Source organism: Kitasatospora sp. NPDC023120, assembly GCF_055560835.1.
In genome coordinates this window covers 55267-112304 of sequence record NZ_JBVHHY010000019.1, presented here as the reverse complement: position 1 = coordinate 112304, position 57038 = coordinate 55267, and the positions used below count along the sequence as shown (strand labels likewise).

General features: G+C 73.7%; 48 protein-coding genes and 2 pseudogenes (2 of these 50 only partly in view). 9 read left to right on the top strand and 41 right to left on the bottom strand.

Annotation, left to right across the window (positions count from 1 at the left end):
• The 18 genes from ACZ3TI_RS26760 to ACZ3TI_RS26675 form a co-directional block, all read right to left on the bottom strand.
• A protein-coding gene (locus ACZ3TI_RS26760; RefSeq protein WP_465730400.1) for a GPW/gp25 family protein crosses the window boundary here: on the bottom strand, positions 1-336 show its 5' portion. 60 nt of this gene lie to the left of the window's left edge; the window shows 336 of its 396 coding nt (coding positions 1-336); its start codon is at positions 334-336; the stop codon falls past the left edge of the window.
• An 11-nt stretch (positions 337-347) separates the two neighbouring features.
• A complete protein-coding gene (locus ACZ3TI_RS26755) occupies positions 348-680 on the bottom strand; it encodes a hypothetical protein (RefSeq protein ID WP_465730398.1) in 333 nt (110 codons plus the stop codon).
• 14 nt (positions 681-694) lie between these two features.
• Positions 695-1204 carry a phage baseplate assembly protein V gene (locus ACZ3TI_RS26750; protein WP_465719494.1) on the bottom strand — a complete coding sequence of 170 codons (510 nt, stop codon included), beginning with the start codon at positions 1202-1204 and terminating at the stop codon, positions 695-697.
• Positions 1205-1226: 22 nt separating this feature from the next.
• Positions 1227-2384, bottom strand: coding sequence for a hypothetical protein (locus ACZ3TI_RS26745; protein ID WP_465730396.1), 1158 nt, complete (start codon positions 2382-2384; stop codon positions 1227-1229).
• Positions 2377-2742: a LysM peptidoglycan-binding domain-containing protein gene (locus ACZ3TI_RS26740; RefSeq protein ID WP_465730394.1), complete on the bottom strand. Its 366-nt coding sequence runs from the start codon at positions 2740-2742 to the stop codon at positions 2377-2379. Before ACZ3TI_RS26740 ends, ACZ3TI_RS26745 begins: the two co-directional genes overlap by 8 nt.
• Positions 2739-3386 (bottom strand): CIS tube protein, encoded by a 648-nt coding sequence (locus ACZ3TI_RS26735; protein WP_465730392.1) that lies wholly within the window; start codon positions 3384-3386, stop codon positions 2739-2741. The genes ACZ3TI_RS26740 and ACZ3TI_RS26735 overlap by 4 nt, the downstream gene beginning before the upstream one ends.
• A complete protein-coding gene (locus ACZ3TI_RS26730; RefSeq protein WP_465730390.1) occupies positions 3383-3985 on the bottom strand; it encodes a hypothetical protein in 603 nt (200 codons plus the stop codon). Before ACZ3TI_RS26730 ends, ACZ3TI_RS26735 begins: the two co-directional genes overlap by 4 nt.
• Positions 3986-3988: 3 nt before the next feature.
• Positions 3989-10147 carry an eCIS core domain-containing protein gene (locus ACZ3TI_RS26725; protein WP_465730389.1) on the bottom strand — a complete coding sequence of 2053 codons (6159 nt, stop codon included), beginning with the start codon at positions 10145-10147 and terminating at the stop codon, positions 3989-3991.
• A complete protein-coding gene (locus ACZ3TI_RS26720; RefSeq protein ID WP_465730387.1) occupies positions 10144-10569 on the bottom strand; it encodes a hypothetical protein in 426 nt (141 codons plus the stop codon). The genes ACZ3TI_RS26725 and ACZ3TI_RS26720 overlap by 4 nt, the downstream gene beginning before the upstream one ends.
• Complete coding sequence (locus tag ACZ3TI_RS26715) at positions 10560-12590, bottom strand: ATP-binding protein (protein WP_465730385.1); 2031 nt, start codon at positions 12588-12590, stop codon at positions 10560-10562. The genes ACZ3TI_RS26720 and ACZ3TI_RS26715 overlap by 10 nt, the downstream gene beginning before the upstream one ends.
• A 22-nt stretch (positions 12591-12612) precedes the next feature.
• Complete coding sequence (locus tag ACZ3TI_RS26710; RefSeq protein WP_465730383.1) at positions 12613-13881, bottom strand: Pvc16 family protein; 1269 nt, start codon at positions 13879-13881, stop codon at positions 12613-12615.
• Entirely contained in the window at positions 13874-14575 is a 702-nt protein-coding gene (locus tag ACZ3TI_RS26705) for a hypothetical protein (protein ID WP_465730381.1), read from the bottom strand. The genes ACZ3TI_RS26710 and ACZ3TI_RS26705 overlap by 8 nt, the downstream gene beginning before the upstream one ends.
• Complete coding sequence (locus ACZ3TI_RS26700; RefSeq protein WP_465730379.1) at positions 14568-15299, bottom strand: T4 family baseplate hub assembly chaperone; 732 nt, start codon at positions 15297-15299, stop codon at positions 14568-14570. The genes ACZ3TI_RS26705 and ACZ3TI_RS26700 overlap by 8 nt, the downstream gene beginning before the upstream one ends.
• Before the next feature lie 11 nt (positions 15300-15310).
• A complete protein-coding gene (locus tag ACZ3TI_RS26695; protein WP_049649365.1) occupies positions 15311-15835 on the bottom strand; it encodes a phage tail protein in 525 nt (174 codons plus the stop codon).
• Positions 15836-15842: 7 nt separating this feature from the next.
• Positions 15843-17690 carry a phage tail sheath C-terminal domain-containing protein gene (locus ACZ3TI_RS26690; RefSeq protein ID WP_465730376.1) on the bottom strand — a complete coding sequence of 616 codons (1848 nt, stop codon included), beginning with the start codon at positions 17688-17690 and terminating at the stop codon, positions 15843-15845.
• A gap of 187 nt (positions 17691-17877) precedes the next feature.
• The gene (locus ACZ3TI_RS26685; protein WP_465730374.1) at positions 17878-18345 is read right to left on the bottom strand and encodes a hypothetical protein; all 468 of its coding nucleotides are present in this window, start codon (positions 18343-18345) and stop codon (positions 17878-17880) included.
• 19 nt (positions 18346-18364) lie between these two features.
• Positions 18365-20110 (bottom strand): peptidoglycan-binding protein, encoded by a 1746-nt coding sequence (locus tag ACZ3TI_RS26680; RefSeq protein ID WP_465730372.1) that lies wholly within the window; start codon positions 20108-20110, stop codon positions 18365-18367.
• A gap of 263 nt (positions 20111-20373) precedes the next feature.
• Positions 20374-21567, bottom strand: coding sequence for a CapA family protein (locus ACZ3TI_RS26675; RefSeq protein WP_465730370.1), 1194 nt, complete (start codon positions 21565-21567; stop codon positions 20374-20376).
• 230 nt (positions 21568-21797) lie between these two features.
• On the opposite strand from ACZ3TI_RS26675, the gene ACZ3TI_RS26670 reads away from it, so the two are divergent.
• Complete coding sequence (locus ACZ3TI_RS26670) at positions 21798-22061, top strand: DUF6191 domain-containing protein (RefSeq protein ID WP_465730368.1); 264 nt, start codon at positions 21798-21800, stop codon at positions 22059-22061.
• 105 nt (positions 22062-22166) lie between these two features.
• On the opposite strand, the gene ACZ3TI_RS26665 is transcribed toward ACZ3TI_RS26670, so the two are convergent.
• Positions 22167-23294: an NADH:flavin oxidoreductase gene (locus ACZ3TI_RS26665; RefSeq protein ID WP_465730366.1), complete on the bottom strand. Its 1128-nt coding sequence runs from the start codon at positions 23292-23294 to the stop codon at positions 22167-22169.
• 304 nt (positions 23295-23598) lie between these two features.
• Between ACZ3TI_RS26665 and ACZ3TI_RS26660 the strand changes: the two genes are divergently transcribed.
• On the top strand, positions 23599-25398 hold the full coding sequence (locus ACZ3TI_RS26660; protein WP_465730364.1) for an acyl-CoA dehydrogenase: 1800 nt from the start codon (positions 23599-23601) through the stop codon (positions 25396-25398).
• 14 nt (positions 25399-25412) lie between these two features.
• Here the strand turns inward: ACZ3TI_RS26660 and ACZ3TI_RS26655 are convergent, their stop codons facing one another.
• The 4 genes and pseudogenes from ACZ3TI_RS26655 to ACZ3TI_RS26640 all read right to left on the bottom strand — a co-directional run.
• On the bottom strand, positions 25413-26405 hold the full coding sequence (locus ACZ3TI_RS26655) for an alpha/beta hydrolase (RefSeq protein WP_465730362.1): 993 nt from the start codon (positions 26403-26405) through the stop codon (positions 25413-25415).
• A 141-nt stretch (positions 26406-26546) separates the two neighbouring features.
• A complete protein-coding gene (locus ACZ3TI_RS26650) occupies positions 26547-27155 on the bottom strand; it encodes a TetR/AcrR family transcriptional regulator (RefSeq protein ID WP_465730360.1) in 609 nt (202 codons plus the stop codon).
• A 101-nt stretch (positions 27156-27256) separates the two neighbouring features.
• On the bottom strand, positions 27257-28042 hold the full coding sequence (locus ACZ3TI_RS26645) for a DeoR/GlpR family DNA-binding transcription regulator (protein ID WP_465730358.1): 786 nt from the start codon (positions 28040-28042) through the stop codon (positions 27257-27259).
• A 91-nt stretch (positions 28043-28133) separates the two neighbouring features.
• Positions 28134-28265, bottom strand: a pseudogene (locus ACZ3TI_RS26640) (carbohydrate ABC transporter permease); the annotation flags it as partial.
• A gap of 253 nt (positions 28266-28518) precedes the next feature.
• Between ACZ3TI_RS26640 and ACZ3TI_RS26635 the strand changes: the two are divergent.
• The 7 genes and pseudogenes from ACZ3TI_RS26635 to ACZ3TI_RS26605 all read left to right on the top strand — a co-directional run bounded on the left by ACZ3TI_RS26635 (position 28519) and on the right by ACZ3TI_RS26605 (position 33915).
• A complete protein-coding gene (locus ACZ3TI_RS26635) occupies positions 28519-29433 on the top strand; it encodes an SIS domain-containing protein (RefSeq protein WP_465730356.1) in 915 nt (304 codons plus the stop codon).
• Positions 29430-30440 (top strand): ROK family protein, encoded by a 1011-nt coding sequence (locus ACZ3TI_RS26630; RefSeq protein WP_465730354.1) that lies wholly within the window; start codon positions 29430-29432, stop codon positions 30438-30440. Before ACZ3TI_RS26635 ends, ACZ3TI_RS26630 begins: the two co-directional genes overlap by 4 nt.
• On the top strand, positions 30437-31459 hold the full coding sequence (locus ACZ3TI_RS26625; RefSeq protein WP_465730352.1) for a 1-phosphofructokinase family hexose kinase: 1023 nt from the start codon (positions 30437-30439) through the stop codon (positions 31457-31459). The genes ACZ3TI_RS26630 and ACZ3TI_RS26625 overlap by 4 nt, the downstream gene beginning before the upstream one ends.
• On the top strand, positions 31450-32313 hold the full coding sequence (locus ACZ3TI_RS26620; protein ID WP_465730350.1) for a class II fructose-bisphosphate aldolase: 864 nt from the start codon (positions 31450-31452) through the stop codon (positions 32311-32313). Before ACZ3TI_RS26625 ends, ACZ3TI_RS26620 begins: the two co-directional genes overlap by 10 nt.
• A 29-nt stretch (positions 32314-32342) precedes the next feature.
• Positions 32343-32789 (top strand): annotated as a pseudogene (locus tag ACZ3TI_RS26615) (family 1 glycosylhydrolase); the annotation flags it as partial.
• 91 nt (positions 32790-32880) lie between these two features.
• On the top strand, positions 32881-33057 hold the full coding sequence (locus tag ACZ3TI_RS26610; RefSeq protein WP_465730348.1) for a hypothetical protein: 177 nt from the start codon (positions 32881-32883) through the stop codon (positions 33055-33057).
• 189 nt (positions 33058-33246) lie between these two features.
• Positions 33247-33915, top strand: coding sequence for a phosphatase PAP2 family protein (locus ACZ3TI_RS26605; RefSeq protein ID WP_465730518.1), 669 nt, complete (start codon positions 33247-33249; stop codon positions 33913-33915).
• Positions 33916-33922: 7 nt separating this feature from the next.
• Here the strand turns inward: ACZ3TI_RS26605 and ACZ3TI_RS26600 are convergent, their stop codons facing one another.
• The 18 genes in view from ACZ3TI_RS26600 to ACZ3TI_RS26515 are tightly spaced (at most 51 nt apart) and all read right to left on the bottom strand, a layout consistent with a single transcriptional unit that may run on beyond the window.
• Complete coding sequence (locus ACZ3TI_RS26600; RefSeq protein WP_465730346.1) at positions 33923-35248, bottom strand: glutamate-1-semialdehyde 2,1-aminomutase; 1326 nt, start codon at positions 35246-35248, stop codon at positions 33923-33925.
• A gap of 7 nt (positions 35249-35255) precedes the next feature.
• The gene (locus tag ACZ3TI_RS26595) at positions 35256-35804 is read right to left on the bottom strand and encodes a dTDP-4-dehydrorhamnose 3,5-epimerase family protein (RefSeq protein ID WP_465730344.1); all 549 of its coding nucleotides are present in this window, start codon (positions 35802-35804) and stop codon (positions 35256-35258) included.
• A complete protein-coding gene (locus ACZ3TI_RS26590) occupies positions 35801-37027 on the bottom strand; it encodes a polysaccharide pyruvyl transferase family protein (RefSeq protein WP_465730342.1) in 1227 nt (408 codons plus the stop codon). Before ACZ3TI_RS26590 ends, ACZ3TI_RS26595 begins: the two co-directional genes overlap by 4 nt.
• The gene (locus ACZ3TI_RS26585; RefSeq protein ID WP_465730340.1) at positions 37024-37971 is read right to left on the bottom strand and encodes a glycosyltransferase family 2 protein; all 948 of its coding nucleotides are present in this window, start codon (positions 37969-37971) and stop codon (positions 37024-37026) included. Before ACZ3TI_RS26585 ends, ACZ3TI_RS26590 begins: the two co-directional genes overlap by 4 nt.
• Entirely contained in the window at positions 37968-39257 is a 1290-nt protein-coding gene (locus ACZ3TI_RS26580; protein WP_465730338.1) for a hypothetical protein, read from the bottom strand. Before ACZ3TI_RS26580 ends, ACZ3TI_RS26585 begins: the two co-directional genes overlap by 4 nt.
• 5 nt (positions 39258-39262) lie before the next feature.
• Entirely contained in the window at positions 39263-40555 is a 1293-nt protein-coding gene (locus ACZ3TI_RS26575) for a DUF4910 domain-containing protein (protein ID WP_465730336.1), read from the bottom strand.
• Positions 40552-41577 (bottom strand): NAD-dependent epimerase/dehydratase family protein, encoded by a 1026-nt coding sequence (locus tag ACZ3TI_RS26570; RefSeq protein WP_465730334.1) that lies wholly within the window; start codon positions 41575-41577, stop codon positions 40552-40554. The genes ACZ3TI_RS26575 and ACZ3TI_RS26570 overlap by 4 nt, the downstream gene beginning before the upstream one ends.
• A 3-nt stretch (positions 41578-41580) precedes the next feature.
• The gene (locus ACZ3TI_RS26565) at positions 41581-42228 is read right to left on the bottom strand and encodes a PIG-L deacetylase family protein (RefSeq protein WP_465730332.1); all 648 of its coding nucleotides are present in this window, start codon (positions 42226-42228) and stop codon (positions 41581-41583) included.
• Positions 42225-43019 (bottom strand): glycosyltransferase family protein, encoded by a 795-nt coding sequence (locus ACZ3TI_RS26560; RefSeq protein WP_465730330.1) that lies wholly within the window; start codon positions 43017-43019, stop codon positions 42225-42227. The genes ACZ3TI_RS26565 and ACZ3TI_RS26560 overlap by 4 nt, the downstream gene beginning before the upstream one ends.
• Complete coding sequence (locus tag ACZ3TI_RS26555) at positions 43016-44251, bottom strand: class I SAM-dependent methyltransferase (protein WP_465730328.1); 1236 nt, start codon at positions 44249-44251, stop codon at positions 43016-43018. The genes ACZ3TI_RS26560 and ACZ3TI_RS26555 overlap by 4 nt, the downstream gene beginning before the upstream one ends.
• Positions 44252-45526, bottom strand: coding sequence for a glycosyltransferase (locus ACZ3TI_RS26550; RefSeq protein ID WP_465730326.1), 1275 nt, complete (start codon positions 45524-45526; stop codon positions 44252-44254).
• Positions 45527-45528: 2 nt separating this feature from the next.
• The gene (locus tag ACZ3TI_RS26545) at positions 45529-46833 is read right to left on the bottom strand and encodes an O-antigen ligase domain-containing protein (RefSeq protein WP_465730324.1); all 1305 of its coding nucleotides are present in this window, start codon (positions 46831-46833) and stop codon (positions 45529-45531) included.
• A 1-nt stretch (position 46834) separates the two neighbouring features.
• Positions 46835-48349: a right-handed parallel beta-helix repeat-containing protein gene (locus ACZ3TI_RS26540; protein ID WP_465730516.1), complete on the bottom strand. Its 1515-nt coding sequence runs from the start codon at positions 48347-48349 to the stop codon at positions 46835-46837.
• A gap of 8 nt (positions 48350-48357) precedes the next feature.
• A complete protein-coding gene (locus ACZ3TI_RS26535; protein ID WP_465730322.1) occupies positions 48358-50325 on the bottom strand; it encodes a heparinase II/III family protein in 1968 nt (655 codons plus the stop codon).
• Positions 50322-52520, bottom strand: a complete 2199-nt coding sequence (locus tag ACZ3TI_RS26530; RefSeq protein WP_465730320.1) for a bi-domain-containing oxidoreductase — start codon at positions 52518-52520, stop codon at positions 50322-50324. The genes ACZ3TI_RS26535 and ACZ3TI_RS26530 overlap by 4 nt, the downstream gene beginning before the upstream one ends.
• Before the next feature lie 51 nt (positions 52521-52571).
• Entirely contained in the window at positions 52572-54479 is a 1908-nt protein-coding gene (gene asnB, locus ACZ3TI_RS26525) for an asparagine synthase (glutamine-hydrolyzing) (RefSeq protein ID WP_465730318.1), read from the bottom strand.
• 3 nt (positions 54480-54482) lie between these two features.
• A complete protein-coding gene (locus ACZ3TI_RS26520) occupies positions 54483-56015 on the bottom strand; it encodes a Wzz/FepE/Etk N-terminal domain-containing protein (protein WP_465730316.1) in 1533 nt (510 codons plus the stop codon).
• Positions 56012-57038: the 3' portion of a Wzz/FepE/Etk N-terminal domain-containing protein gene (locus ACZ3TI_RS26515; protein ID WP_465730314.1), read on the bottom strand. The gene runs 338 nt beyond the window's last position; the window shows 1027 of its 1365 coding nt (coding positions 339-1365); its start codon lies beyond the right edge, outside the window; its stop codon occupies positions 56012-56014. The genes ACZ3TI_RS26520 and ACZ3TI_RS26515 overlap by 4 nt, the downstream gene beginning before the upstream one ends.

The following is a 57038-nucleotide window of genomic DNA, read 5'->3' as shown; positions in this document are numbered from 1 at the left end:
GTACGCCAGCTCGACCCGCACCACGTTGTCCTCGCTCTCCACGTCGAGCGAGGCGACCTCGATCACGTCGCCCAGCCACCGCTGCAGCGCCGCCTGGACGGACAGCTGCAGGGTGGCCGCCAGCTCCGGGCTGTTCGGCGCGAAGACCAGGTCGAGCAGCCCGCAGCCGAAGTCCGGGTGCATGACCCGCTCGCCGGGGCTGGTGAACAGCAACTGCTCGATCAGGTCGCGCACATGGTCGTCGTACGCCGACTCGGCGGTGCGCCCGCGGCTGTCGATCCGGAGCGGGAACGCGAGGTCCGTCCGGGCCGGACCGGGCAGCTGTGAGGTGTTCATGGCCCCGGTGTTCACACCCCCACCGCCCGCTGCTGGACGACGGTCACGATCGGCGGCCCCTGCGGGACCTGCTCGGCGCTCTGGCACAGCCCGACGGCGGACTGCGGCAGCGCGGGGGAGCCGTTCACCCGGATCCGGGCGGACGGCAGCACCCAGCGGACCGTCACGCAGGGCTGCGGCTTGCCGGCCACGTTGAACGGGCAGCCGGTCACGGTGTACTGGTCGGCCGTGCTGGTGACGGCCTGGCCGGCGACCAGCGCCCGCGCCTGGGCGGGCCGGGCCGTCACCTGGCCGCCGTGCGGGCAGGTCACCGTCGCATTGACGTGCAGCAGATTTCCGGGCATGACGTTCTCCCCCGTCAGGTCACGCTCAGCGCGTCCTGGTTGATGGAAACGGTGGCGCCGACGAGCGAGATCGAGGCGCCCTGGCCGTTGCTGATCTGGATGCCCGAGTCGTTGATCACGATCGACGCCCCGCTCGGGGTGCGGAGCGTGATCCCCGTGGTCGGGTCGTCGGAGAGCACGATCACCCGCCGCCCGGTGGTCTCCAGCACCGCGTTCGGCGCGCCCGGCGGGCCGGTCGTCGCCTCCACCGGGACCTCCGAGGCGGAGCCGTACCAGCAGCCCGTCCAGATCGGGTAGCTCTGGTCGCCCTGCTCGAACTCCACCCACACGCCCGCCCCGGCCGGCGGGACGGCGTAGTGCCCCATGCCGGGGCCGGCTACCGGGAAGCACGGCATCGCCCAGGTCGACACGGCCTCGCCCAGCACGTCGGGCACCTGGGCCTGGATGCGGCCGATCCCGAGCGGGTCGGCGTTGTTCACCACCGTCCCCCGGAACTTGCCGAGGTAGCGGGTCGGTTCGGCCATGCGGGCAACTCCTGCTGCAGCGTTAGGGAATGACGGTCGGCTGGAGGGCGATCAGGCCCTCGCGGGTCAGCGTGAAGTTCTGGGTGTACGAGCCGCGCTTGAGGTTGTGGGTGACGCTCTTGACGAAGTACAGGCCGTCGTAGGTGAGTCCGGCGCCGCGGACGCCGACCAGCTCGCGCGGCCGCAGCACGTGCCCGTACCGGACGACGTCGAGCTGTCCGGAGCCGGAGACGGCGTCCGCCGACTGCATCGCCTTGGCGATGGTCTCGGCCACGGCCTGGGTGGTGTCCTTCTTGGCGGTGTCGGCGATGACCTTCTTCTTCAGTGCCGGCGCGGGCCTGAGCGCCAGCGGCGGGCGCAGGATGCTGACCTCCGGCACCGGCAGGACGGAGGACACCTTGGTCGCCGGGAGCTGGATGCGGGCCTCCGGCTCCTCGCGGGCCGTGCCGTCGAAGGCGAAGGTCAGCTGGTCGACGTTGGACAGCGCGTCCATGTTGACGTTCAGCGCGTGCTGCGGGACGCCGAGCCGGTTCTCCGGCCCCCAGTAGGCGCGGCTCATGCCGGGCGCCGGGCCCGGGTCGAGGTAGAACACGTAACCGTTGGCCTTCGCCAGCTCGTTGACGTACCCGAGGTCGGTGCCCTTCTGGAAGTCGATCCGCCGGGTCGGCATCGGCGTCTGCGGCACCAGCTCGGGGACGACCAGCGGCAGGATGCCGTACTGCCCGTACTTGCCGATGATCGCGGCGACCCGGGCCGCCGGGGACATCGCGGGGAACGGCACACCGGCCTGCTCCTCCAGGTCCATCAGCACCGTCAGGTCCTCGCCGGTGACGGTCAGCGTGGACTGGCCGGGCTGGTTGCTGATGCCCACCTCCTGGCGGATGATCACGCCGTCCATCAGCACGGTCGGGGTGCCCGTGACGGTCACCATCAGCACGACCCTGATCTTCGGGTCGAAGAAGCCGCCCGGCAGCAGCGCGGTGTTGATCAGCCCCTGCTTCGACAGGTCGAAGGCCAGCTGGAACCCGCTGCGCTGCCCGGACGCCACCGTCACCTGCGCCGACAGCAGGGCGTCCGTCACCGGCTGCGGCACCGGCACCGGGATCTGCGGACCCATCAGCAGGCTGAGGTGGATCGACCCGACCGGCCCGCCCCCCGTGACGGCCGAGAGGTCAGCCATTACCCACCCCACTGCCCGCCCCCGGCACCGCGCCGGGCAGCGCGACGGTGATCCGCCGCCCCGGCGTCGCGGTCAACTCCCGCGGATCGACCACCGGGTTGGCGTCGGCGATCCGCCACCACTGATCGGCGCTGCCTAGGTAGCGCTGGGCGAGCAGGTCGAGGCGGTCGCCCGCGCTCACGGTGTGCTCGGCGAGCGGGGTCAGGCCGTCCGCGCTCGGCAGCAACCTCCGCTGCAGGTACGGCACTTGCCGCCCGTCCGGCATCGTGTGCAGGACCACCGGGACGCCGTGGTACCGGCTGGTCAGCGGGTACGGCGAGGGCGCGGGCAGCGCGCCGGGCGTGTGGTCGACGGTCATCGGAGTCCCCCTCCCAGTCCGAGCGCACTCAGCCGGCCGTCGGCCGTGGCGCCCACCAGCCGCTCCTTCTGCGCCAGGTGCGCCAGGTACAGCTCGGCCCCGCGGTGACCGGTCGGCAGATCGGTGACGGTCAGCACGCGCAGGCCGATCGCGACGGCGGCCCTGATCGGATTCAGCTCGATGTCGAACGCCTCTTCGGTGATGGTGAGTTCGGTCAGCCGCACCGGCAGGATCCGCTTGCTGCCCCAGGTGAACAGCGTCAGCGGCGCCTCGACCGGCGTGATCTCCAGGGTCCCCGCCGCGGCGAGCGCCTGATTGGCCCTCAGCTGCGCACTGGCCGGCTGCACCAGCAACTCCAGCGTCGCCAGCTGCGGATGGATCCCGTTCGGCGACGGCACGTCCAGCTGGTCCGTCGCGTCCAGCTCCGCGGTGAACTTCCACGTCTCCACGGCCGGCCCCTTCAGCCGCAAGGCCTCCGTCCGGTCCCCGCTCCCGTCCGCCCCCGCCACCTGCGGCGCCAGCGACCGCTCCAGGCTGTCCGGATTGAACTGCAGCACGATGACCCGCTGCGGCGTCCCCCGCTGCGGATCCACGATGACCAGCCCGGACCTTATGGGCCTGGGGGCGTCGGTGAAACCGGTCACGGCCTACCACCGACCCCTTGGGCTCGATACGCCTCGATGACGAGCCCCGCCCGCTCGCGAATCTCGGCGACGGGATCCTGCGCAGCCAAGGCCTGTAGCAGCGGGAGGTACTCGGGCCACGGCGAATACGTACTCGCCCAGAGCGACATGTCCCGTACCCGGGAGTCCGGGTGGGTCAACCCGCTCTTGATCCGCCGGAATGTCTCGTCGTGGAAACCGTGCGGTGAACCGACCGCGAGCCGCATGATGGACAGACCGAGCTCGATGGGATCCGGTGCGTTGTCGACGCACCAGAGCAACTCGGCGAGGTCCCACGGGAAAAGCTCCTCGGCAATCATGTCCCCGACCGTTTCCACGCTCTCGCGGGTCGGACCGTGCGCAACGAGATAGCAATTCTTCGACATGTCGTCCTCGGCATACTGGAGGACGCCTCCGCCGCCCAGGTCCCAGGTGGCGGTGTACGGGCTTCCGCCTGTGCGGCGGGTCTCCGCTTCAGCCCTCCTCGGCCAGTGATGGAGATCGGCGAATTCGGCCACCTCGTCCTCCGCCGGGCACGAGCGCAAAACGATCCTGTTCGTCTTGAATTTCGAGCTCTTCATCGCTCAGTCCATCCCGTTCCGAAGTGCGGTATAGCGCGGGTCGATATTGTACATCCGATGAATTCGCTCTCGGATCTGCCGCATGAGCTGCTTCCGCTTCTCCTGCCCGGTGGCCTGGGAATCCACAACGATTTCCTTGCCCAGGCTCCGGATCCATGCTTCGACGACATCGACTTCCAGAGTGCGCAGTTGTTCCGCGCCGGACGTCCTGGTCGTTTTCCGGAGGATGGAGGCGTGCAGTTCCCTGGCTCGCGCCTGCGACCCCTGGGGTGCCATCGGATGGAGTCGCGCCGCCTCTGCCAAGGTGATGTGGCCGCGTGCTGCCATGTCCAGAAGCATGCCGCCGGTTGCCATGGTTCCGACGTTCCGCAGGCCCTCCTGCTGGATCATCAGCGAAGTCAACTCTGCGGTGAAGCGCCGGTTCGGCCCGTCCGGCATTCTTCCACCGAGCATTCCGAGTGCTTGTTGTGCGATCGTCTGCTGCTTCAGGGCGCCGCGTCGTCCCCGCCACGAATCGAAAAGTCTTGAAATCTCCGGATAGGACAGGCCGACACTTTCCTTGCGTGATGGTGCTCGTTTGCGCGGATCGCGCCACGGCTGTTCCGCACTGTAAGGAATGCCGAAAAGGACCCCTCGGTTCTTCACGGTCCGTCCCCACCATTGCTGCCATTCGACGTCGAGGGCGGTTCCGGACTGATCCCGGTAGCGCTGGACGTCCCGCTGCCACAAATTCGTGCCAGGGCGCCCGCGGAGGTACTCCTGTATCTCGGCGCCGGAGCGGTCACCGAGCTCATGGACTTCATAGGATTTACCGGCGGCCGACGGGACGGAGGTGGGGCCCGCCATCGGACCCTGGCCCGCTCCGGTGGCACGCGCCCACTGCGGCGCTCGCACGACCTCCGCACCGACCTTGCGGACGAATGCCAGCAGATCATCAATGGGGAATGCCACGCCGTGCAGGAAGACGATGTCCGGGTTGAGCCAGGCGCGGAATCGGATACTCCGCTCCCCGAGCCACTCCAGCCCGGACAGTCGGTACCAGAGCCGCATCGCCGCGAGTGCGGCGCGAACGGTGAAATCGGAGGATCCGCGCCGGAGCAGTCCCTGCAGTCTCGGAGTGATCCTCGCGACGATCAGCTCCAGGCGCTGCTTCTTCGCGTCCGGCGAGTTCTCGTGGGCGCGGCGCTCCGCGCGCTGCTGTTGACGCTTCTGGTGCCAGGCGCGCAGGCGGTCGCGCTGCTTGCGGTAGGCGTCGCGGAGCTTGTGGGCGCCGTTGGTGAGGGCGCGGCCGAGCTTGCTGTCGAGGAGCTTGCGGCCGAGGGTGCGGGCGGCGACCCGGACGCGGTTGAGGGCGGCCTTGACGGTCTGGCGGGAGGCGTTGAGGGCGCGCCCGACCGGCGAGGTGGGGCGGCGGGGTGCGGAGGACTTCGGGCGGGTGACCTCGCGGCGCGGGCGTCCGGGGGTGGGCGAGGGGTGGCGCCCCGCCTGCCGGACGGTGTGCCGGGCGGGGCCGGTTCGGGCCGGGCGGGCGGGGTGGGCGCGGCCGGGGGAGGGCGGTTTGCGCAGGGACCGGGTGGCCCGGCGCAGGCCCGCGCGGGCCTTGTTGACGGCGTTCCCGGCCGCCTTGCGGGCGCCCTTGCCGGCCCTGGCCAGCCCCTTGAGGATCTTCTGGGCGATCCCCTTGAGCTTGGTGCCGACCGCCTTCCCGGCGCCCTTGAGCTTGCTGAGCAGGAAGTTGGAGATGAAGTCGAGCAGCGCGACCACGCCCGAGGCGACCGCGTCGGCGAACAGGCAGGCGGCCGATCCGGACTTCACCGCCTTGAGGAAGGTGACGAACTTCCCGATCATCGCGACGATCTTGCTGATGGTGTTCCACGCCGCCACCAGGCCCTGGATGATCGCCATGATCGCGCCCGCCGCCGGCACGATCAGCGACACCAGCTTCTCGACGACGATCGAGACGATCATCCCGGGCAGCGAGGCGACGATCGCCTGCCAGGCCATCCGGCCGATCTGGGCCATCGAGATGCAGCCCTTGACCAGGACGTTGACGATGGTGGAGGTCAGGCCCACCACCGACTCGACCTTCTCGTTGAACCACTGCTTGACCGCGCTCTTGATCGCACCCCACAGGTAGTGCTGGATGCCGTCGATCGCGGCGCTGCCGAGCTTCTTCAGCCACCCGCCCGGGTCGGAGGCGATGTCGCCGATCAGGACCGCGAACTCGCCGAAGACCGCGATCGCCTTCTGCACGAAGTCGATCGCGTCCATGACGGCCTTGCGGACCGCCTCGACCGCGGCCTTGAGCCCGGCCTCCAGCGCGTTCAGCAGCGCGTTCAGCCCGGCCGCCAGCAGGTCGAGCAGCTTGTTGACGGCGTTCTTGAGCTTGTCCGCCCACTCGTTGACCTTGGCGACGGCCTTGTCGCGCCACTCCTCGATCTTCCTGCGGAACTTGTCGCGCAGTTCGGGGAAGGCCGCCAGCAGGACGTCGCAGATCTTGATCAGTGCGTCCGCGAGTTTGTCGATCAGCTCGACGGCGAACTTCCGCGCCTGGTCGATCGCCCAGTTCGCGAACTTGCGGAAGCCGTCGATGATGTCGTTGACCAGGCCGCGGAAGTAGTCGAAGACCTTGGTGACCGCCTCGACCAGCGCGTCGAAGGCGGCCTTGACCTTGGACTTGACCCAGCCCCACCAGCCCTCGGACTCCTCCTTCTTGCGGTCCTTCTCCTTCTGCGCCTTCTCCTCGGCCTCCTTCCGCTTGTCCTGGATCTTCTGGTTGTCCTGCTGCTGACGGTCCCGGACGTCCCTGTCGGCCTCGGCGCGCTTCCTGCCGATCTGCCCGGTCTTGTCCTCGTGCTCGGCGCCGGCGTCCTGGTCCGCCGCCGAGACCTTCTGGTCCTGCTCGGCGCGCCACTGCTCGCGCTCGGCCTTGACCTGCTCGGCGGCCTCGCCCCGCTCACCGGCCTGGGCCTGGGCGTTGTCGGCCACCGCCTGGTCGACCTCGGCCTGGTTCTGCCGGCGCGCCTCGGCCTCGCCCTGCTTCTGCTGCGCCTGTTCGGAGCCCATCCGGCTCTGCCCCTGGCCGACCGCGGCCTGGATCTGCGGGCCGCGCTCCTGCTGGGTGACGATGCCGATGCCCGGCTTGGTGTCGACCGCGCCACCCGCCCCGGCCGCGCCGGTCCTGCCGCCGCCACCCGGCACGGAGGCGGTGAGGGTCTCCTTCGGCACGTCCGGGTAGATCCGGTCCTCGCCCATCGGCTTGGCGGCGTCCTCCCGGCCGACGCCGAGGATCCGGCTCGAACTGTCCTTGAGCTTCGCCGCCTGCCGGTCGGTGCGCGCCGGGTCGCTCTCCCCGGTCAGTTCGACCTCGGGTGCCCGACCGACCGTGGTGTTCAACGCCGGATCGGTCGTGGGGACGCCGTCGACCGCGCCCTGGACCCGCTGCACCTCCTGCGGCGACACCTGGGTGCCCGCGTCGTCGGCGACGTGCGGCGCGGCGACCCGGTCGCCCGGGTTGCCGCCCTCGACCTTCTTCTGCTCGGCCTTCTGCTGCTCGCTCCCCGCGTCCTGCGGACCGACCCGCTCCAGCCGCTCCGTCACCGCCTCGGCCGGCGGCGCGGCTTCGGGCGTGCCGGACTGGGTCTGCGGGGCGCCGGACGGGCGCTGGACGGCCGGCGGGGCGGCCTGCAACCGGGCGTGCTGCTCGCCGACCGTACGGTTCACCGAGCCGTCCACGCCGTCCAGGGTGGCGGCCATTCGGTCGGGCGGCAGGCTCGCGGCGGTGGCGAGGGCGCTCTGCGGGTCCTGGGCGGAGACGTCGGGCGGGGGCGGCTGCTCCTGCTGCTTGGGCGGGGCACCCCCGGCTGCGCCGCCGGCCGCGCAGGCGCCACCGCCGCCGGCACCGCCTCCGCCGTCCGGCTCCGCCTCGGTGGTGGGCTGCTGCGGGCCCGCGCAGGCACCGCCGCCGGACTCCAGTGAGGCGTCCGGGGCGGGCTGGGTGGCGAGTGCGGCGGGCGCGTCGGCCTGCTCGGCCGCCGGTCCGGCGGCGGCCTCGGTGTCGGGGCCGGTGTCGGTCTCGGGCGTGGCGCCGGGCCCGCCCGGGCCGTCCCCGCCGACCGGACCTGCCGCGGCGGGCGCGGCAGCGCTGCGCTCCGGGCCCGGTCCCTGAGGCTCGGGTGCGGCCGCGGGCTCGGCCTCGCGCGCCTCCTCGGCGGGGGCTTCCGGCTGCTGCGGCTCCGCGGGGGCGGGCTCGGCGGCAGCCGGTGCCGGTGCCGGGGGAGCGGTCGGGTTCGTGGTCGGGTCGGGGCCGATCTCCTGCTCGACCGGCTGCTCCGGCTGGAGGTCGCGGGCGCTCCGGTCCTCGGCCTCGGCGGGGCTCGGCTCGGGGGCAGCCGCGGGCTGTGCCGGATCGGGCTGTGCCTGGTCGGGTCGGGCCTGCTCGGGAGCCGTCGGTTCCGCCTCGTCCTCCGGCCGGCTCTCCCGCTCGGCCTGCACCTGGTCCGCCTTGGTCGCGGGCGGCTCGGGGAACTCCGGCGCCTCGGCGTTCGCGGGGGGCGCGCCGTCCGCCGACAGCGGGATCTGATCGGTGGTCGGCACACCGGACACGTCGAGGTCGGTCGAGGGCAGGAAGTCCCCGGGATTGAGCTCCGGCCCGGGTACGGCCGACTGCGACGGCCGCTCCCGGTCCGCGCCGGGCCCGTCGTGGACCTCCGCGTCTGCGCCGGGCTCCAGGCCCAACGGCCGTTCCTGGTCCGGGGTTTCGCGCTGCTGGTGGTCGCCGTCCAGCATCCCGTGCCGGGCGAGCGGGCTGTCCTCGGCCCGCGCGATCGCCTCCAGGCGCTCGGGCTTGACGGGTGTGGGCTGCGGCAGCGGCGCGGCGGCGGGCTCCTGCGGCTTCGTGCCAGCCGAGGGCTGGGCGGCGGCGTCCGCCGGCCCGGCTCCGGGCGAGCCGGGTACGGAGACGGTTGCCGGCTGGGCGCCCTCCTCCGTCGTGGCGGCCTGCTCCGGCCCCGCGTCGGCAATCGCCGCGGGTGCCTCCTCGACGGCCGGAGGCTGTGCTTCGGCGAAGGGCTGGGCCTGACCGGCCTCCGGCTGCGGAGCGGGCTGCGCATCCGGCGGAGTTTGGGTGGCCTTGCTCTCCGCAGCCGGGGACTGCTGATCGTCCTGCTGCTCGGGGCGGTCCTGGTCGCCCTTGCCTTCCGTGCCTTCCTCGGAGCCGTGCCCCTTGCGACGCTTGCGCCGCACCTTCGGGCCGTCCGACTGCCGTGCCTCCTCCTCGCGTTGACGCTGCCGGTCCTGCTCAGCGCGGTCCTGTTCGTCCGTCTGCCCGCGCTCGTCGGTGGCCCGGTCGGCGGCCGCGGTCACCGGATCGGTGACCGGCTCGGGCGTCTGCGCACCGTCCACGTCGGCCGGGCGGTGCTCGGCGGCCTCGACCAGCTCCAGCACCCGGGTGTAGTCCGAGGAGGGCAGCCGGTCCGCCAGCCGGGCGAGCACCGAGACCTGCAACTCGGGTGCGAAGCGGGCGAGTTGCAGGCGGACCCGGCCGGAGGAGTCGGTCGGGTCGCCGCGCAGCGAGCGCAGGATGCCGGCTGCCAGCCGGTCGACCAGGGTGGCCGGGTCGAGCCGCTCGGTGCGGAACCGGTCGGCGTCGACGGTCGCGTAGCGGAGCCAGCCCGGTGTGGCACCCGGCGTCGCCGCAGCCGGCCGGTCGTCGCGCGCGCCGTGCTCCGCCTCCCGTTCGATCGCGTCCTGCGGCAGGCTGACCGCGCCCAGGTCGCGGCCGGCCCGCAGCGCGCCGAGCGCGTTCGGGGCCTGGACGGTGTGCAGCAGCTCGTGGGTGAGCAGCCGCCGGCCGTCCTCGCCGGCCGGGCGGTACTTGCCCTCGCCGAAGAAGAGGTCCGGACCGACGGCGACGGCGTCCGCGCCGATCAGCTCGGTCAGCGCGGCGGAGTCCCGGTCGGTGTGCACCCGGACCCGGCTGAGGTCGTGCCCGAGCCGCGCCTCCAACTCCCGGCGCACGCCCGGGTCGAGCGGCTGGCCCGCGCCGGAGACGATCTCTTTCGGCTCGGGCGTACGGGCCTTCGGCGCCCGCGTCTTGCGCCGGGCCGCGCCCTGCTTGGCCTCCTGCCCGGAGTCCCGGGCAGGAGCGTTGAGTCGACTCATGTCCGCCCCCGTTCCGGCGCCCGGCCACCGCCGGACAGCCCGGTGTGTACGGCGCGGGCGAGCGCCTCGCCGAGCCGCTGCGCCGAGGCGCCCGCGGGCAGCGGCGGCAGCCCGGAGAGCAGGTCCAGCGCGCGGTCGCCGCCGACCGCGAGCGGCACGCCGCGCGTCTCGACCAGGCGGGTCAGCTCGCTCCGGAACGCCGCCGTCAGCCGCTCGTGGTCGATCCGCGCGAAGCCGTCGAGGACCAGCTCGCCGATCTCCACCTCGATCCGCCCGGCACTGCCACGCTCGACCGCGTGCTGCTCGGCGCTCCCGCCCTCGACCGGGTGCTGCCCGGTGCTGCCCGGCCCGGTGCTGCTCGCCCCGGTGCTGCTCGGCCCGATGCTGTCCGGCCCGATCCCGGGCCCCTCGGTCAGATCCATCCGGAGACCTCCGAGGGCGTCAGCGAGCGCTCCAGCTTGAGGTACTCGGTGCGCGCGGCGGCCAGCAGGTGCCGCATCTGCATCGGGCAGTCCTCGTCGGCGGCCAGGAAGGCGGCGGAGAGCGCGATGTTGCGGATGGAGCCGCCGGCCACGGTGAGCTGGGCGAGCCGCTCCGGATCGACGCCCTGGCTGGGGGTCCGCGCGGGGATGACCCGCCGCCAGATCTCGGCGCGCTCCGGCACTCCGGGGAACGGGAAGTCGGCCACGAACCTGATCCGCCGCATGAACGCCGGGTCCAGTGCCTTCTTCATGTTGGTGGTGAGCACGGCCAGGCCCCGGTAGGCCTCCATCCGCATCAGCAGGTAGCTGACCTCCAGATTGGCGTAGCGGTCGTGGCTGTCCTTGATCTCGCTGCGCTTGCCGAACAGCGCGTCGGCCTCGTCGAACAGCAGCAGCGCGCCGCCGCGCTCGGCCGCGTCGAAGACCCGCCGGAGGTTCTTCTCGGTCTCGCCGATGTACTTGCTGACGACCTGGGAGAGGTCGATGACGAACAGGTCCACGCCGAGCTGCCCGGCGACGACCTCGGCCGCCAGCGTCTTCCCGGTGCCCGAGCCGCCGGCGAACAGCGCGGTCACGCCGAGGCCGCGGCGCAGCACCGACTCGAAGCCCCACTCCTGGTAGACCGTGCCGCGCCGGCGGACGTGGGCGACGATCTCACGCAGCGTCGCGAGCTGGCGCTCCTCCAGCACCAGGTCGTCCCAGCCCGCGCGCGGCTCGACCCGCCGGCCCAGCTCGTCCAGGGACATCCGGGCTTCCGCCAGCCCGGCGTGCCAGGCCAGTCGGCTGACGTCCGCGCCCTCGCCGGCCTCCCCGCCGTCCCCGGCCTCCCCGCCGTCCCCGCCGTCCCGGCTGGACTCGGCCGCCCGCCGGGCCGTCGCCGCAGCGGCGCGGATCACATGGCCGGGCAGCGAGAACTGCGCGGCCAGCGCGCGGAGTCCGTCCTCGGTGACCCCCGGCGCGCCGTCCAGCGCCTCGGTCCAGATCCCCAGCTGCTCCTCGGGGCCGAGCGGGGGCACGGTCAGCCGGGCGCGGTCCGAGGCCCCGGCGGGCGGGGGCTCGTCGCCGGACACGACCAATGGCACCGCGAGGCCGGCGAGGAAGGCCTCGGCGCCGTTCGGGGCCTGCGGGCGCTCCCGGCCCGGCTCCCCGCCCTCCACCAGCAGCGCCGCCGGGATCAGGATCGCCTCCCGCTGCCACAGCCGGGCGAGTTGCTCGCGTTCGGCGGGCTCGGTGGGCAGGTCCTCGCGGTGCGCGGCGTAGAGGCCGAGTCCGGCGCGGCGGGCCGCCTCCGCCGCGATCTCCCAGCGGGTGCGGCGGTCGGCACCGGTCAGTTCGGTGTGCGGCGGGCCGGCCAGCCCGGCCGAGGTCCAGCCCCGTGCCAGCTCGGCGGCGCACCGCTCGTGCGGCCCGGGCAGCTCGTCGGGCGGCCCGACGCGGGTGAGCAGGCCGTGCAGCCGCACGTCCAGGTACGGCACGCCGACCAGGAAGTGCAGCACCCGCTCGTCGATCCGCAGCCGGGAGGCGGTGAGCGCCGTCTCGTCGTCCAGTTCGACCAGCCGGAAGCGGCGCAGCGGGGCCACCGGGGTGAGCGCGCTCCAGTGCGGCTGGTCCAGGGCGGCGAGGGCGAGGGAGAAGGTCGGGTACGCGCGCCCGGGGTCGCCGCCCGCCGCCGCGCACCGGGCGGCGGCGGTGGGGTCGATCGAGGGGGCGGCGGTCAGCACGAGCACGTCGCGCTCGAACGGGGTGAGCCCGAAGGAGGCGGTGAGCGCGTCCAGGGCGGTGGCGGGCTGCCGGCGCCCGCCCCGACGGGTGCCGGAGGCAGCGGGCGCGTCCGGCTCGGCGGTCCGGCCCGCCGCGTGCGCGTCGACCCGTTCGAGCACGGCGGCGACCGCGGCGGACAGCGACTGCCGGTGCGCGTCGTCCGCCGAGCCGTCGCGGCCCTGCCTCCGGCGCGTGCTCATCTCCGAACCCCCCGTCCTGCGGTCAGTGCGTCAGGTCCACGACCGGACCGGTGAAGGCCCCGTCGCCGGACACCGTCAACTCGCTCGGCACGCCGTCCACCTGGACCCGGGCCAGGTACGCCGTCGGGCGGACGCCGACGACCGGCACCCGGACCTCGAACGGGTCGGTGCGCGGCATGGGCGGCGCGGGTGCGCGGAACTGGTGGCTCGCCCCGGGCCGCCCGGCGGGCGGGTTCAACTCGTCCAACAGCAGCAGGACTTGCTGGTCGTCCCGGAGCGGCAGGTCCAGCCGGACGTCCAGCCGGGCCGAGACCCCGGCCGGTCCGTCGCTGCGGTCCGCCGTGCCGATCGGCGCGACGATCCGCGGCTGCCGGGCGAAGGTCTGCGCGTTGGACTCCACGGCGAGGTGCTCGGCGGCCGGTCGGCCGTCCAGCTCCAGTCCGTGCAGCACCTGCACCTGGTACACCCCGGGCGGCAGGTCCTCCGGTACGGCGACCACCAGGCGGTCGTCCCGGACGCCGCCAGGGTCGACCGTCACCCGGCGCTCGCCCAGCCGGGCCACCACCAGGTCCGCGCGCAGGCCGGAGCCGTCCACCACCAGCTCCCGGTCCTTGGTCACCGGCCCTTCCGCGGGGGCGCCCCGGGACCCGGCGGGCCGGGAGAGCACCCGCTCGACGACCGGTCCGCGGGACGGCACGGCCCGTACGGTACGGCGCAGCACCGGCTTGCCGGCCACCGGATCGGCCCTGCCCTCCACGAGGACGGCGGTGGCCTGGTAGGCCACTGACAGCGCGTACGGCGTCTGGAAGAGCGTCATCCACAGCTTGGACATCTCGTCCACGTCCATCGGGGTGGGCGTGAAGCGGACCCGCTGCGGCGAGGCGGCCAGGTCCGTCCCCAGCAGGTACGGCTGGGTGGCCGCCTCCTCGATCAACTGCCGGGACAGCAGCGGCTGTTCGGTCAGAGCCCGGACCACGCAGCCGAGCAGCCGCTGGCCGACCAGCTGGGTCTCCTCGCCGTAGCAGCTGATCAGGTAGTGCAGGTCCAGGGCGGCGGCCGGGCGGGTCAGCACGGTGCCGTCGGTCGCGCGGGTCGGCGCGTCGCGGTTGCGCAGCGAGGGGTTGGGCGCGACCTGATAGAGGAAGACGGTGATGGTCGGGTCGGTGGGCGGCTCGGTCGGCGGCTTGCGGGTGCCGACCTCGACCGCGAACGGGATGTCGGGCGAGAGCGCTCGGCTGATGAGCAGCCGCAGCGCCTCGCTCACGGTGGCGATCGCGAGGTGGTTACTCACGCGAGGTCTCCCGGTTGAGGTACGTGCCGAGGTCGAGGGCCGGGGCCGGTCGGGCGGCCGCCGGCTTGCGCGGCGCGGCCGGGGTGCGCTCGGCGGCCTTGACCTCGACCCGCCCGATCTGGACCCGCACCACCTGCTCGACCGGCCGCTGCCGGCGTCGGGCGCCGGTCCCGTGCGCGTGGCCCGGGGCAGCCGCCACGACGGGCCGCCGCCCGGACGCCGGTGCGGCGACGGCGGGCCGGACCGGTGCGGGCGCGGCCGGCAGCTCGCGGGCGGCCGTCCGGTGCGCCGCGGTGACGGGCGGCGGTACGGCTACCGGGCGGGCGGGCGCCCCCCGCACCACCGTCTCGACGGCCGGAGCGGCGGCGGGGGTGACCGGCGGGGCGACCAGCAGGGGCGTGCGCGGCAGTGCGGGGACGGGCGCGGCAGCCGGCCGCTCCTCGCCGGCCGAAACCGGCCGCAGCGCCCCCTCGCCCGGCGCCGTGGGTGCCGCCGCCGGCCGGGGGAGCGGTACGGGAACGGGCTGCCCGCCCGACCGGCCCGGTCCGAACGACTCCTCGTCCACGACCGGCAGTGCCGGAGCGAGCGCGTCGAGCCGTTCGAACGGCCCCGGCAGACGCGGGCGCACCCGCACCCCGGCCCGGTCCCCGCCCGGGTCGCCCTTCGCCACCAGGCGGTCGAAGTGGTCAGGCATCTGTACACAGCTCCAGGTAGTAGCGGCGCCGCAGCGGGCTGAGCGCCAGGATCTCCGCCTCGCTCCAGCCGTAGGCGGTGGCCAGGAGGTGGACGTCGAGCAGGGTTGCCCGGGCCCAGTCGTCCAGCTCCTCCCAGAGGTAGGAGGCGATGTCCAGCTCGGCGAGGGCCTGCTCGCCGCACTCGGGGCAGCCGAGGTTCAGCCGGACGTCCGCGCAGGGGTCGGCAGCGGCGGCGGCCTCGGCCACGCGCCGCTGGACCGGTTCGGGGAGCTGCCGGGCGGCGACCGGCTCCCCGCCGTGCTCGGCGGTCAGCACGCACCGCTCCAGCAGGACGGTCCTGGCCTGGCCCGCGGGGGCCTGTTCGGCGGCGCCCAGGTCGCCGGGGGTGGGCAGCCGGAAGCCGACCTGCCAGCCGTCCAGCTCCACCCACAGCGGACCGTCCGCCGGCCGCGCGGCACCGACCACCTGCCCGGCGTCGAAGGCGAACTCCATCTCCTCCGCGCAACTCGGGCAGCCGACCCGCACGTCGAGCCGCTCACCGAACAACTCGGCGCGCAGTCCGAACAGTTCGGCGTCCCGCCGGCCGATCGGTACGGCCAGCAGCTCCTCCGTCCCGGCGCCCGGACGGGCGACGGTGTGCAGCAGTAGCGCCCGCCCGGTGTGGCCGGCCGCCAGCCCGGCCTCCCAGACGGCCAACAGGGCCGCCGCCCCCGCGAGTTCCATCGGCCGGCCGCTCAGGCCGGCTGCTGGAACGAGGGCTCTTCCGGCTCGGGCGTCTCCTCGTCCCGCTCCCAGCCCTCCACCTCCAGCTTGAGGCTCTGGATCGCCACCGCGTTGGCGTTGGCGTCCAGTTCGCCGAGCACCTGGTACTCGCTCGGCCAGGCGCGGTACAGCTTGTGGGCGACCGCCACCTGACCGGCCTCGTTGAGCACCTGGATCACCAGGTCCTTGCGGAAGTCCCGCAGCGAGACCTCCGCCCCGCGGCCCGCGCCGACCATCCAGACCTTGTTGGCCCAGCGGTCGAACTCCGGGTCGTGGGTGACCCCGCGCTCCAGGGTGACCGCCTCGAAGTCGGTGCGGCCCGGCGACTTGCGCGGCGCACTCGGATCGCCCCCGCTGCGGTGCTTCACCACCTCGGTGGTGCGCTTGAGCGGGCTGATCTTGCTGATTCCGGCGACGACCCGACCGTCCCAGACGACCAGGAACTTGAAATTCTTGTACGGATCGAACCGGTGCGGATTGACGGTGAACTCGACCATGGAGATCCTAAACCTCGAACTGTCCGGCGAGCTGCTCGATCTTGACGATCACGAATTCCGCGGGCTTGAGGGGCGCGAATCCGACCACGACGTTCACCACCCCGCGATTGATGTCGTCCTGCGTGGTGGTGTCCTTGTCGCACTTGACGAAATAGGCCGAGCGCGCGGACGTGCCCTGGAACGCGCCCTGCTGGAACAGCGAGTGCAGGAACGCACCCACGTTCAGCCGGATCTGCGCCCACAGCCGCTCGTCGTTGGGCTCGAACACGACCCACTTGGTGCCGCGGTAGAGGCTCTCCTCCAGCATCAGCGCGAGGCGCCGCACCGGGACGTACTTCCACTGCGAGCTGAGCGCGTCGGCGCCCGCCATGGTCCGCGCGCCCCACGCCACCGGGCCCACCACCGGGAACGTCCGCAGGCAGTTCACCGCGAGCGGGTTCAGCAGGCCGTTCTCCCGGTCCGTCAGCGGGACGGTCAGCGCGCGCACCCCGGGCAGCCCGGCCTCGGTGCCCGCCGGAGCCTTCCACACGCCCCGCTGGCCGTCGGTGCGCGCCATCACGCCGGCGATGGTGCCCGACGGCGGGAAGCTGCGCAGCCGGCCGGTGAGCTGGTCGACCAGCTCCAGGTGCGGGAAGTACAGCGCCGCGTGGTCGCTGCGCACCGAGTCGAAGGCGGACAGGCCCGCCCGGGCGGCGTCCAGCGTCGTCCACGCCTGCGGCGCGTCCACGATCAGGAACATCCGCTGCTCCACGCAGAGCGCCTGGGCCGCCGAGACGACCGTGACGGCGTCGTCCACGCTGGCGTAGCCGGCCAGTTCCGGCAGCACCAGCAGGTTGACGTCCGGCACGTCGCGCAGGGCCTGGATGCCGGTCTTGCCGGCCTCGCTGCCGATCAGGTCGGTCATGCCGGGGGCACCGCCGTCCTGGCCGCCGGCGAGGGCGAGGACCGGTGGGTTGACCGAGCCCTCAAGTCCGAGGTTGTTGGCGGCCTCGCCGAGGAAGCGCACCACGTCGGCCGGGTCGGTGGAGCCGGCGACGACCTGGAGCTGCCGCCCGAACACGCTCACCCGGGTGCCCGCGAAGGCCCGCTTGCCCGGGGCGTCGGGCAGGGCGCGCAGCTTGCGCTCCAGCAGCAGGGCGAGTTCGGGGACGGTGGTCGGCGCGGTGCCGTCCGCGGCGGGGTCGTAGATCTTGACGGTCCGCGAGACGTCGGCGATCTTCACCTGGATCTCGTGGGTGAGATCCGGCAGCGTGGCCGCGAAGGGCTTGGAGACGGTGCCCACCGGGTCCGGTCGGCTCTCCGCCAGGACCCTCACCCGGACGACGCCCGAGCCGCTGTTCACTACCGTCTCGGCGAACCGGGGGCTGGCGGCCCGCACCGACAGGTCCGCGAAGGACTCCCGGACGGCGCCGGAGGTGTCGAAGACCTGGAGGTTGAAGGTCTCGGCCGGGGTCGGCGTCCGGTAGTCCACGGCGACCCGCAGCCCCCCGCCCCAGAGCCCCGGCTCGACGGCCGTGACCTCCAGGGCCGGGGTGGCGGTGGAGGTCTGCGTCGAGTTGAGCGTGACGCCCGCCGCGGCACCGGTGCCGGCCGCCGCGACCCGGACCACGACCCCGACCGAGCCCCCGTTGAGGAAGAACTGCTGGACGGCGTAGCTGACCGGACTCTGGCTCGCGAGCCCGCCGAAACGGCGTTCGAAGTCCGCGAAACTGGTGATCGTGACCGGCTGGTCGAGCGGACCGCGCCGGGTGGCCCCGACGAAGGCGGTCACCGAGGTGCTCACTGCGGTGATGGTACGGACGCCGCTGGGAAGCTCTTCGATGTAGACGCCCGGGTAGGTCGGTGTCGTCGGCAATTCCCCCTCCGTTCACTTCGTGCATCAAGCGATCGCCAAAAGGGATCCGGATGCATCGGTGGCAGGCTCAGTTTCGGATTCAGGTGACAATTCGTCAAGACCTGAACGTGAAAGGCTAATTGTATTACTGGTCCTATTTCCAGGGGTTGCGGAATATGGTATTCCGCAACCCCCGGGTCGGTGCCCGTCAGCCGCCTTCGGGCAGGTTCCGGTAGTCGGGTCGGGCCGGCGTGGGGTCTGCGGGTGCGGGCTCAGGCTCGGGCGCCGGAGCGGGAATGGGTGTCGGTGCCGGCGCGGGCGTGGGTGCGGGCGCAGGCGCGGCCTGCGTGGGAGTGGGCGTCGGTGCAGGTGCGGCCGGTGCGGGCGCGGGCTCGGCCGTCGGCGCGGTCGGCGCCGTCGGAGCGACCGGCGCGGGCGTGGCCGGCGGCTCGTAGGACGGCGGCCGGGCGGCCCCCAGGAACCAGCCCCAGCTCGCGCCGAACCGGTGCTCCAGGAACCGGAACGCGGCGTAGTAGACCGTGCCGAAGCCGGTGACCAGGGCGGAGGTGACGGAGGCGTTGTCCAGGTGGATGCCGAGCCGCGCGGCCTGCACCACGAGGAACGCGACGATGTAGGGCACGCACGTGCGCCACAGGGACAGGGCGAGTTGGTACATCTGTCCTCCTCGACCGACGTCAGCCGACGACGGTGAAGCCGTGCGCCTGGCCGAGCCGGGTCAGCGAGTTGATGCCGGGTATGCCGTCCGCCTGCTGCCCGCTGTACCCGTACCTGCGCTGCAGCGCGGAGTAGGCGTCGATGGTCTGGGTGCCGAAGGAGCCGTCGGCCCACTGCCGGTCGAGCAGCCCCTCGGCGACGAGGGCCCGCTCCACCGTGTACACGTCGTCGGCGTGCGTGGTGGCACCCTGGGGCGAGCCCGGGTCCTGGCGGGCCGCCGCGACCACACGCGACTTCGACACCTCGGCCAGCGGGATCGGCCCGCCGAGCAGCCGGCGCAGCGAGGACTCGCCGGGCACGCCGTCCGCGTCCCCGCCGGAGTAGCCCAGGCTGCGCTGGTAGTCGGCGTAGTTGAGGGTGTCGGCGTCGGTCCAGTCCGGTCCCGGGCCCTGGCTGTAGTGCGCGCCGAAGCCCGCCGCCACCAGCGCCTCGCCGACGGTGGTGACCTGCGGACCGTGCGCGCCGTAGCCGTACGACAGCCCGCCGATGTCCTTCCGGTACCGGGCCGGGGTCGGGTCCGGGGTCGGGTCCGGCTGCGGAGCGGGCTGTTGGGGCGGGGTGACCACCGTCCCGGACGGGCGCGGTGCACCCGACGTCACCCAGGCGTACAGCGCCGGGCCGGGGCAGTCGGTCGAGTAGCCGTCCTGGTGCCCCTTGATCTCCGGGCCCGCCGGGCCCTGCTGCTCGCAGTACTCGATCGCGTCCCGCAGCCCGTTGAGCTGTTCCGGGGTCGGCACGGTCGAGCCGGAGGAGCCGACCAGCCCGCACACCGCGTAGTGCGCCTCGTTGAGCGGGACGTCGCCGTTGGCGCTGTTGCGCCGGTTCAGCCCGCGCCCCTCGAACACGTAACCGTGCTCGCAGACCACGAAGCTGTAGCCGATGTCCGACCAGCCGTCGTCGTCCATGTGCGAGGCCTGGAGGCGCCGGACGTAGGCCGGGCAGGTGTCGTGGGCGTCGAAGGTGTACGCCGTGCCGAGGTAGTGCACCTTCACTCCGGCGCGCGGGCCGGCGTACGGGATCGAACCGTTGGGTTCGCGCCAGGGGCGCGCGCCCCACTGGTCCCGGTTCACCAGCTGCAGCCCCGGCCAGCCGGGCGGCTGCGGCCCGGGGTCCGGGGTCGGCGTGGGCGGCTCGGGGGCCGGGGCCTGGGCGGCGCCGGCCCACGCCCGCAACTCGTCCAGTGAACCGTTGAACACGTCCGCGTCGAGCGGGTCGTCGCTGTACTGGTGGAAGTGCCAGGACGCCTGGATGCGGGGCGAACCCGCGGACACGTAGTCCGCTATCCACAGGAAGTCACCCGCGTTGTCGTCGGTCCGGAACCAGTAGTCCCGGTTGGTGTAGAGCCCGACCAGGCGGTCCGGGTAGCGCTGCTTCACCGCCGCCAGCCAGCGGTTCTTCGCCTCGGTCGCGTCGCCGTCGCCGACCGACTGCCCGTACGGCTCGAAGTCCAGCACCAGCAGCTCGCCCGGGGGCACCTGCCCCACGACCCGGCAGAAGTGCTCGACCTCGCCCTCGACCGGGTTCTCCGCGTGCAGGAAGTGGTAGTGCCCGACCACCAGCCCGCGCCCCCGGGCGTCCGCGAGCTTGGCGGTGTACCCCGACTGGCCGGTGTGGCCGCCTTCGGTGGCCTTGATGAAGACGAACTCCGCGTCCCCCGGAATTCCCGACTGGAAGTCGGAGACGTCATAACCCTTCGCGTATGCCATCAGGATGCTCCCCCTTTGCGCCGATGGCAGCCACGGCCGACCGGCCCCACCCCCGGGGCCCACGACGCCGGCCAGGGCGTCATGCTCACTCCACAGTACAACTGACTGGACGTCAACTCCCGTGATTTGAAGGTGTTCTGTGGGTTCTGCGAGCCTCCTGCGGCAGCCCGTGCCACAGGCCCATGCCCCTGGCACATCCACCGGATGACACGCCGCGGCGAGGGGCGTCCGGGGTCCGGGGTCCGGGGTCCGGGGTCCGGTGGCTAGGGGGCCATGGTCAGCCCCGCCGAGGCGGCGCCCCGGCTGAGCACCGTCGAGCGGATGTGCTCCAGCGCCCGGGCGTAGTCGGCCCGGCCGGGGGTGCGGCGGGCGGCGTCCCGCAGGTCGAGGACGCGGTAGGGCGGGCCGAGGTCCGTCACCTGCGGGATGAACTCGGCCTTGGCGACAGTCCACCGCTGCCCCGGCGCGCCCGGCGGGGCGAAGGTGAACCGGGCGATCGAGCTCCAGTTGCCGCGCGGATCCTCGGCGCCGTCGTAGGTGAACATGTGTCCGGCGAGCTGGTCGCCGAGCCCGTACACCGTCCAGGTGTCGTTGATCCGCTCGTACGCCTGCGGGATGTGGGCATGGGTGCCGAGGATCAGGTCGACGTCGGGCCGGCCCTCGCCCTGCCCGGCGGCCAGGTCGCGGGCCAGGGTGAGCTGCTGTTCGTTCGGCGCGTCCTGCCACTCGGTGCCCCAGTGGACGCTCACCACCACGAGGTCCGCACCCTCCGCCCGGGCGGCGCGCGCGTCGGCGAGGATCCGGTCCCGGTCGATCAGGTTCACCGCCCAGGGCCGGCCCGCCGGCAGCGGGATCCCGTTGGTGCCGTAGGTGTAGGCGAGGTGCGCCACGGTCGCACCACCCGCCCGGAGCAGCGCGGGCCTCCCGGCCTCGGACTCGTCGCGGGCGGAGCCGGTGTGCGCCAGCCCCACCGCGTCCATGGCGTCGAGGGTGCGCCGGATGCCGTCCGGACCGTCGTCGAGGGTGTGGTTGGAGGCGGTGTCGCAGGCGGTGTAGCCCGCGTCCTTGAGGGCGGCGGCGACCTGCGGCGGCGACTTGAACGCCGGGTAGCCGGTGAACGGCCCGCCGTCCTTGCCGTAGACGGTCTCCATGTGGCAGATGGCGAGGTCCGCGCCGCTGATCAGCGGTTTGACGCCGGCAAACATCCTGCGGAAGTCGTAGCCGTCCCCGCCGGCGTCCTCGTTGGCCTGCCGGATGATCTCGGTGTGCGGCAGCACGTCGCCGGTGGCGACCAGGGTGAACGCGCGCGGCCCGGTCGGCGAGGCGGTGGCGGTGGCAGCCGTGTCGGTCGGCTTCCGGTCGTCCGGGGGCGGCGGCGCGGTCGGCGAGCCGCAGCCCGCGGGGGCGAGGAGCAGAGTGACGGCCAGCGTGATGACCGGTCGGCGGGGCAGCCGCATCGTCGTCTCGTCTCGTGATCGGGAGGTGTCATCGGCCCTCCGACTATGCGACGCCCCCGCCGCTCCCCCTCGACCCCACGCCGACGGATCCCCGGCACGGCGGCTGCCGCCCCGACCGGGACGGTGACCCGGAACGCCGACCGGCCGCGGACCGTTGGAGGATGGTCGTCGTCGGGGTCCCGTCTGCCCTCCGCTCACCCATGCCGAAGTGGTGCACTCACATGGAATTAATGGTCATCTTCCTGATCCTCATCATGGTGGTCGAACGCCTGTGGCGCTGGGCGAGCAAGGTCAAGCGAAAGGGGACGTCGATCTCCCAAGCGGGGCTGGACGAGTTCCAGTCGGCCTTCCAGAGCATGAAGCGCGTTCAGGTGGAGCAGCAGCAGACCGAGCTGATGCTCCGCGATGAGGAGGGTGACTCCGCACCCCCGAGGAACCGGATCGACCTCACCAGCGGGAAGGTGATCATCAACCCGGCGGACAGGAAGAGCTAGGCCTGGCCTGCCCCGCCCCATGCCCCGGGCGCCGCGTGACCACCGAAGACGGTGATCACGCGGCGCCGTGGTCAGTACCCCCCCGGCGTTGAGGTGTGGCCCGGGTCAGCTGAGCGTCTTCACCGCCGCCGCGTCGTACGGGCGCAGCTCGCCGAGGCGGTCGCCCAGGACCTTCGCCGCCCACTCAGGGTCCTGGAGCAGGGCGCGGCCGATCGCGACCAGGTCGAACTCGTCCCGCTCCATGCGGTCGAGCAGGTTGTCGAGGCCCTGGACGGGGGCGCCCTCGCCGGCGAAGGCGCGGATGAAGTCGCCGTCGAGGCCGACCGAGCCGACGGTGATCGTGGGCAGGCCGGTGAGCTTCTTGCTCCAGCCCGCCAGGTTGAGGTCCGAGCCGTCGAACTCGGGCACCCAGTAGCGGCGGGTCGAGGCGTGGAAGGCGTCGACGCCGGCCGCGGCGAGCGGGGCGAGGATCGCCTCCAGCTCCTGCGGGGTCTCGGCGAGCCTCGCGTCGTACGCCTCCTGCTTCCACTGCGAGTAGCGGAAGATCACCGGGAAGTCGGCGGAGACCTTCGCGCGGACGGCGGCGACGATCTCCGCGGCGAACTTCGTCCGGGCCACGGGGTCGCCGCCGTAGGCGTCAGTACGACGGTTCGTCCCCGCCCACAGGAACTGGTCGACGAGGTAGCCGTGGGCGCCGTGCAGCTCGACGCCGTCGAAGCCGATGCGCTCGGCGGCCTCGGCGGCCACGGCGAAGGCGCCGATGACGTCGTCCAGGTCGCTCCGGGTCATTGCCTTGCCCGTGCCCTCGGTGCCGTCGACGCGGATGCCGGAGGGACCGACGGCGGGGGCGTCGGCGTAGGGCGGCTCGCCCTGCTTGCGCACCATGCCGATGTGCCACAGCTGCGGCACGATCGTGCCGCCCGCCGCGTGCACGGACGCGGCGACCTTCGCCCACCCCGCCAGTTGCTCCTCGCCGTGGAACCGGGGCACGCGGTCGCTCTGCCCGGCCGACTCGTGGCCGACGTAGGTCCCCTCGGTGACGATCAGGCCGACGCCCGCGGCCGCGCGGCGGGCGTAGTACGACTCCACGTCCTCGCCGGGGACGCCGCCCGGGGAGAACATGCGCGTCATCGGCGCCATCACGATGCGGTTGGGGACGGTCAGGCCGTTCAGCGTGACCGGCCGGGAGAGGATCTCGGCCGCGCGGGAGGCGGAGGACGCACTGCTGGTCATGGATGTTCCTCGCAGGTGGCGAATGTCGTGTGCACGTGCATTGACTACGGCCTTCCAACCGCCGCCGCGACCACGGCATTTCGCCCCTCGGGCGCCGGAGTGTGTGATCCCCGCCACGTCCGGCGGCTCCGGCGGGGGCCGACGGGGCCGGCAGGGGTTCCGGTGGGGTTTCGGCGAACCGGAACGGGTGTGCGCCCATTGACGTGCCGGGCCCGGTGCACCACGCTGCTGGGAGCAGCGCGTACTAAGCAAGCGCTTGGTCACTCGATCGGCTCTCCGAAGTCCCCTGAAAGGCAGGACCCGCATGGCGTCGTCCCTTCTGCTCTCCCGTCGCGACCTCGACTTCCTGCTGTACGAGTGGCTGGACGTCCGTTCGCTGACCGGGCGGCCGCGGTACGCCGACCATTCGCGCGAGACCTTCGACGCCGCCCTGGACCTGAGCGAACAGGTCGCCACCCGGCACTTCGCGCCGCACAACAGGAAGAACGACGCCGAGGAGCCGCGCTTCGACGGCGAGCGGGTCCACATGATCGCGGAGGTCAAGGAGGCGCTGACCGTCTTCGCCGGCACCGGCCTGCTGGGCGGCACCATGGACTACGAGGTCGGCGGCGCCCAGCTGCCCGCCGTCGTGGCCAGTGCCTGCTTCGCCTGGTTCCAGGCCGCCAACCCGGGTACGGCGGCCTACCCGTTCCTCACCGTGGGCAACGCCAACCTGCTGCTGGCGCACGGCAGCCGCGAGCAGATCGACACCTACGTACGGCCGATGGTGGAGGGGCGGTTCTTCGGCACCATGTGCCTGTCGGAGCCGCAGGCCGGGTCCTCGCTGGCCGACATCCGGACCCGGGCCGAGCCGCGCGCCGACGGCAGCTACCGGCTGTTCGGCAACAAGATGTGGATCTCCGGCGGCGAGCACGAGCTGTCCGAGAACATCGTCCACCTGGTGCTGGCCCGGATTCCCGGCGGACCGCCCGGGGTGAAGGGCCTCTCGCTGTTCATCGTGCCCAAGGTGCTGGTCCGTGCCGACGGCTCGCTCGGCGAGCGCAACGACGTCGTGCTGGCCGGGCTCAACCACAAGATGGGTTACCGCGGGACCACCAACACCCTGCTCAACTTCGGTGAGGGCGGGCACCGGCCTGGCGGCGAGCCCGGCGCCGTCGGGCACCTCGTCGGACAGCCGCACCACGGACTGGCGTACATGTTCCACATGATGAACGAGGCCCGGATCGGCGTCGGGCTCGGCGCCACCGCCCTGGGCTACACCGGCTACCTGCACGCCCTGGACTACGCCCGCACCCGCCCGCAGGGCCGCCCGCTCGGCGCCAAGGACCCGGAGTCCCCGCAGGTGCCGATCATCCGCCACGCCGACGTCCGTCGCCTGCTGCTGGCCCAGAAGGCTTACGCGGAAGGGGCGTTGGCACTGGTTCTGTACTGCGGCCGGCTCCTGGACGAGGAGCGCACCGGAGCATCGCCCGAGGACCGGGCCCGCGCCAAGCTGCTGCTGGATGTCCTCACGCCCATCGCCAAGAGCTGGCCCTCGCAGTGGTGCCTGGCCGCCAACGACCTGGCCATCCAGGTGCACGGCGGCTACGGCTACACCCGCGAGTACAACGTCGAGCAGTTCTACCGGGACAACCGGCTGAACCCCATCCACGAGGGCACCCACGGCATCCACGCCCTGGACCTGCTCGGCCGCAAGGTCGTCATGGACGGCGGTGCGGGGCTGCGACTGCTCGCCGAGACCGTCTCGGCGACCACCGCCCGCGCCGAGGCCCTCGGCGGTGACGCCGCCGAGTACGCGGCGCAGCTCGACCAGGGCGTCCGGCGCATCGTCTCCGTCACCCGGCGGCTGTGGGCGACCGGCGACCCGGAGACGGCGCTGGCCAACGCCGGCAGCTACCTCGAGGCGGTGGGCCACACGGTCGTCGGCTGGCTGTGGCTGGAGCAGTTCCTCGCCGCCGCAGGCGGCAGCGGGCCGTTCCACGAGGGCAAGCGACGCGCCTGCCGGTTCTTCTTCCGCCACGAACTGCCCAGGACCGAGGCGCAGTTCCGGCTCCTGGAGAGCCTGGACCGCACCGCGGTCGAGATGCCGGAGGACGCCTTCTGATCCCTGCGGCGCTGTCAGCGCCGCAGGACGCGGCGTAGCCAACGGGTGCGGGCGGCGTGCGCGTCCCGGCTGAGGGCCGCGTCCGGGGCGAGGGTGTCGAAGCCGTGGCAGGCGCCGGGCCACACGTGCAGTTCCGCGTCGCCGCCGGCCTGCCAGATCGCGTCGGCGTAGGCGACGGCCTCGTCGCGGAAGGTCTCCGCCGAGCCGACCTCGACGTAGGCCGCGGGCAGCCGGGCGAGGTCGGTGGCGCGGGCCGGGGCGGCGTAGGGCGAGAGGTCGGCGGCGCCGTACCGGTCACCGAGCAGGGCCTGCCAGGCGGTGGCGTTGGACGTGCGGTCCCAGGTGTCGTGGCCGGCCATCTGGCGGCTGGAGAAGGTGCCGCCGCGGTCGTCCAGCATCGGGCTCAGCAGCAGCTGGCCGACCGGCGCCGGCCCGCCGCGGTCGCGGGTCAGCAGGGCCAGGGCCGCGGCGAGCCCGCCCCCGGCGCTCTTGCCGCCGAGGATCACCTGCCGCGGGTCCACGCCCAGCGCGTCCGCGTTCCCGACCACCCGGTCGAGCGCGGCGTAGCAGTCCTCCAGCGGCCCCGGGAAGCGGGTGCGCGGCGCCAGCCGGTATTCGACGGACACGACCGCCAACCCCAGCGGCAGCGCCCACCCGCGCAGCAGCCGCGGCAGGACGGACCACGCGTTGCCCGTCACCATGCCGCCGCCGTGCAGGTAGTACAGCAGCGGCAGCGCCCCGCGCACCCCGGCGGGCCGCGCGCTGACCACCGTGACGTCCCCCTCGCCGTCGGCCCGGGGAACGGGCAGCTCCTCCACCTCGAACTGCCCGCCGTCGCGGAGCTGTTCGAGCGTCGGGCGGGGCCGGCGCGCGGCGTCCCGCTCCTGCCACGCCGTCAGGCCCTCCGGAGTGAGTGCCTCCCGTGCCCCCGTACCGGCCGCCGCCACCGCCGCCCCCACCTGCGGGTCCAGCGGAGGCACCCGCCACGCCGCCGATCCACCCACCATTCGCAACCCCCTCCACCCGATGCGCACCCCGCCGGCCCCCGGCCGGCACGGCCTGCCAGTCTCGCCGACTCCCGCCCGCAAGGCGAGCCCGATCGCCGCAGGGCCGCCTGGACGGCCGTCGGGGGGATCCACGTCGGCGGCTCACCCTCCCCGCACACCTGCTCGGACGTCTGGGCACTCTGCCTGAACCTCGACCGGAGGACCGGGAAGTGACGACCACGGCGCCCCGCTGAACCGCGGGACCGACCGGAGGCGTTCGGGATGGGTGGGGCCGCAGCGGCTCCACCCTCTGCCCTCGGCCGCGGGCGGGCACGGCGTGCGGAGATCACCCGAAAGAGGCTCCGGTGTGACAGCGGGGCCCGGCCCGGAGCGTGACGGTTCGGTGGTCCGGATCGGGGGTGACGGGTGGCGCGGTTCGGCGCCGGCTGCGGCGAGGTCGACGAAGAGCTTGACCAGGCCGGGTGTGGCGGCGTTCTCCATCAGCATGTCCGGGCCCCAGAAGGCGCTCGTCTCGCCGTGGGTCTCGGTGGCGACGGTGTCCCGGGCTTCGAGTACGGCGGTCAGGAGCGCCTCGCGGCTGCCGAAGTGGTGCAGGACTCCGGCGTCGGTCATCCCGACGCGTTCGGCGATGTCGCGGACGGACACGGCTCTGCTGCCGGCTTCGGCGTAGGCCGCGAGTGCGGCGTCGATGATCATTTTCCGCTTGGCGGTGGTCTTCGCGTAGGGGCCACGGGGGCTGCGGGCGCTCACCCGGAGAACTGTAACGAAACCTCGGCGCCCAAGGTTTTCACCTTCGCGGTGGCCGGCCCGGGCGGTTCCCGGCCGGCGCCCGCACGCGCCCTGGCGGTGCGTCAGACGCGGAGCACCTCGACGCCCTGGGCGGCGATCTGCTCGACCACCTCGTCGGGCGCGCCGGTGTCGGTGACCAGGACGGAGATGTCGCCGATCCCGCACACCCGGGCGAAGGCGCGGCGGCCGAGCTTGGTGGAGTCGGCGACGACGATCACCTTGGCAGCGCGTTCCGTCATGGCGCGGTTGGTGCTGGCCTCGCCCTCGTCGTGGGTGGCCGCGCCGAACCGGGCATCGATCGCGTCAACCCCGAGGATCATGCAGTCCAGGGAGAGGCCCTGAAGCACCAGGGTGGCCAGGGGGCCGGTCGCCTCGTAGGAGTTGGTCCGGATCACCCCGCCGGTGACCACCGTCTTCACGTACGGCCGCACCGCCAGCTCGTTGGCGATGTTGATCGCATTGGTGACGACGGTCAGCGCCGCCCCGTCGGAGTGCCCGGCGAGGTCGGTCCGGACGGCCAGCTCGCGGGCGACCTCCGAGGTCGTCGTCCCCCCGTTGAGGCCGACCACCGCCTCGGACGGCACCAGGGCGGCGGCCGCGCGGGCGATGCGGTGCTTCTCGTCGGCCTGTCGCGCGGTCTTGTAGCGGATCGGGAGGTCGTAGGCGACACCGCTGAGCACCGCTCCGCCGCGGGTGCGGGTCAGCAGCTGCTGCCGGGCCAGCTCCTCCATGTCGCGGCGCACCGTGGCCGCGGAGACCCCAAGGAGCTCGGCAGCCTCGGCGACGTCGACCCGGCCCTTGTCGCCCAGGATCTCGAGCAGCCGCGTCCACCGCTCGTGCATACCCACTCCTCTTTCACTGGTTGCGCCGCCGCCCAGGGTATCGCGCACCGATCTTGCGGTACCGGCTCGGGAGTCCCGCCCCCGGTGCCGCGGGACGCTACTTCACGGAGCCCGCGGTGAGGCCGGAGACGACGTGGCGTTCGATGACGGCGAACAGGATGACGACGGGGACGATCGCGACGAGGGAGGCGGCGAAGACCTGGTTCCACTGGACGCTGTAGGCGCCGATCATCCAGACCAGGGCCGCCCCGTTCGGTGCCCCGCCCGGCGTCTGAGGCCTGGCGCCTGGCGCCCGACGTCGGGCGGAGCGGCCCGCGGGCAGGAGGCGACCCCTCCGCCCGCGGGCCGCTCCCGGCGGCAATCCGCTGCTCGGCTTACTGCTCGCTCTTGTGCAATTCTGCTCAATCTTACTATCTTCAGAGCATCATCGCGCAGGCGTTGCCGCTCCGTCGCGCGTCTCCCACGTCTTCAGGAGGGCCTCCATGACCCACGTCGCCGACGAGACAGCCAGCCAGCCGACCACCTGGCGCCGCGCCATGGAACTCACCCCGCACGGACTGCCCGAGCCGGGCGAGCGGGTCGCCGTCCTCGGCTGCGGCACCTCGCTCTACATCGCGCAGGCCTACGCCGCCCTGCGCGAGTCCGCCGGGCTGGGGGAGAGCGACGCCTTCGCCGCCTCCGAGTTCCCGGCGAGCCGCCGCTACGACCGGGTGCTGGCCCTCAGCCGCTCCGGCACCACGACCGAGGTCCTCACCGCCCTCGGTCGGGCCGCCCGCAGCGGCACGCCCACCGTCGCGATCACCGGCGACCCGGCGACCGCGATCGGCCCGGCCGCCGACACCGTGATCGACCTGGGCTTCGCGGACGAGAAGTCCGTGGTGCAGACCCGGTTCGCCACCACGGCCCTGGTGCTGCTGCGCGCACACCTCGGGCTCGTCCCCGCGGACCTGCCCGAGCAGGCCGAACGCGCGCTCCTCGCTCCACTGCCCCAAGGAGCCGTCGAGGCCCAGCAGTTGACCTTCCTCGGCACCGGCTGGACGGTCGGACTGGCCAACGAGGCCGCGCTCAAGCTGCGCGAGGCCTCCGGGTCGTGGACCGAGTCCTACCCCGGGATGGAGTACCGGCACGGCCCGATCAGCGTCACCGGCCCCGGCAGCGTGGTGTGGTTCTTCGGCGAGCCGCCGACCGGCCTGCCGGCGCAGGTCGCCGCGACCGGAGCCGTCACCTCGGTGTCCGACCTCGACCCGCTCGCCGACCTGATCCGCGCCCAGCGCCTCGCGGTCGAGCGGGCCCACGCCCGCGGCCTCGACCCCGACCACCCGCGCAACCTCACCCGCTCCGTCGTCCTGACCGCCCCGGCCGGGCCGGGGGCGAGCGGACCGGAGCGAAGGGCATGACGGTCATCGCGCTCGACGTCGGCGGCACCCGGATCAAGGCCGGCGTGATGGCCGACGACGGCTCCCTCCTCCACACCGAGCGCCACGCCACCCGCGCCGACCGCGGGCCCGACGCCGTCATCGACACCGTCCTCGCCTGCGCCGCCGACCTCTCCCGCAGGTACGCGCCGTCCGCGGCCGGGATCGCGGTGCCGGGCATCGTCGACGAGCACACCGGCACCGCCGTGTTCGCCGGCAACCTCGGCTGGCGCGACGTCCCGGTCCGGGACTGGCTCACGGAGGAACTCGGTCTCCCGGTGGCTTTCGGACACGACGTCCGCGCGGGCGGGCTCGCCGAAGCCAGGCTCGGCGCCGGCCGGGGCTGCCGCTCCTTCCTGTTCGTCCCCGTCGGCACCGGCATCGCCGCCGCCGTCATGCTCGACGGCAAGGCACTGCTCGGACGGCACAGCGGCGCCGGAGAACTCGGCCACGTGGTGGTACGGCCGGGCGGGGAGCCGTGCCCCTGCGGTGGGCGCGGCTGCCTGGAGACGCTGGCATCCGCCTCCGCCATCGCCCGCCGCTACGGCCGGGCCACCGGGGAGACCGGCATCAGCGCCAAGGACGTCGGGCACCGGGCCGCCGCCGGGGACACCCGGGCGGCCGAGGTCTGGCAGGAGGCCGTCGACGCACTCGCCGACGGCCTGGCCACCGCCGTCACGCTGCTCGACCCCGAGCTGATCGTGATCGGCGGCGGCCTGGCCAGGGCCGGGGACCCGTACTTCGGCCCGCTGCGCACCGCGCTCGCCGACCGGCTCACCTTCCAGCGGATGCCCCGGGTCGTCCCCGCCGAGCTCGGCCCCCAGGCCGGCTGCCTCGGAGCCGCACTGCTCGCCCGGGATCTCCCGCACGCCCGGGACCTCCCGCACGCCCGGCCCGCCACGGGGTCGCACCGCCCGGGCCCGGCCGTGCCGCACCTCCCGGGCCCGGCCGGCCCGGCGCCCGCGTCCCGCCGAGGAGCCGACCGGTGATCCTGACCGTCACGCTCAACGCCGCCCTCGACATCACCCACCGGCTCGACCGGCTGTGGCCGCGGGCGAGCAACCGGGTGCGGGAAACGGCCACCCGGGCCGGCGGCAAGGGCGTCAACGTCTCCCGGGTGCTGCACGCCCTCGGCCACGGGACGATCGTCACCGGACTGGCCGGGGGAGCGAACGGCGAGGCCGTGCGCGCCGACCTCGCCGCCGCCGGACTGGCCGACGAACTGCTCCCGATCGCGGGAGAGACCCGCCGCACCGTCGCCATCGTCGAGGAACACCTCGGCGACACCACGATCCTGCTGGAACCCGGCCCCGTCGTCTCCGCCGCCGAGTGGACCGCCTTCCTCGACCACTACGAGCGGCTGCTTCCCCGCGCCCGCGCGGTCGTCCTCTCGGGCAGCCTGCCGGGCGGCCTGCCCGTCGACGCCTACGCCGTCCTGATCCACCTCGCCCACGCCCGCGGCATCCCCGCCGTCCTCGACGCCGACGGCGACGCACTGCGCGCAGGCCTCGCCGCGGCACCCGCGATCGTCAAACCGAACGCCGCCGAACTCGCCGCCGCGAGCGGCACCACCGACCCGCGCGCCGGTGCCGAAGCCCTCCGGGCCGGCGGAGCCCAGGCGGTCGTGGCCTCACTCGGACCGGACGGCCTGATCGCCGCCACACCGCAGGGGAACTGGCGCGCCCGACCGCCGGGCCCGCTGACCGGCAACCCCACCGGCGCGGGCGACGCGGCCGTGGCCGCGCTCGCCCTCGGGCTGGTCGCGCACACGCCGTGGCCGCTCCGGCTCCCCGAGGCGGTCGCGCTGTCCGCGGCCGCCGTCGCCGCTCCGCTGGCGGGCGACTTCGACCCGGAGGTGCACCGCCGCCTGCTGCGGCAGGTGGTCGTCGAACCGCTCCCGGACCGACCGCTCGCCGGGCGGCTCCTTCCGGACCTTCCGGACCTTCCGGAACGGCCGCCCGCCGTCCCGCCGCCCGCCGTACGAGAAGGAGGATCCCCATGCCGCTGACCAGCACCGGCGAGATCGTCACCGCCGCCGCCACCACCGGTCGCGGCGCCGGAGCGTTCAACGTCATCCAGCTCGAGCACGCCCAGGCCATCGTCGCCGGTGCCGAGGCCGCCGGATCCCCGGTGGTCCTGCAGATCAGCGAGAACGCGGTCCGCTACCACGGCGGGCTGGTCCCGGTCGGCCGGGCCGTGCTGGCCGTCGCCGCGGCCGCCGAGGTGCCGGTGGCGGTCCACCTCGACCACGCCACCTCCGCCGAACTCGTCCGGCAGGCAACCGGGTTGGGCTTCTCCTCGGTCATGTTCGACGCCTCCGTGCTGGACTACGCGCAAAACGTACGGGCCACCGCCGAGGTGGTCGCGCACTGCCACGCGGCGGGCGTCTGGGTGGAGGCGGAGCTCGGCGAGGTCGGCGGCAAGGACGGCGTGCACGCGCCGGGCGCCCGTACCGATCCGGCCGAGGCGGCCGCGTTCGTCGCAGCGACCGGTGTGGACGCGCTCGCCGTTGCGGTCGGCACCTCGCACGCCATGCTGACCCGCGACGCCGCGCTCGACTTCGCGCTGATCACCGCGCTGCGCGGGGCGGTACCCGTGCCGCTGGTCCTGCACGGCTCCTCCGGCGTCGCCGACGAGCACCTCACCGCCGCCGTGCGGCACGGCATGACCAAGGTCAACATCGCCACCCACCTCAACCACGTGTTCACCGCCGCCGTCCGCGAGGTCCTCGCCGGTGACGAACGGCTGGTCGACACCCGCCGCTACCTCGGCGCGGGGCGCAGCGCGATGGCCGCCGAGGTCACCCGGCTGCTCGCGGTCCTGAACGCGGCGCCCCGAGGGCTGTCCGTGAGCTCGCTCTGAGCTTGCTCTGAGTCCGCTCCGAGTCCGCTCTGAGCCCGCGGGCCGGGTGGGCGCACCTTCCGAGCAAAAACTTTGCACGGATCGAACCCGCCCCCGGCCGCTTCTCCCGCGCGGCCGTCGCCCACTACCGGCGCATCGTCGACGGAGCACTCGACCGCGGCCTGCGCCCCATGATCACGCTGCACCACTTCACCCTGCCGCGCTGGTTCGCCGAACGCGGCGGCTGGCGTGCCCCGGACGCCGTCGACCGCTTCGCCCGGTACGTCGCGGCCACCGCGCCGATCATCGGCGACGGCGTGCGGCACGTCTGCACCGTGAACGAGCCGAACCTCGCCGTCGCGCTCCCCGCCCCCGCCGCCGCCTCCCCCGGCGGGCTGCAGCTGCCCGACCCGGCGCTGACCGAGGTGCTCATCCGGGCCCGCACGGCCGCGACCGCCGCCGTGAAGGAGGTCTCCGCCGCCGTCCGCACTGGCTGGTCCGTCGCCAACCAGGGTGCGGCCCAGTGTGCCGCACCGACGGGCGGGCCCGACCCGCCGCAATCACACACCGGCTCGTTAGGGTTCGAACATGAATCGCACGCCCGTGCATCCGCCCATGACGCTGCCCGTCCTGGAGACCGCCCGCGTCCGCCTGCGGGACCGCCGCGCCGACGACCTCGACGCCATGCGCCTGGTCTGGGGCGACGCCGCGGGGATGCGCCACCTCTCGACCGGCGAGGCGATCGGCTGCGAGCCGATCCTCTGACCGCTTCCGTCGAGCGGCCGGACCGCACCGCAGAATCGGACCCGCCTCCGCCGGTACCATTGACGGTTGTTGACTGTGCATCAGTTATCCGGCCCCGGCGACTGCTGGTCGGACTGACAAGTAGTGGCCGGGGGCGGGCCGGACACGAGGGGGCTCGCGTTGGATCGTCCGGCTGGAGCTGACGTGGGGATGATCCCGCGGGCGGGGGCTCCGGGGTTGCGGGGGTGGTTGGGGCTGGTCGCGGGGCTGGCCGGGCTGGTGGCGGTCGGGCTCGGGGGGTGGTACGCCGGGGCGGGCGGGCCCGGGGCGGTGGACGTGCGGGTCGCGGCGGCGGTGGAGGGGGTGGGGCCGCCGTGGCGGTACGTCGCCCGGGCCCTGGACTTCCTGGGGGAGCCCGTGGGGGCGGCGCTGCTGGTCGGGGCCGCGGTGGCGGGCTGCCTGCTGCTCCGGCGTCCTCGTGCGGCGGTGTTCACCGTGGTCGGCGTCGGCGCGGCGGTGGGGGTGGTGACGCTGCTCAAGCACCTGGTGGGACGCACCATCCACGGCGACAACCTGTCCTACCCGAGCGGGCACACGGCCTTCTTCACCGCGCTCGCCCTGGTGTCGGCGATGCTTGCGACCGGCCGCCGGGGCCGAGACGGGCTCGGCCCCGGCGGGACGGCCGGTGCGTCACTCGTGCTCGCCCCGGCCCTGGTTGCCGGCGCCGCCATGGGCTGGGCGCAGGTGGCTCTGGGCGCGCACTACCCGACCGACGTCCTCGGTGGCTGGTGCACCGCGCTGGCGGTGGTACCGGTCACCGCCCGGCTGGTCGACCGGCTGGTCGACGGGGTGGCGGACCGGAGAGCGGAACGTCGCTGACGCCACGTCACGCCAGGCGGCGGAAGACGGGCTTCACCGGGCGCCCGGCCAGCCATGGGGTGGGGTCACCGGCGTCCAGCGCCTTCCGGTACACCGCACAGGCCTCGGCCACCACATCGACGGTGTGGTCGATGTCGGCATCCTCGAGCGCGCTGCTCACCACGAACGACGGGGCGAGCACTCCGCCCGCGAGGAGCCGGCGCAGGAACAGGGTGCGGTACGGCTGCGAGGGCTGCCGGTCCTCGTCGAGGGTGGCGAACACCAGGTTGCTGGCCCGGCCCCGGACGAGGACGTGGTCGCCGACGCCCGCGTCCACCGCGGCCGCGCGGACACCGGCGGCCAACCGTTCGCCGAGGGCGTGCAGCCGCGCGGTGATGCCCTCCTCGGCGTAGGTGGTCTGCACGGCCATCGCGGCGGCCAGCGCGTGGGTCTCCGCGCCGTGCGTGGTGGACAGCAGGAACACCCGGTCCCCGGAGTGGCGCAGCCCGCCCCGCTCCATCAGGTCGCGGCGCCCGGCCAGCGCGGCGACGGCGAACCCGTTGCCCAGTGCCTTGCCGAAGGTGGAGAGGTCGGGGACGACGCCGTACAGGCCCTGGGCGCCCGCCGCGGACCAGCGGAAGCCGGTGATCATCTCGTCGAAGACCAGGACGCAGCCGTGCCGGTCGGCCAGCTCGCGCAGGCCGGCGAGGTACCCGGGCGGCGGCTCGGTGTGCCCGGCGGGTTCGAGGATCAGGCAGGCGACCTCGTCCCGGTGGCTGGTGAGCAGCTTCTCGGTGGCCGCCAGGTCCCCGTAGGGGAACGCCACGGTGAGCTCGGTGGTCGCCGCCGGGATGCCGGCGGACATCGGCGTGGTGCCGATGAACCAGTCGTCGACGGAGAAGAACGGATGGTCGCCGCAGATGGCCACCCGCGGGCGCCCGGTGACGGCGCGGGCGAGTCGCACCGCGGCGGTGGTGACGTCGGAGCCGTTCTTCGCGAACTTCACCATCTCGGCGGTCGGCACCGTGGCCAGGAAGCGTTCCGCTGCCTCGACCTCCAGGACGGACGGCCGGACGAAGTTGCTGCCGCGGTCGAGTTCCCGCCGCACCGCCTCCACCACGCGCGGGTGGGCGTGGCCGAGGCTGACCGACCGCAGGCCGGAGCCGTACTCGACGTAGCGGTTGCCGTCGACGTCCCACACGTGGGCACCGCGGCCGTGGCTGATGACCGGGGCGAGGTGCTCGGGGTACTGGTCGTCGCCCTTCGCGTAGGTGTGCGCGCCTCCGGGGATCAGGGCGTGCAGGCGCTCGTTCGCCGCCCGCGACCTGGGCAGGCTGAACTCCTCCGTGGCCATGGCGACTTCACTTCCCCTCGGGTCGCAGGATTTCGGCGAGGTTCGGCGCCTCGCGGTCCCGCTCGGACACCGACACGGCCGGCAGCGGCCAGGGGATGGCGAGTTCGGGGTCGTCGTAGGCGATCGTCACGTCCTCGGCGGGGTCGTGCGGGCGGTCGATCCGGTACGAGACGTCCGCGTCGGTCAGCGCCTGGAAGCCGTGCGCGCACCCCGCCGGGACGTACACGCTCACCTGCGTCTCGCCTGAGAGCTCGAAGACGGCCACGTTGCGGTAGGTCGGCGAGTCCGGGCGCAGGTCCACGACGACGTCGAAGACCTCGCCGTGCGAGCACCGCACCAGCTTGGCCTCGCCGGCCCCGGAGCGCAGGTGCATTCCGCGCAGCACGCCCCGCACCGAGCGGGAGACGCTGTGCTGCACGAAGGCGTCGGGGTCGAGGCCCACCGAGCGGAGCACTTCGGCGTCGAAGGTGCGGCAGAAGAAGCCGCGCTCGTCGGCGTACGGGGTCGGCTCGAACAGGTAGGCGCCGGCGATCGCCGGGACTTCGGTCACCTTCATGGGGACTCCTGCGAGGGTTTGTCGGCCGTCGGGAAGAGGGTGGCGGTCAGGGCGGTGAACTGGTGCTCCAGGCGTCGGGCGGCGGTCAGGTTCCGCTCGGCGAGGGTTCGTCTCAGCTCCACCGATCTCTTCTCCAGTTCGTGGAATTGTTCGAGTAACAGGTCGGCGTCGACCTCGCGCGCCGGGTGGCAGTACGCGCCGAGTCCCATCTCGGCCATGAGCGCGTCGCTCTTGGTCGCGTAGCAGAGCGCGAGCACCGGTGTTCCGGTCTTCAGCGCGCAGATCAGGTTGTGGTAGCGGACGGCGACCACGGTGTCGGCGGCCGCCATCTCCGTCATCAGGTCGGCCAGTGAGGCCGGTTCGGCGGCGGTGACCAGCGGCGAGTCCACCGCGGCGAGGATCGCGGCGACCACCGACGTGTCACATTCGTCGCCGGTGAGCAGCCGGACGGGCCTGCCCTCCTCGACCAGCGCGCGGACGAAGCGGACGGTCCCGTGGAGGTAGCGCCGGTGGATCTCCTCGGCCCGGGCGCGGTCGTCGTTGCCGCCGTGGAAGTCCATGACGCCGAGGCAGACCGGGCCCGGCCCGCCCGAGGGCGGTTCAGCCGGTGGCGCCGGCAGGGAGAACGCGAGGTCCGGGTAGACCTCGTCGCGCGCGGTGTCCACGCCCATCGCCCGCATCGCGTCGCGGGACGGGGCGTCCCGGTACGACCGGTACGCGGCCAGCCGCGCCGACCAGCGCACCAGGCCCCGGGTCGGCCGGTTGCGGATCTCGGCGGCGCCGACGCTGACCAGCGCCACCCGGGTGCCGAACAGCCGGCCGGAGGCGCAGAGCAGGAACAGCGCGTACGGGAAACCCCAGGGCCGCAGCGGCAGGGTGGCCTCCAGGACGCCCATGCCCGGCACGATCACCAGGTCGTGTCGGCGCACCCAGGCGGCGGTGCGGACGGCGTCGACGAGTTTGCCCAGTCCCTTCGCGGCGACCGCGCCCGCCCGCGACGCGGTGCGGTACTCGGCGCGGTTCCAGTGCAGCCGGGTGGCGGGGATCCGGAACCGGGCGGTGACGACCTCCGGCCCCCCGCACAGCGCGTCCACCACCGCCTCCGGGTGCTCGGCGCGGAGGTAGGCGAGTACGGCCTCCAGCGACCCGTCGTTGCCGAGGTTGCCGGAGCCGAGCAGCCCGAACACCCCGACCCGCACCCGGGTCGCGCCCGTGGACGTCATGGCCGCCGCCCCTCGCGGCCGGCCACCAGGGCGTCGACGGAGACGGTGAGCAGGGCCGGGTCGACCGGGGCGCGGTCCTCGACCCGCTCGCCGGCACCCGGCCGGGCCCGGCTGCTCATCCACGCGGCCAGGTGGCGGTAGCACTCCCGCCGGTCGGCCGAGGACAGCGGCGCCCGCCGGACCGCCGAGACGAAGCCCCAGACGTACTCGACGAGCAGCCGGGGCGTCGGGTGCAGCGGGCCCGCCCGGCGCGGGTCCAGGTTGACGCACCGGGAGCGCTTGGAGGGGTTCGCCCGCTCGGCGCGGGTGGGGTGGTCGCGGCGGAAGTACAGCAGCTCCGGCACCTGGTGGAAGGGCCCGTGCAGGCCGATCTCGGTGACGAAGGTGCGGTCGGCGTGGTGGTAGCTGTCCATCGGCTTCACCCGGCGCAGCACCTCGGCCCGGATCACCCCGTAGAAGTCGTCGCCGCCGGGCTCGAACAGCATGCTGCGGAAGCGCTCCGGCGCGTGCGACGAGGCGGTGGCGAGCCCGTACTCGTAGGGGACCTTCACCTGGCCGTCGCCGTCGATGACGGCCTGGTCGGCGTGCGCGAGGATCACCTCGGGCCGCTCGTCCAGCGCCTCCACGCAGCGCAGCAGCAGGTCTCGGGCGTACAGGTCGTCGTGTGAGGCCCACTTGAAGAGTTCGCCGCGGGATTCGGCGAACACGTGGTTGTGGTTCGGCGTGGCGCCGATGTTCCGGGGCAGCCGGAGGTAGCGGATGCGCGAGTCCCGCGCGGCGTACCGCCGGCAGATGCCCTCGGTGCCGTCGGTCGAGGCGTTGTCCGAGATGACCAGCTCGAAGTCCTCGTAGGTCTGGCCGAGCAGGGCGTCGAGCGATTCGGCGAGGTACTCCTCGCCGTTGTAGACGGGCAGGCCGATGCTCAGCCGGGGAACGGAAGTCAAGGCGTCCTCACTTCGGGGATGGTGTGGTGGTGCTCGCGCAGGGCGGACCGCAGTTGCAGCCACCACACGGCCGAGCCGCTGACGGTCGCGGCGGCGACGCCCCAGGCGGAGCCGACCGTGCCGCCGGCGGCCGCCCCGCCGAGCCCGCCGCCGACGTAGCAGGCGGAGGCGAACAGCTGGCAGCGCAGGCTCCGCCGGGCCGCGCCGAGCGCGCGCAGCCCGGCCGCCGCGCCGGTGCCGAGGCCCGCACCCGCGACGCCGAGGGTGATCGGCACGATGAGGGCCGAGGCGGAGTGCCAGACGTCGCCGAGCGCCAGCTCGCCGAGCCGGCCGGGCATCAGCAGCAGCGTCGCGCCCCAGAGCAGCGCGCCGGCGGCCTGGCCCCCGCCCAGCAGGAGGCAGAACCCGCCGAGCCGGTGCGGGGCCTGCCGCAGCACCCGGGCCGCCTCCGGGACGGTGACCAGCGAGAGCCCCATGAGCACCGCCAGGAACGGGCCGAGCAGCAGTTCGGCGCCCCGCACCGCGCCCACCGCGCCGACCCCGACGATCGCGCCCAGCCCGTACGCCCGCAGCTGGCTCGCGCCGCTGAGGCTGACGTTCTCGACCAGGTAGCGGTAGCCGAGGTCGCGCTGTTCGCGCAGCCACCCGCGCGCCCCGGTCACCCGGGGCCGGATGCCGGACTGGAGGTAGCCGTACCCCGCCGCCACGGTGGCGGAGGCGCCCCAGGCGAGGACGAACGCGGCCACGCCGCCCACCCGGGCCGCCACGACCATGGCGGGGACGAGCGCGACGCCCCACACGACGTCGTTGAGGAAGGCCTTCCGCCCGGCGCCGGCGGCGAAGAACGAGAACCGCCAGGCGTCCTGGAGCAGCAGCCCCGGCACCATGACACCGAGGGCGGCGAACGCGGACCCGACCCGGCCGCCGAGGCCGAGCCCGGCCACCAGGCAGACCGCGCCGATGACCGTGCCGACGCCGAGCGCGGTGCCCGTCGACCGGGCCACCGCCCCGCGCCAGGACGCCTCGGGCACGCCGCTGAAGCGCACCACGAGCGGATCGGTGGCCAGCCCGCGGGAGACGTTGAGCACCACGCCGTACGTCACCCAGGCGAGGCTGAACACGCCGAACGCGGCCACCCCCAGCGAGCGGGCCACGTAGACGCCCACCACGAAGTTGCTCACGCTGGAGGCCGCCTGGTCGGCCAGCCCCCAGGACAGCCGGCCGACCAGGCCGGCGCTGCGGGCCGGTGCCGCCGGTGTCGCCGTCTGCTCCTCCTCGGTGGTCATCGGCGTCACGCCTTGATCAGTCCGGCGCCGTGCAGGGCGTCGGCGGCGGCGGCGACGGTGTCGAACGGCAGACCGGACCGCTCGGCGATGTCGAGCAGGGCGTGCTCGCCGTCCGAGAGGTTGAGCATCCAGAGCATGGCCAGCTGGGCCTGCTTGGTGTCGCTGCGGCCGCCGAGCGCGTCGTACAACCCCCGCCGGCCCAGCTGGGGTTCGCCGTAGGGGCTGAGGTTGACGTACCGCCGGTTGCGGTCGAGGACGGCGAACGCCTCGCGGCAGACCGCGAGGGTGTCCGCCATCGCCTCGGGCGAGACGAAGTCCGGATCGTCCGCCGAGGTGTGGTACTCCGGATAGCCCGCGTACGGGGTCCGGGTGAGCGAGCCCACGCCGAGGTCGAACCCGGGCGAGCAGTACTGCCGCTCGTCGTAGCCGTACGGGGTGAACTCGGTGACGCGGTGCGGGCGTTCGGAGGTGGTGAGCACGTGCTGCAGCACCCGGTCGATCTCCGCGTCCCCGCGCCGGCTCCGCTTGTACGTCAGCTGCCCCCGGTCCCCGGCGCAGGCCAGCACCAGCCCGTGCCTGACCCGTTCCACCCGCTCCGCGTTGCGGGCCAGCCAGGTGATCGCCCCGATGGTGCCGGGCGCGAAGACGAACCGGTAGGTGTAGTACGGCGTCCGCTCCGCCAGCTCCCCGGCCAGGAAGGTCGCCACCGCGATGCCCGCCAGGTTGTCGTTGGCCAGCGAGGGGTGGCAGACGTGGCAGGAGACGATCACCTCCTCGGGGACCTGCCCGGGGACGACGTGCTCGGCGTAGGTGAGGTGGCCGTCCGCGAGGGTGGAGTCGATGCGCACCTCGTACTCGCCGTCCGGCAGCGCGTCCAGGGTCTCCTGGGCCAGGCAGAACCCCCACTGCGGCTGGTAGTAGCTGGTGCGGTACGGCACCCAGCTCGGGTGGTCCGGCAGGGTGTGCAGGTGCCCGCGCAGCTCGGACAGCGGCAGGGTCGCCGACACCGGCACGCTGTAGCCGAGCACGTGCAGGCTGGACGCGGCGAAGTCGACCACCCGGTTGCCGGCGGCGTCGGCGATGTACGCGTCCCGGATGTTCCACTCCTGCGGCACCGTCCAGTCGAGCACCTGCGTCCCCGTCGGCACCTCGTGCACCCGCAGCGGAAGGTACTCGCCGACGATCTCCAGGGTGGCGCGCACACCGTCGCCGGTGATGCTCCGGCACAGCGGGTACAGCCGCTCCACCAGCGCGTGCATCTCCTCGCCGACCGAAACCGCCTCGCCCGCCGCGGTCATCCGCGCCACCGCAGGGTCTCGTCGACCGTGCCCGCCTCGGACGCCGCGCGCAGCACCGCGAGCCGGGTGAAGCGCTGCTCGAAGGCCTCCCGGGTCAGCCCGAACGTCCGGTAGGCGTCGGCGAGTTCGAGCGCTCCCCGCTCCACCGTCCACTCGCAGGCGAAGTCGGGGGCCGCGGCCCGGAACCGGGAGAAGTCCACCCGGTACGAGCGGGGGTCGGCGCCGGCCTCGCCGGTGATCCGCACCTTCGAGCCCTCCACCGCCTCGGCGACCTGCTCGGCGATCTCGGCGACGGTGACGTTGTTGACCTCGCTGCCGATGTTGAACGCCTCGTCGTGCACCGCCTCGCGCGGCGCGACCAGCGCGGCCGCGAAGGCCCGGGCGATGTCGGCGGCGTGCACCAGCGGGCGCCAGGGGGTGCCGTCGGAGAGCACCAGCACCTCGCCGGACAACAGGGCGTGGCCCACCAGGTTGTTCAGCACGATGTCGGCGCGCAGCCGGGGCGAGTAGCCGAAGGCGGTGGCGTTGCGCAGGAACACCGGGCTGAAGTCGCCGTCGGCCAGGTCGTGCAGGTCGTCCTCCACCCGCACCTTGGACTCCGCGTATGGCGTCACCGGACGCAGCGGGGCGTCCTCGCCCACCAGGTCGTCGCCGCCGGCGGCGCCGTAGACCGAGCAGGTGGACGCGTACAGGAAGCGCTGTGCGCCGGCGTCGCGGGCCAGCTTCGCCAGCTTCACGGAGGCGTGGTGGTTGATGTCGTAGGTGAGGTCGGGCGCCAGCGAGCCCAGCGGGTCGTTGGACAGCGCGGCCAGGTGGATCACGGCGTCCACCCCGGCCACGTGCTCGGCCGTGACGTCGCGCAGGTCCACCCGCCGACCGGGCGGGTCGGCGGGCGTCGGGCCGAGGACGCAGTCCGCGAACAGCCCGGCGTCCAGCCCGACGACCTCGTGCCCGGCCTCGGCGAGGACGGGGGCCATCACGGTGCCCAGGTAGCCCTGGTGTCCGGTCAGCAGTACGCGCATCTGTCAGCCCTCCAGATCGAGAGTCAGTTTGGTGACGGCGAAGGCCTCGGCGTAGCGCTCGTGGCATTCGATGCCGCGGATCCGGGCGAGGCCGAGGAAGGCCTCCCGGTCGTACCAGGACCGGTGCCGCTGCGAGGGGTAGTGCTCCTGCAGCAGTCGCACCTTCTGCTCGGCGGTCTCCGGGGACAGCGGCTGGTAGGCCGGCAGCCGGCCGAGGTCGCCGTCCCACTTGACGATCTCGTAGCCGAGCACGAGGTGGTCGCGGAACGCGGTGGTGACCAGCCGCGCCAGCCCGCGGTGGTCCTGGTGCGCGTCCTCGGTGCGCGGGGCGAGGACGAGGTCGGGCTCGGTCCGCGCGCGCAGCTCCTCGACGGCGGCCTTGGCCTCCGCCCAGTGCGCGGGCAGCCGCCCGTCCGGCAACTTGTCGACGGTGAGGTGCAGTTCGGCGCCCGGGCAGAAGGCGGCGAGCGCGGCCCGCTCCTCCTGCTCGCGGTCGCTGCCACCGCCGGAGAGCACCAGCGCGTCCACGCGCAGACCCGGTCGCGCGCGGCACAGCGTCAGCAGCGTGCCGCCCGCGCCGATGGCGATGTCGTCGCAGTGCGCGCCCACCGCGACGATCCGCTCCAGGCGCCCGGCCCCGAGCCGGATCACGCGCGCACCCCCGCGCCGTCGCGTTCCCACACGGCCCACGGGCGGTCGCCCCGCGCGTAGGCGGCGTCGAGCGCGGCCCGCTCCTTCACGGTGTCGGTCGGCTTCCAGAAGCCGCGGTGCTGGTGAGCCACCAGCCGCCCGGACTTGGCCAGTCGGGCGCATCCGTCGGCGACCAGGTCGCCGTTCTCCGGGATGTGGTCGAAGACCTCCTGGCGCAGCACGAAGTAGCCGCCGTTCTCCCACAGCGGCATGTCGCTCACCGCCGTGATGCCCCCCACCAGGCCGTCCTCGCCCAGGTCCACGCAGTGGAACGAGGACTGCGGCGGCACCACCATCATCGACGCACCGGCGTCGCGCCGGGCGAAGGAGTCGATCATCTCCGGCAGCGGGGCGTCGGTGAGCACGTCGGCGTAGTTGGCGAGGAACATCTCGTCGCCGTCCAGGTGGTGGCGCACCCGGCGCAGCCGCTCGCCGATCGGCGACTCGATGCCGGTCTGCGCGAAGGTGATCGTCCAGGAGGCGATGTCGGTGGACAGCAGCTCGGTCTTCCCGCCCCGCAGCACGAAGTCGTTGGACGTCGTCTCCTTGTAGCGGAGGAAGAAGTCCTTGATGTGGTGGGCCCCGTAGCCGAGGCACAGGATGAACTCGGTGTGCCCGAAGTACGCGTAGTAGCGCATGACGTGCCAGATCAGCGGCCGCGGTCCGACCATCGCCATCGGCTTGGGCACGTCGTCGGAGGCCCCGCTGCGCATCCTCAGCCCGTAACCCCCGCAGAACAGGACGACCTTCACGGCTTCACCTCGACGATGGTCAGTTCCGGGATGGGGAAGACCAGTCGGCCGCCCCACTGGTGCACGAAGGACAGCTGCTCGACCAGCTCGGCCCGCAGGTTCCACGGGAGGACGAGGACGTAGTCGGGCCGGTCGGTGGCGATCTGCTCGGGAGGCAGGATCGGGATGCGGGTGCCGGGGGTGAACCTGCCGTGCTTGTAGGGATTGCGGTCGACCGTGTAGGGGAGCAGGTCGGGCCGGATGCCGCAGTGGTTGAGCAGGGTGTTGCCCTTGCCCGGGGCGCCGTAGCCGACGACCGTCTCGCCGCGCTCGGCCGCCTCGATGAGGAAGCGCAGGAGGTCCCGGCGCACCTTGGCCACCCGGGCGGAGAACTCGGTGTACCCGGACAGCTCCTGCAGCCCGGCGGCCTTCTCCCGGTCCAGCGCCTCGGCCACCCGCCGGCTCGGCTCGCCGGCCGCCTCCGCGGGCCGGGCCCACAGCCGGATGGAGCCGCCGTGCGTGGGCAGCAGCTCGACGTCCACGAGCGTGAGCCCGCCGCTCGCGAGCGCCCGGATCGCGGACGCGACCGTGTAGTACTGGAAGTGCTCGTGGTAGATGGTGTCGTACTGGTTCTCCTCGATCAGGGTCAGCAGGTGCTGCACCTCGATGGAGACCCAGCCGTCGTCGGCCACCAGGGCGCGCAGCCCGCGGGTGAACCCGACCACGTCGGGGATGTGCGCGTACACGTTGTTGGCGACGACCAGGTCCGCCGGACCGTGCTCGGCGCGGACGGCCGAGCCGGCCGCCGGGTCCAGGAACTCGGTGAGCGTGGGCACGCCCGCGTCCCGCGCCGCGGCGCCGACGTTCACCGACGGCTCGATGCCGAGGCAGCGGATCCCCCGGTCCACCACGTGCCTGAGCAGGTACCCGTCGTTGCTCGCGACCTCGACCACGAAGGCGTCGGGGCCCAGACCCAGCCGCTGCACGGCGTCGGCGACGAAGGTGCGGGCGTGCTCCACCCAGGAGGTCGAGTAGGAGGAGAAGTACGCGTACTGCGTGAACGTCTCCTCCGGGGTGATCAGCGGAGGGAGCTGCGCCAGCCAGCAGTCGGTGCAGACCCGCAGGTGCAGCGGGTACGTCGGCTCCGGCCGGTCCAGGTGCTCCGCGGGGAGGAAGCTCTCGCACGGCGGGGTCGCCCCCAGATCGACGACGCTCCCCAGCGCCGTCGAGCCGCAGAGTCGGCATCGTGTCATCTAGTGCCCCCAATCCCTGCCCGCGGGGGTGCCCCGCCGCGGACCGTCGTTTCCGTTCCCTGTCGGCGGCGCGCCGTCCGCGCCGCCGGACCGACCCGCGATCGCGGTGCGGTACCCCTCCACCAGGCGCTCCAGCCCGACGGCCGGGCTGAACCCCTGCTCGTAGCGGCGCCGGGCCGCCCGGCCCATCTCCCGGTTGCGGTCCGGCTCGGCCGTGATCCGGCGGATGCAGGACGCGAGCGAGGCCGCGTCGCCCGGCCGGTGCAGCAGCCCGGTCACCCCGTCCTCGACGAGTTCGGCGAAGGCGCCGTGACCGGAGGCGACAGCCGGGACCCCGGCCGCCGTCGCCTCCGCGACCACCAGGCCGAAGGTCTCCATGGACATCGAGGGAGCCACCACGGCGACCGACCGCGCGAGGGCCTGCCGGCACTGGGCCGGGTCGTACAGGCCGACGTACCGCACGTCCTCCCGGCCCGCCGCCCAGGCGGTCACCTCCCGCTCCAGCGGTCCCGCGCCGGCGAGCACGAGCGGCACGCCCGCACCGCCGTCCGCGGCGATCCCGTCCCACGCGGCCATCAGCAGCCGCACGCCCTTGGACTCGGTGAGCCGGCCGAGGAAGAGCAGGTGCTCCCCGGCGCCCGACCGGCGGGCGCCCGGGTCGGGCACGAAGTTGTGCTTCACCAGCAGCCGTTCGGCGGGCATGCCGGAGCGCACCAGGACGTCGCGCTGCGCCGCGGAGATGCAGAAGAACCGCTCCACGCCGGACCACCACCGCCGCCGGTTGACCGTCAGGCTGACCGCGAGCGGCACCGTCGCGAGCCGGGAGTCGCGGTAGCAGCCGTGCCGCACGGCGGGCAGCGCCGCCGCCGACCCGGCGCAGTCGGTGCACACCCGGCCGTCCCGGTGCAGCGTGCCGGGCGGGCAGACCTGGGCGTAGTTGTGCAGCGTGGCGACGACCGGCACGCCCGCGTCGGCGCAGGCGGCGAGCACCGCGGGCGACAGCAGCGGGAAGACGTTGTGGACGTGGACGACGTCCGGCCGGTCGCTGCGCAGCCGAGCGGTGAGCTCCTTGCGCACCGCCGGGTTCCAGGGCACGAGGAGCGGCACCGCGGCCTTGCCGAGCAGGGACCGGGCGGCGATGTCGTCGCTGCGCCGCTCGAACACGTCGACCCGGTGGCCGGCCGCGCGCAGCAGGCCGACCTCCTCGTCGACGACTCTGTTCTCCCCGCTCGGCTGCGCCGAGGAGTAGCGGTTGTGCACCACGAGGACGTGCACGGTCAGGTCACCTCCCGGTTGCGGTCCCGGCGCGGGATGCGCGGTCGCGGGACGGTGAGCGTGGGCAGGGGCGCGGCCTCGGCGGGTGTGGCGAGCAGTGAGGCGGCCAGGGCCAGGTGCAGCAGGTACGGCGAGGCGTCGCCGAGCCCGGCCTCGGTGTACGAGGAGATCGCGACGTAGCTGATCAGGAAGATCGCGCAGGCCCGTTCCAGCGAGGGCGGGCGCAGCAGGGCCACGCCGCCCAGGACCAGGAGGATCGCCGCCACCAGGGCGATGCCGACCAGGCCCTGCTCGTTGTAGACGGCGAGCCAGCTGTTGTCGATCGGCAGCCCGCCGAAGGACTTGTCGCCCAGGCCGATGCCGAAGGCCTCTTCGGGGATGGTCCGCGGCTGGGTCAGCAGGGCGTCCCAGACCTTGGCCCGGCCGGTGAGGTTGGAGAAGTTCTCCTTGCTCTGTCCGCGCATGAACCAGGTCTCCAGCGCGGAGGCGAAGGCCACCGCGGCCACCGTGGAGCACAGCAGCGCCCAGGTGAAGAACCGTCGGGCGGCGGCGCTGGTGAGGATGAGCGAGCCGATCGCCAGGGCCAGGCCGATGAGCAGGCCGATCGTGGCCGTCCGGGTGTGGGTCATGGCGAGCAGGACGAAGGTCGGCACGATGATCGCCGCCGCGCTCCTGCCGGTGGTCCGGCCGCCCAGCAGGAGCAGCACGGTGAGCCCGATGATCACCGCGGAGTACTGGCCGATCTGGGGCGGGGTGAGCGGCCAGAGCGCGCCGACCAGGCGCCCGCCGTAGTACTCCGGCATGGCCGTGCCCGGTGAGATGATCAGGCCGGCGGCCACCGACCAGAGCACCGCGTAGTACATCCGGATGTGGGTCCGGACGAACGTGAAGCCGCCGTCCCACCAGCGGCTGGTCAGCCAGAGCGTGCCGACGAAGATGGCCAGCCGGGTGCAGCGGAACAGCGCTCCGAGCCCCACCTCCAGCTTCAGGCTGGAGATCACGCTCGGCACCAGCAGCAGGGTGAGCAGGAAGAGGAAGGCGTTGGGGCGGATGCGTATCCGGGGGTTGAGTACCAGTGCCAGTGCGAACGCGGAGACCAGCGCGCCCATGGTGGCCATCTGGATGAGGGAGCGGGGTAGCCGGACGATGGTCTTCGCCCCGGCGGAGCCGAGCGTGTTGAGGCCCAGCAGCACCCAGACGACGTAGACGGCCTTCGGCGTGCCGTCCGGGCGCGGTTCGGCGCCGGGACGCGTGACCGCCGTTCCCGTTCCGCCCGCCGGTCCGCCGCGCGTCGGGTGTCCGCCCATCTCAACCACCCGCCCGCGGGGCGAAGGTGCTGCCGGCGTCCTGCCGGTACGGTGCGCCCTGCCACTGGCCGGAGTCGAGGGCGCGGCCCGGGTCGTCGGCGACGAAGCTCCACGGTCCGCGGTAGACGTTGTCGTGCCAGCGGTTGTGCTGTTCGAGGGTGATCGCCTGGGCCACCCGCTTGCCCTTGTACGGCGACCAGTCCGGATAGGTGCCGTAGTTGGAGAGCACCGCCATGCGGCCGCACTCCGTCGTGCAGTCGACGACGGTCGGGTCGAGGAGGAAGCGGTTGTCGTGGATGTCCACCTGCTGGGTCTTCCACCGGCAGTCGGCGTAGAGGGGCGCGGTGGCGATCGCCGGCTGCGCGCAGCGCCCGGTGTCCTTCACCAGCAGCGTGCAGTAGCCGGCCGAGGTGTTGGCCGGGCTGTTGCAGAACCGGTCGGCGTTCTCCCACAGGGTGATCCCGGACCAGTTGTCCTCCAGCACGTTCCGGTAGATCTCGATCTTGTCGGTGCGGGCCGGCACCCGCGGTTCGCCGCCGGCCTCGGAGACGTAGACCGTCGCGTACGGGAAGTCGTCGCCGCGGGCAGCGTGCTTGCGGCCCTCGACCCAGTTGTTGCGCCGGATCGTGTTGTTCCGGACGACCGCGTTGTAGCTGGTCTCGTACATCAGCGCGGCACCGTCGTTGGCCTCGATGAGGTTGTCCTCGATGCGGAAGTCGTTGTTGTCGGTGTCCGCCCACAGCCCGGTTCCGCGGTTGTCGTGCACCCAGTTGCCGCGGATGTCGGCGCCGTCGACGGCCCAGAACTTGATGCCTCCGGTGCAGCCGCAGCCCGGCTGTTGCCGCTCCCAGTCGTCGGTGTTGTTGCCCGTGATCTCGTTGCCCTCGACCACCAGGCCCTTGATGGAGTCGCCGGTCTTGTAGGCGTTCATCCCGTACTGCCCGTTGCGGCGCAGGCAGCTGGCGCGGACCTGCTGGCGGGCGCCGCCCATCAGCCCGGCGCCGGAGTTGTCCTGGATCGTGGCGTGCTCGATCACCCACCCGTCGGCCATGTCGTGGTTGACCACGCCCTCGTCGTGCGGTGCGACGAAGCCCTGGACGGTCAGGTGGCGGATGGTGACGCCGGGAGCGGTGCCGCTGAACGCGTAGTTGTTGGTCCTGCCGCCGTCGAGCACCGCGCCCGGCGCGCCGAGGTAGGTGTCCCCCTCCTTGGCCATGACCTGGGCGTAGCGCTCCGGTTGGAGCCGGTGCGTCCCCGGTTGCAGCCAGAACGTGGTGTGCGGGGGGCTGCTGTCGGTCTTCGCGGCCAGGTCGCCGACCACCGCCGGGTCGACGGTGACCGCGCCGGCCGGCGCGGTCGCGGGTCCGGCCTCGGGACGGGCGCACACCCGGGCCACGGCCGCCTGCCGGGAGGGCGTGGCCGTGGGCTCCGGCGAGGCGTCGTCCGACCCGCTCGTGCAGCCGGTCGCCGCCAGCGCCAGCGCCAGCGTCGCCGCCCCCCGGAGCCGCTTCCTGATCCCCACCCTCACCCCTCGCCGTTGAACCTGAGGAGGGTGGTGAATCCCCGCGGGCCGTCGGCGGTGCCGGTGCTGGTGCCGACCAGTGTGGTGGCGGGTTCCTTGCGGCCGAAGCCGGGGGAGTACCAGCCCAGCGGCGGTTCGCTCTCGCCGCGGTGCGCCCGCCAGGTCAGCTGACCGGGCAGGTCGAGCACGGCGGAGCGCTGCTCGCCGTCCCCGGTCCAGGTGAGCAGGGCCCGGTTCCCCGTCAGCTCCGCGGTGATCGCCGGGCCGAGGTGGAACGCCAGACGGACCGCCCCGCCCGCGCCGTTCACCTCGTCGAGGATCCGCAACTCCCGCTCGGTGTGCGCCAGTTCGACCCGGCGGCGGTGGACGGCGGGCCGGTAGCCGTCGTGCTCGGCGCACCAGCGGGACACCGCCGGGTCGGAGGTGTCCGCGACCAGGACCCGGCTGCGGGCGTGCCGGGTCCACAGGAACGGGCCGCCGGAGGCGGACTGGTCGGCGCCGTCCAGCTGCAGGGTGTTGTGGCCGAGGGTGGAGCGGAAGTACCGCCGCCACTCGGGCTGCCCGTGGTAGCAGAACGTGCCCGGGTCGGCGAGCACGTCGACCCCGTCGTGCCGGACCTCCACGGACAGCGCGTCCGCGTGGGCGTGCGCGGCGATGGACAGGAACCCGTGCGGACCGCCGTCGCAGCGGCACCAGATCTCGTCGCCGCCGTCGCCGCCGCGCAGGATGGTCATCCCCGCGTCGGGAAGGTGCACCGGCCGGCTCGCCGGGCGGGTCACGTTCGTTGCGTACGGCCGGACGAGCGCGGCCAGCAGCGGGGTGCGCACCGCGGTGCCGGTCACCTCCGGCCACCAGGCGAGCCGTCCGAACACGGCCTCCCCGGTGGCCAGCAGCGAGGCCCAGCGGTCGGTGCCCGCGCCGTCCACGACCAGACCGTGTCCGTCGTCGGCGTCCCCCTGGCGCGGCGGGCGCAGCCGGTTGTCCACGACGGCCGCGAGCGCGTCGGTCATCCGCAGCAGCACCAGCCGGACGGTCGCGGGGACGGGCACCGCGGCGGCATCGGCCTCGGCCAGCGCGGCCAGGCCGAGCTCCAGGACGAGGCCGTGGTACTCGGTGGCCAGCTCGCGGTTGAGGCCCGAGGGGAAGGTGTTGCCGCGCAGGTGCCGCTCCAGCGACCGCAGCGCGCCGGACCGCCAGCGCTCCGACTCGGGGAACCAGTCGAAGGCGCAGGCCGCGGTGAACTGCCCGGCGGCCTCGGCGATGACGTGGTTGTTCGCCGAGGACCCCCGGCTGGGGAAGGCGGCCAGCCAGCGCTGGTGGTGCCAGATCCGGTCCAGCGCCACCGGGTTGCCCTCGAACAGCGCGGCCGCGCCGGACCAGCCGTCGAGCAGCCGGCGGATCCACACCCAGGACAGCAGGCGGATGCCCAGCTCGATGCCGCTGACCCAGTGCACGCCCTCCAGCGGCGGGTTGACCTTCCACCAGGAGCGCAGGTGGTCGGCCACGCGCTCGGCGTAGCGCTCGTTGCCGGTGATCGCGTACGCGGCGGCGAGCACCGTCAGGTACTGGTGCCGGGAGGGCTCCCAGATCTGCTTGATGTCGCCGACGGTGTCCTCGTCCCGGTACGGCACGTCGAAGGCGTAACCGGCCGTGGCCCGGCGCCCGGTCTTCGGGTCGAGCCACCAGTCCGGGTCGACCAGGTCCTCGCGCTCCACGCCGAAGAACTCGGCGCGGCCGTCCATCAGCCGGTCCGCCTCGGCGACCAGGCGCTTGGCGGCGTCGGCGGGCACCGCGGCGATCGTCCCGGCGGGCAGCACGGCGGTGAACCGGGCGCCGTTCACGGCCGGGCCCGCCGCCGGCGTCCCGGTGCGCCACCGCCGCCTGCGGAGCGTGTCGCCCAGCCGGCCGGCGACCTCCTGCGGCCCCATCGCGGACAGGCGCCGCAGGTACCAGCCCGCGCTCATGGTCACAGCGACCTCGCCAGGGTCACCGGCGCGCCGTCGGCCAGGCTGGCCCGGACCGCGAGGGTGGCCGCCGTGGTGGCGACCAGCGACTCCAGCGGCACCGGCATCGGCCCGCCGGTGCGCACGGCCTTGATGAAGCAGGCCAGTTCGTTGGACTGGCCCTTGTCGCGGGCCCTGGGCAGCCGCGAGCTGACCCACCGCTTGCGCCCGGTGCTGCTGAAGAACACCGAGGCGCGGACGAAGTCGTCCAGCGTGAGCACCTTGCCGTCGGCGAGGAGGTCCAGCGTCTCCTTGGGGAAGGCGGGCGCGCCGGAGGTGACGTAGCTGATGGTGGCGGTGGAGCCGTCCGGGTAGCGCAGCACGATCTGCAGGTCCTCGTTGCCGGACGGGGCGACGGCGTACACCGAGACCGGGTCCGCGCCGAGCAGCCAGCTCGCCGTGTCGATGAAGTGCCCGCCCTCGCCCTCGAACCGCGAGCCCTCGGTGCCCTGCCGGAGGTACCAGCTGCCGTGCTGGAGGCGGCCCGCGTTGACCAGGTAGCGCAGGTTGGCCGGGCCGGTCCGGGCGCCGAGGCGGGCCTTGGCGTCGCGCAGCAGCGGTGCGAAGCGGCGGTTGAAGCCCACCTGGAGGCGGTCGTTGCCGGACTCCTCCACCGTGGCGAGCACGGAGGCGAGTTCGTCCCCGGTCAGGGCGAGGGGCTTCTCCACGAAGACCGTCTTGCCGGCGAGCAGCGCCTTGCGGGTCAGGTCGGCGTGGGAGCTGTGTCGGGTGACCACGAAGACCGCGTCGATCGAGGAGTCGCCGAGGACGGCGTCGAGGTCGGTGGTCGCCAGGGCGAAGCCGAACTTGCGCTGGGCGTTGGCCGCGGACAGGGCCGTGGTGGTGACGACGGTGGACAGCGAGACGCCCTCGCGCCGGGCCAGGTGGGGCAGCAGCATGGAGCTCGCGTAGTTGCCCGCGCCGACGAACGCCAGCCGCACCGGGGACTTGGACGGCCGGGCCGCGCCGGCCTGCCCGGCGGGGCGCTTGACGGCCGGCACCGCCACCGTCGGGGCCCCGGTCCTGGCCTCCTCCTCCGCCGGGGCGTAGCGGAACAGCGCCGTGACGGCCTTCAACTCGCCGTCCTTCAGGCGCCGGTACGTCTCCACGGCGTCCTCGAAGTCGGCGACGTGGGAGATCAGCGGGTCGACGTTCACCCGGCCGCGGGCCATCAGGTCGAGGAAGCACGCCAGGTTGCGGCGCTCCGTCCAGCGCACGTACCCGATCGGGTAGTCGCGGCCCTCCAGCTCGTACCCGGGGTCGTAGCGCCCGGGGCCGTAGGAGCGGGAGAAGCGGACGTCCAGCTCCTTCTCGTAGTACGCGTTCCACGGCAGGTCCAGGCGGCACTTGCCGATGTCGACGACCCGGCCCCGGTCCCGGGCGAGGTGGGCGGCCAGCTCCACGGGCTGGTTGCTGCCGCCGCCGGCCGCCAGGTACACCTGGTCCACGCCGTGGCCGTCGGTCAGCTCCGCGACGGCGTTCTCCACGGCAGCGGACCCCGGGTCGCCACAGGCCGCCGCGCCCAGGCGCTCGGCCAGTTCGCAGCGCGAGGGGTCGGGGTCGGCTCCGACGACGCGCACGCCCGCGGCGGTCAGCAACTGCACCACCAGCTGCCCGATCAGCCCGAGGCCGATGACCAGCGCCACCTCGCCCAGCTGCGGTTCGCCCTGGCGCACGCCCTGCAGGGCGATCGAGCCGACGGTGCCGAAGGAGGCGTGCCGGGGCGCGAGGCCGTCCGGCACCGGGGTGTAGAGGTTCTTCGGCACCCAGTTGATCTCGGCGTGCAGCGCGTGCTCGTTCCCGGCGCAGGCCACCAGGTCGCCGACCTTCACGTCGTCGATCCCGGCGCCGACCTGCTCGACGACCCCGCACAGCGAGTAGCCCAGCGGCGTGTAGGAGTCCAGCTTGCCCATCACCTTGCGGTAGGTGGCGGGCAGCCCGTTGGTGGCCACGCTCTGCATGACCTTGGCCACCTGGTCCGGACGGGAGCGGGCCTTGCCCACCATCGACATCCCGGCCTCGGAGACCTTCATCATCTCCGTCCCGGTGGAGATCAGCGAGAAGACGGTGCGCACCAGCACCCCGCCCGGCTTGCACCCCGGCACCGGCACGTCGAGCACCGACAGTTCGCCGCTCTTGTAGTTCTGCACAACCTGTTTCACCGGAAGTCCCCTTGTTTCTATGCCGGTTGCTTCAATGCCGGGAAGTGGCCGCTACGCCGTGGTCGCGCCGCGGTACCAGTACTCGAGGGTCAGCACGTGCCACAGGTGCTTGGAGAAGTCCTGCTGCCCGGCGGCGTCCTCGGCGACGAGCCGCGCCAGCGCCTCGCGGCGCAGGAACCCGGAGCGCACCAGCTCGCCGTCGTTGATCACCTCGCGCACCAGCGGGGCCAGGTCCCGGCTCATCCAGGCCCGCAGCGGGGCGCTGAACAGGCCCTTGGGCCGGTACACGATCTCCCGGGGCAGGATCGAGGTGGCCGCCTCCTTGAGGACGGCCTTGCCCTGGCGCCCGACGATCTTGCGCTCGCCGGGGACGGTGAACGCGGCCTTGACCACCTCGACGTCCACGTACGGCACCCGCACCTCGGTGGAGGCGGCCATGCTCGAGCGGTCGGTGTACGCGAGGTTCAGGCCCGGCAGGAACATCCGGGCGTCGCCCAGGCACATGCGGTTGACGAAGTCGTCGAGGTCGTTGTCCGCGTAGACGTCCGCGTGCTCGGTCAGTACGTCCTCGACGGCCGGGGCCAGGTCCGGGTCGACGAGGTCGAGCAGCTCGGAGCGGTCGTACAGGGTGTAGCTGCGCCGGAAGGCCGTCTCCTCCGGCAGGTCGGCGAAGGAGAGGAAGCGCTTGGCGAACCGCACCGAGCGCAGGCCCCGGCTGGAGGTGGCCACCGGCAGCCGGTCCACGGCCGCGGACAGGCCGCGCCGCAGCGGTCGCGGGACGCGCTGGTAGCGCAGCGCGATCAGGTTGGCCAGGTGCTTGCGGTACCCGGCGAACAGCTCGTCGGCGCCCATCCCGGAGAGCATCACCTTGACCCCGGCCTCCCGGGCGGCGGAGCAGATCAGGAAGGTGTTGATCGCGGCCGGGTCGCCGATCGGCTCGTCCAGGTGGTACGTCATCCTCGGCAGCAGGTCGAGCACGTCCGGGGCGATCTCGATCTCGTGCAGGTCGACGCCGTACCGCTCGGCCACCTGCCGGGCGTGGCGCAGGTCGTCAGGCATCGCCTCGAACCTGGCGTCCTCGGCGCGGAAGCCGATCGTGTAGGCGGAGATCCCGGGCCGGTCGCGGGCCGCGAGCGCGGTCAGGTAGCTGGAGTCCAGCCCGCCGGAGAGGAAGGTCGCCACGGGGACGTCGGAGAGCAGGTGACGCCGGGTCGACTCCTCGACGATGGCGGCGATGTCCGGCAGCTCGCCGGCCCGGGCCCGCTCCCGGCCCTCGGCGGCGACGTCCCGCAGGTGCCAGAACCGGCCGCGCTCCACCCGGCCGTCGGGCCGGCACCGCAACCAGCTCCCCGGCGGCAGCTTCTCCGCCTCGCGGAACGCGCACCGCGAGTCGGGCACCCAGTAGTAGAGCAGTGAGGCCACCAGCGCCGCGTGGTCCACCTGCAGCGAGCCGCCGGTGGCGGCGGCGAGCGCCTTGAGCTCGGAGGCGAACACCAGGCCCTCGCCGCGCCGGAGCAGGAAGAGCGGCTTGATGCCGAGCTGGTCGCGGGCGAGCACCAGTTCGCCGGTGCGCTCGTCGAAGATCCCGAACGCGAACATGCCGCGCAGCCGGGGCAGGCAGTCCGTGCCCCAGCGCCGCCAGGCCTCCAGCAGCACCTCGGTGTCGGAGGTGCCGCGGAAGCGCACCCCGGCGGCCGCCAGTTCGGCCCGCAGCTCGGGCGCGTTGTACAGCTCGCCGTTGTACGTCAGGACGAGGCCGTTCGAGACCATCGGCTGGGCGCCGGTCTCGGTCAGGTCGATGATGGACAGCCGCCGGTGCCCGAGGTGCACTTCGCCGTCACCGACCGGGTGGCTGTAGCGGCCCGCCCCGTCCGGACCGCGGTGGGCGAGGGTCTCGGTGAGCAGGTCGGTCACGGCCTTCCCGTCCGGCCATCGGTACGTGCCCGCGATGCCGCACATGTCCTACCTCGCCTCCTGGTCGCTGTCGGGGACCCGTGCGGTCCACATCGGTAGTCGCTCCGTACGCCGCCGGGCCGTCCCGTTCGGCCGGGTCGGCCGCTCGCTGCGGCCGCGCAGGGCGGTGTGCAGCCCGTCCCACAGCGTGCCGTCGGTCCGGTCGCGCGGATCGGGGTCGATCAGCACCACCCCGATCACCGGGATGCGCTGGTCCGCGAGCTGCCGCGCCACGGTGTGCAGCCAGGCGGCGCTGCCGTGCCCGGCCCGTACGACGAGCACCGTCCGGGTGCCCAAGTACCGCAGGTCGGTCCAGGCCGTGCCGGGTGCCACCGAGCCGACGCCGAGCCGGCGCTCCTGGTCCGGCACGGTCTCGGCGCGCTCGCCGCCGACCACGGTCGGGTCCCCGGGCTCGGGGCGGCGCTTGGCGAGCTGCGGGCCCGGCAGGCCGTCGACGACCACCACCGGCCCCTCCTCCTGCGCCAGTGCCCGGGCGAAGTCCATGGCGATCTCGACGGTGCTGCGCGCGCAGCCCAGTTCCAGCAGCGACACCGGTTCCGCGGAGCCGCGCACGGCGCGGGCGAGGGTCGCGGTGAGCCGCGTCCGGGGCGCCCGGGTCCGCCGGCGCTGCCAGGGCCTGCCCGTCCGCCGGGGCAGGCGGGGCAGTTCGGCGACGACCGAGGCGCCGAGGTTCGCCGCGATCTCCCGGCGCAGCACCGGGCGGTCCGCCACGACCGCACCGACCGCGGCCACCGCGAGCCCGAGGACGAGCCCGAGGACGAGCCCGATGGCGGCGTCGGTGGCGGCGGCCCTGGGCAGGGACTGCCGCTCCGCGCGCGGGGTGTCCACGATCTGGGTGCCGGCGACGAGCCGGGGCGTGCCGACCCGCGCCTCCGCGGCGCGTCGGCTGAAGTCGCTGATGCGCGAGGTGAGTTCGGCCCGGTTGGCGTAGAGCGACTCCAGGTTCGCCGAGGCCTTCGGCCCGTTCTGCGGCGATGCGTCCGCGATCGCCTTGTCGACCTGGGCGAGTTCGTCCTTCAGCCGGTCGCGCTGGTCGAGCAGGGCCTTGGCCTCGGCGTCCGCGGTCTCCTGGATCCGCCGCACGTGCTCCGCGACGAACGCGTCGGCCAGCGCCTTGGCCCGGGCCACCGCCTCCGCGTCGCTGCGGCCCGTCGCGGTGATCTGCAGCAGGTTGTTGGTCAAGCCGATGCCCCCGTACTCCTTCATGAAGTCCTCCGGCTTCTCCGGGGACCCGAGGGACTGCAGCGCCTTGCCGGCGATCCCGGTGGTCTGCAGCAGGGCGACGTCGGTGCGGATCAGCGTTCCGGAGTCATTCGGCTGGTCCGCCTGGTGCGCGACCAGCAGCTTGGCCACCGCGCTCGGCGGTGCCGGCAGCAGGACCGCCACCACCGCGCCGAGCAGCAGCCCGATCAGCGCCAGGGAGGACCAGAGGCGGCGCCGCCTGCGCACCGCGACCACCAGCGCCTGGAGGTCCAGCAGTGGTGCGGCGGCCGACGGCTCCGAGGTCGTACTCGTCATCACGTCGAACCTCTCCCCGTGCCGTTGCCGACCGCGAGCGCCGGCTCGGCGACCTCCGGGGGGCGGTCGCCGGAGCGTGCCGGGCGGGCCCGGACCGGGCCGGCGAGGACGACGCCGACCACCTCGTGCCCGGCGTCCGCGCACGCCCCGGCGATCCCGGCGAGCTCCCCCGCGGTCCAGCTGCCCGCGCTGAGCACGACCACGGCACCGGAGTCCTCGTCCTGGTCCGGCACCAGCGGCCGGGACACCGGGACCTCCACCACCCGCAGCAGCGGACCGCTCCCCGCCTCGGCGACGAGCTGCCCCGCGGCCCGCAGGGCGGTCCCGTCGCCGTCCGGGACGACGACCAGCAGCCGCCGGGCGGCCGGCACCCGGTCCCGGAGCCGGGCGCACACCCGCCGGAAGCGGGTCTGCCGGTCGGCCTCGTCGCCGGAGACCTGCGGGGCCGGTACGTCCCACCGGGTGTCGAGGTCCAGCATCCGGCGGATCAGGGCGCGCGGGCCGCGGCCCCGCGGCCGGAGCTCGGGCGGGCCGCCGGGGACGTCGACGGTGCCGAGGAGCACCGAGCCCAGCGCCGCGGCGATCTCCGGCCCGGCGCGCAGCCGGCGACTCACCCGCGCGGCGGTGAGATGGCCGATGACCGCGAGCAGGACGGACAGCAGCGCCCCGGCGAGGGCGAGCTGGACGGGCGTCGGCGGCGCCTCGCCGGTCGGTCGGGCCGCCGGACCCATGACCACCATGGTGGCCTTGGCGGCAGCGGGGTCGACCTGGTCCAGCTTCTTGACGGCGTCCTGCAGCGCGGTACGCAGCTTCGCGAGTTCGGTGCGGGTCTGCACGCTCTCCACGGTCTGCCCCGGATCGGTCGCGTCGGCCAGCTCGGTGATGCGCCGGCCGGCCTGCGCCACCAGCTGCCGCAGCGCCTCGGGCTGCGTCGCCCCGGAGTCGGTGCCGTCGCCCGTCATCCGCGCGGTGAAGGAGACGAACTGCTGGACCACCTGGTCGGAGAGCTGCTGGGCGCGCTCCGGA

What these genes read in the sequence shown, in the direction of transcription:
- ACZ3TI_RS26740 (WP_465730394.1), bottom strand. Translation starts at nt 2,742, where the DNA reads ATGACCGTCGACCACACGCCCGGCGCGCTGCCCGCGCCCTCGCCGTAC.
- ACZ3TI_RS26590 (WP_465730342.1), bottom strand. Translation starts at nt 37,027, where the DNA reads ATGACGTCCACGGGCGCGACCCGGGTGCGGGTCGGGGTGTTCGGGCTG.
- ACZ3TI_RS26685 (WP_465730374.1), bottom strand. Translation starts at nt 18,345, where the DNA reads ATGTACCAACTCGCCCTGTCCCTGTGGCGCACGTGCGTGCCCTACATC.
- ACZ3TI_RS26745 (WP_465730396.1), bottom strand. Translation starts at nt 2,384, where the DNA reads ATGGCTGACCTCTCGGCCGTCACGGGGGGCGGGCCGGTCGGGTCGATC.
- ACZ3TI_RS26655 (WP_465730362.1), bottom strand. Translation starts at nt 26,405, where the DNA reads ATGGTGGGTGGATCGGCGGCGTGGCGGGTGCCTCCGCTGGACCCGCAG.
- ACZ3TI_RS26600 (WP_465730346.1), bottom strand. Translation starts at nt 35,248, where the DNA reads ATGGCCACGGAGGAGTTCAGCCTGCCCAGGTCGCGGGCGGCGAACGAG.
- ACZ3TI_RS26595 (WP_465730344.1), bottom strand. Translation starts at nt 35,804, where the DNA reads ATGAAGGTGACCGAAGTCCCGGCGATCGCCGGCGCCTACCTGTTCGAG.
- ACZ3TI_RS26695 (WP_049649365.1), bottom strand. Translation starts at nt 15,835, where the DNA reads ATGGTCGAGTTCACCGTCAATCCGCACCGGTTCGATCCGTACAAGAAT.
- ACZ3TI_RS26620 (WP_465730350.1), top strand. Translation starts at nt 31,450, where the DNA reads ATGCCGCTGACCAGCACCGGCGAGATCGTCACCGCCGCCGCCACCACC.
- ACZ3TI_RS26545 (WP_465730324.1), bottom strand. Translation starts at nt 46,833, where the DNA reads ATGGGCGGACACCCGACGCGCGGCGGACCGGCGGGCGGAACGGGAACG.
- ACZ3TI_RS26680 (WP_465730372.1), bottom strand. Translation starts at nt 20,110, where the DNA reads ATGGCATACGCGAAGGGTTATGACGTCTCCGACTTCCAGTCGGGAATT.
- ACZ3TI_RS26720 (WP_465730387.1), bottom strand. Translation starts at nt 10,569, where the DNA reads ATGGATCTGACCGAGGGGCCCGGGATCGGGCCGGACAGCATCGGGCCG.
- ACZ3TI_RS26715 (WP_465730385.1), bottom strand. Translation starts at nt 12,590, where the DNA reads ATGAGCACGCGCCGGAGGCAGGGCCGCGACGGCTCGGCGGACGACGCG.
- ACZ3TI_RS26575 (WP_465730336.1), bottom strand. Translation starts at nt 40,555, where the DNA reads ATGACCGCGGCGGGCGAGGCGGTTTCGGTCGGCGAGGAGATGCACGCG.
- ACZ3TI_RS26750 (WP_465719494.1), bottom strand. Translation starts at nt 1,204, where the DNA reads ATGGCCGAACCGACCCGCTACCTCGGCAAGTTCCGGGGGACGGTGGTG.
- ACZ3TI_RS26705 (WP_465730381.1), bottom strand. Translation starts at nt 14,575, where the DNA reads ATGCCTGACCACTTCGACCGCCTGGTGGCGAAGGGCGACCCGGGCGGG.
- ACZ3TI_RS26555 (WP_465730328.1), bottom strand. Translation starts at nt 44,251, where the DNA reads ATGACACGATGCCGACTCTGCGGCTCGACGGCGCTGGGGAGCGTCGTC.
- ACZ3TI_RS26635 (WP_465730356.1), top strand. Translation starts at nt 28,519, where the DNA reads ATGACCCACGTCGCCGACGAGACAGCCAGCCAGCCGACCACCTGGCGC.
- ACZ3TI_RS26570 (WP_465730334.1), bottom strand. Translation starts at nt 41,577, where the DNA reads ATGCGCGTACTGCTGACCGGACACCAGGGCTACCTGGGCACCGTGATG.
- ACZ3TI_RS26755 (WP_465730398.1), bottom strand. Translation starts at nt 680, where the DNA reads ATGCCCGGAAATCTGCTGCACGTCAATGCGACGGTGACCTGCCCGCAC.
- ACZ3TI_RS26730 (WP_465730390.1), bottom strand. Translation starts at nt 3,985, where the DNA reads ATGAAGAGCTCGAAATTCAAGACGAACAGGATCGTTTTGCGCTCGTGC.
- ACZ3TI_RS26675 (WP_465730370.1), bottom strand. Translation starts at nt 21,567, where the DNA reads ATGCGGCTGCCCCGCCGACCGGTCATCACGCTGGCCGTCACTCTGCTC.
- ACZ3TI_RS26610 (WP_465730348.1), top strand. Translation starts at nt 32,881, where the DNA reads ATGAATCGCACGCCCGTGCATCCGCCCATGACGCTGCCCGTCCTGGAG.
- ACZ3TI_RS26630 (WP_465730354.1), top strand. Translation starts at nt 29,430, where the DNA reads ATGACGGTCATCGCGCTCGACGTCGGCGGCACCCGGATCAAGGCCGGC.
- ACZ3TI_RS26660 (WP_465730364.1), top strand. Translation starts at nt 23,599, where the DNA reads ATGGCGTCGTCCCTTCTGCTCTCCCGTCGCGACCTCGACTTCCTGCTG.
- ACZ3TI_RS26725 (WP_465730389.1), bottom strand. Translation starts at nt 10,147, where the DNA reads ATGAGTCGACTCAACGCTCCTGCCCGGGACTCCGGGCAGGAGGCCAAG.
- ACZ3TI_RS26605 (WP_465730518.1), top strand. Translation starts at nt 33,247, where the DNA reads ATGATCCCGCGGGCGGGGGCTCCGGGGTTGCGGGGGTGGTTGGGGCTG.
- ACZ3TI_RS26700 (WP_465730379.1), bottom strand. Translation starts at nt 15,299, where the DNA reads ATGGAACTCGCGGGGGCGGCGGCCCTGTTGGCCGTCTGGGAGGCCGGG.
- ACZ3TI_RS26665 (WP_465730366.1), bottom strand. Translation starts at nt 23,294, where the DNA reads ATGACCAGCAGTGCGTCCTCCGCCTCCCGCGCGGCCGAGATCCTCTCC.
- ACZ3TI_RS26580 (WP_465730338.1), bottom strand. Translation starts at nt 39,257, where the DNA reads ATGACCACCGAGGAGGAGCAGACGGCGACACCGGCGGCACCGGCCCGC.
- asnB (WP_465730318.1), bottom strand. Translation starts at nt 54,479, where the DNA reads ATGTGCGGCATCGCGGGCACGTACCGATGGCCGGACGGGAAGGCCGTG.
- ACZ3TI_RS26670 (WP_465730368.1), top strand. Translation starts at nt 21,798, where the DNA reads ATGGTCATCTTCCTGATCCTCATCATGGTGGTCGAACGCCTGTGGCGC.